This is a genomic window from Microbacterium sp. Cr-K20, assembly GCF_000708325.1.
Classification (GTDB): Bacteria; Actinomycetota; Actinomycetes; order Actinomycetales; family Microbacteriaceae; genus Microbacterium.
In genome coordinates this window covers 1-57,671 of record NZ_JARE01000047.1, presented here as the reverse complement: position 1 = coordinate 57,671, position 57,671 = coordinate 1, and the positions used below count along the sequence as shown (strand labels likewise).

Here is a 57,671-nt window from a genome sequence, read left to right as displayed (position 1 = left end):
GTGCTGGTCGCGATCGAGGGGCAGGATCCGTTCACCACGAACACCGGCCCTGAGGTCCTCGACAACTTCAACACCCCCGGCCTGCCGCTCCCCGCCTACATGTACCCGTCCGTGGAGCACTGGCTCGGCGTCGAACCGGGACTCGGACGCGACATCTTCGCCCGCATCGCCTACGGGGCTCAGGTCTCGTTGCTGATCGCCCTGCTCTCGACGCTGGTCTCGGTCGTCCTCGGAACCGTGCTCGGGGCGGCGGCCGGCTACTTCGGCGGCAAGGTCGACATGGTCATCAGCCGCATCATCGACCTCTTCCTCGCCTTCCCGCACCTGCTCCTGGTGCTCTCGCTCACCCCGATCCTGCAATCCCGGCTGCGCGACACGCCCCTCGGCCAGGGCAGCTTCGTCCCCATCGCCTCCCTCGTGCTGATCCTCGGGTTCTTCGGCTGGGCGTACCTGGCCAGAGTCGTGCGCGGCCAGGTGCTCAGCATCCGCGAGCAGGAGTACATCGAGGCGGCGAAGTCCTACGGGGCCTCGCACCGGACCATCATCTTCCGTCAGGTCATCCCGAACGTGCTCGGGGTCGTCCTCGTCTACGCGACCATGATGATCCCCGCGAACATCTCCGCCGAAGCCGCACTGTCGTTCCTCGGCGTCGGCGTGAAGGACCCGACGCCGTCCTGGGGGCAGATGCTCAACGCCGCTCAGGCGGGCAACTGGTACCTCAGCGACCCCTGGTTCCTCATCGTGCCCGGCACCGCGCTCATCATCACCGTGCTCGCCTTCAACCTGCTCGGCGACGCCGTGCGCGACGCGCTCGATCCCAAGGCCTCCCGCAGCTGACCTTCCCGCCCCCGAACACCCGACCCCCCACCGAAAGAGAACGCGTCATGAGACACCGCAGTCCCCTGCTCGCCGCTGCGACCGTGGCCATCGCCCTGGTCGTCACCGGTTGCACCAGCGTCACCGCACAGAACGGGCAATCCGCCCCCACCGGCTCGAAGGACCCGTATGCCGCGCACATCGTGCAGCCGGGCTTCGACGAGGCCGGCGGCAACGTCAACGTCCTGATGTCGAGCGACTTCATGACGCTCGACCCGGGCAACAGCAACTATGTGCAGACCGCGAACGTCGGCCAGCTCTACTACCGCACGCTGACGATGGCGAAGGAGACCGCCGGAGAGCCGCCCACGATCGTCGGCGACCTCGCGACCGACACCGGCACCGCCTCGGAAGACGGCCTCACCTGGACGTACACCCTCAAGGACGGTCTGAAGTACGAGGACGGTACGCCCATCACCGCCGCCGATGTGAAGTACGGCATCGCCCGCACGTTCGCGCGCGACGTCTTCACCCAGGCACCGCAGGAGTTGAACTCCGCTCTCGATGCCGATGATTACAAGGGTCCGTACTCGGGCGGCGGCGATCTGACGGCCGTCGAGACCCCCGACGACAAGACCGTGATCTTCCATCTGAAGCAGCCGAACCCCGACTTCGCCGCCCTCGTGTCGCGCTCGAACACGGCGCCGGTGCCGCAGGCGAAGGACACGAAGCTCGACTACACGAACCACCCCATCTCCTCGGGCCCGTACATGATCGAGAGTTACGACCGCGGCCGGGAGCTGAAGCTCGTGCGCAACCCCTCCTGGGATCCCGCGACCGACGAGAACCGCACCGCCCTGCCGGACACCTTCACGTTCTCGCTCTCGACCGCGCAGGCGACCATCAGCCAACAGCTGATCTCTGATGCCGACCCGACCGCGATCACACTCGACTCGAACGGCGCCCTCCAGGCATCGGACACGTCACGCCTGACCGAGTCGTCCGTCGCCGACCGCACCGCCTCCGGACTGCTCGGCTGCACCGATGTGCTGAACTTCAACACCGAGACCATCACCGACCCCGACGTGCGTCACGCGCTCGCCCTGGCGATGGACCGTGCGGCTATCCAGGTGCAGTACGGCGGTGCGCGCTTCGGCAAGCTCACCAACTCGTACCTGAACGACTCGCAGGTCGGGTACGTCGCCGAGACCACCGACCTCGACATCGACGGCGCCCCGCAGCTCGACGCCGCCAAGAAGCTGCTCGAGGGCAAGGACGTCCCCGTCTCGCTCACCTACGGCTACTCGAACGCGATCGACCGGTACAAGAACCTGGGCACCGTGCTCCAGCAGAACTTCACCGAGCTCGGCATCGACCTGCAGCTCGTGCCGATCCCCGCCGCGAACTACTACACGGTGCTCGCCAGCGACGAGATGCCCGACATCGCCCGCGCCGGCTGGTGCGGCGGTGCGGCCTCCGGCTCCACCCGGACAACGGTCGACCCCAACATCGGCCCGAGCCTCGACGGAACGACGTACGGCTTCAGCAACATCTCTCGCTTCTACGACGAGAAGCTCTCCGGTGACATGTACGAGCTGCGCAACACCAACGGCACCTCCGAAGAGCTGAACACGCGCTGGGCCGAGCTCTACAACGAGGCCATGGAGTCGTACCCGCTCGTGCCGCTCATCCGCACCTTCACCAACAGCGTCGTGGGTTCGAAGATCCACAACGCCCAGGTGGGGTACTTCTTCGGAAGCATCGATCTGTCCACCATCGGCGTCGAGCAGTAACGGCCGACACCACACCTTCGGAAAGGACGGGGCCGACCGCTCGTTCGGTCGGCCCCGTACGGGACAGCAATGTTCGGATTCATCGTCCGCCGCGTGACCGCGCTGGTCATCCTCCTGCTCGTCGTGAGCTTCGTGACGTTCGCCCTGTTCCAGATCGGCCCCGCAGACCCTGCGGCAGCCGCCTGCGGCCAGGAGTGCACCCCTGAACGCATCGACCAGGCGCGCGTCGCCCTCGGCATGGACAAGCCGTTCCTGGTGCAGTACTTCACGTACCTCAGTGGATTCTTCGGCGAACGGCTCATCGGAGCGCCGGGCGCCGAGCAGGTCTGCGCCTGGCCCTGCCTGGGCAAGTCGTTCCAGACCAACGAGAACGTCACCGACGTCATCGTCAGGGCGCTCCCCTATACGCTCTCCATCGCCGTTGGCGCTGTCGTGCTGTGGACCGTGGTCGGTGTCGGCCTCGGACTCCTCGCAGCCCTCCGCAAGGGCGGGGCGACCGACAAGATCATCGTCGGAGCCGCATCCGTCGGCGTCTCGCTCCCTGTGCCCGTCACCGGGCTGCTGCTCCTGCTCGTGTTCGTGAGCGCACTGCACTGGCTGCCGTTCACGAGCAATCAGATCTCCTCCCCGTTCGGCCCCGCCGGACCTGGAGCATGGTTCACGAACTACCTGCTCCCCTGGGTCGCGCTGGCCATCCTGTTCAGCGCGCAGTACATCCGCATCACGCGGAACAACATGATCGAGACCTTCGGCGAGGACTACATGCGCACCGCGCGGGCGAAGGGTCTGAGCCCCAGACGGATCACGACCCACGGAGTCCGTGCCGGCATCACTCCGATCATCACGATGCTGGGTCTGGACATCGGCGCCCTGCTCGGCGGTGCCGTGCTGACCGAGCAGATCTTCTCGGTGCCCGGCCTCGGATTCACCGCGGTGCGGGCAGCCACCTCGGGAGACCTGCCGGTCACCATGGCGATCACGATGCTCGCCGCCTTCTTCATCATCACCGCGAACGTCATCGTCGACCTCGTGTACGCGAGCGTCGACCCGAGAGTGAGAGTCAACTGATGACCACGCCGATCCTCGACATCCGCGACCTGCGGGTGACCTTCCCCACCGACGACGGTCTGGTCAATGCCGTGAACGGCATGGACCTCGTCGTGCAGCGCGGAGAGACCGTCGGCATCGTCGGCGAATCCGGTTCGGGAAAGACCGTGACCAGCCAGACCCTGATGGGGCTCCTCAAAGGGACCAGCGCGAAGGTCACCGGACGAGTGCTCTTCGACGGCACCGATCTGGTACCGCTCAGCGAGAGCGAGATGCGGCCATACCGCGGTCGCAAGATCGGGATGATCTTCCAGGATCCGCTCTCGGCGATGCACCCCTTCTACACGGTGGGTCGGCAGATCGCCGAGGCGTACCGCGTGCACAACAGGGTGAGCGCGAAGGCCGCGAAGGCCCAGGCGATCGAGATGCTGAGCCGCGTCGGTATCCCCGACCCGGTCGCGCGGTACGACTCCTATCCGCACGAGTTCTCCGGCGGTATGCGGCAGCGGGCGATGATCGCGATGGCGCTCATCTGCGAACCGGAGCTGCTCATCGCCGACGAGCCGACCACGGCGCTCGATGTCACCGTGCAGGCGCAGATCCTCGATCTGATCGGATCGCTCCAGGCGGAGACCGGCTCCGCCGTGATCTTCGTCACGCACGATCTGGGCGTCGTCGCCGAGGTCTGCAAACGCGTCGTCGTCATGTACGGCGGCCAGTGCGTGGAAGAGGCCGGCGTGCACGACCTGTTCTTCCGGACCGCGCACCCCTATGCCCGGGGCCTGCTCGCATCGATGCCCTCGATGGTCGACGAAGCCGGACGCCTCACGCCCATCCCCGGCTTCCCGCCGTCGCTGCTCGACCTCCCGCAGGGGTGCCTCTTCGCCGATCGCTGCCCCGTCGCGGCCCTCGTGCCGGACGACAGATGCCGCACCGAGCGCCCCGAGCTCACCCTCGTCGGATCCGGCCACCGTGCGCGCTGTCACCTCGCGGAACCCGACCTCCCGACAACCGTGCTCGACCTGCAGGAGGTGGCCCGATGAGCGAACCGTTGCTGAGCGTCGAGAACCTCGCCAAGCATTTCAGCGTCAGCAAGGGATTCCTGCGCGGTTCCTCGCAGGTGAAAGCGGTGGACGGGGTCTCCTTCACACTCGAACGCGGATCGACACTGGGGCTGGTCGGCGAATCCGGCTGCGGCAAGTCCACCACCGGACGTCTGCTGATGCGTCTGCTCACCCCCACGTCGGGGCGGATCCTGCTGGACGGCGCCGACGTGTCCCAGCTCCGCGGGTCAGACCTGCAGCAGTTCCGGCGCCGCGTGCAGATGGTGTTCCAGAACCCTTCATCGTCGCTGAACCCCCGGCAGAGCGTCGGCGCGGCGATCGCGGCTCCCCTGCAGGCCCAGGGAATCTCCCCCCAGGAGGGCATGAAGAACCGGGTCGCGGCTCTGATGGACAGGGTGGGGCTGCGGCCGGAGCACTACAACAGGTTCCCCCACGAGTTCTCGGGCGGACAGAAGCAGCGCGTCGGCATCGCCAGGGCACTTGCGTTGGAGCCCGACATCCTGGTCTGCGACGAGCCGGTGTCGGCTCTCGACGTCTCGGTGCAGGCACAGGTCATCAACCTGCTGCAGGACATCCAGGCCGACACCGGCATCTCCTACGTGTTCATCGCGCACGATCTGTCCGTCGTCAAGCACTTCGCCGACGAGGTCGCCGTGATGTACCTCGGGCGCATCATGGAGCACGGCACCAGGGATGCCGTGTTCGGCGCCCCGCAGCACCCATACACGCAGTCGCTGCTGTCCTCCGTTCCGAGCCCCGATCCCACCGCCGACCGCAGTCGACGGATCCGTCTCGTCGGAGACCTCCCGCACCCGTCGAACCCACCCAGCGGCTGCGTCTTCCGCACGCGATGCCCCGTGCTCCCGCTCCACGACGAGGAACGGCGTCGGCAGTGCGTGGAGCAGGTTCCCACCGGCGATGCCGCGTGCCATCATCTGGCTGAAGCCGCCGACCTCGCGTCGCGGCTCGGCGCCCCCGAAGAAAGGAAAGTCCATGCTGATTCGTGACGTGCGCCCCTGGGGCGGCTCCGCCTCCGATGTCCTGATCGAGGACGGTCGCATCACCCGGATCCTCCCCCACGAGGCGGCACCGGCGTCCGGCGACGACGTCGACGGACGCGGGCGGCTTCTGCTGCCCTCCTTCAGCGATGTCCACGTGCACCTGGATTCGACACGGATCGGACTGCCGTTCCGCGAGCACACCGGCGCTCCCGGCGTCTGGGGCATGATGATGAACGACCGCGAGAACTGGCGCAACGCCGAGGTCGACCTTCCCACGCGGGTGGCCGGCACCCTCGAGCGCATGATCGCACGGGGCACGACCCGCGTCCGCTCCTACGCGCAGGTCGACGTCGACTGCAAGCTCGAGAAGTTCGACGCGGTGATCGCGGCGAAGGAGAAGTTCGCCGCCCACGCCGACGTCCAGGTCATGACCTTCCCCCAGGCGGGCATCCTCCGCGAAGAGGGCACGGTCGAGTATCTGGAGGAGTCTCTCAAGCAGGGGGCAGACGTGATCGGCGGAATCGACCCGTCACAGCTCGACCGCGACCCCGCCAAGCACCTCGACATCGTGTTCGGTCTCGCCGAGAAGTACCAGGTCGAGGTCGACATCCACCTGCACGAACCCGGTACCCTCGGGGTGTTCAGCACCGAGCTCGTGATGGAGCGCACACGTGCACTCGGCATGCAGGGCAAGGTGACGATGTCACACGCCTACGAACTCGGTTCTGTGAACGAGGCCACGAGCCGTCGCCTGATCGAGGAGTTCGCCGAGCTGGACATCTCGATGGCGACGGTCGCCCCCTCGACCAGCAACCACCTCTCCCTGGTGCAGCTCGTCGAGGCCGGCGTGCGGATCGGGCTCGGTCAGGACGGTCAGCGCGACTACTGGAGCCCGTACGGCAACACCGACATGCTCGACCGCACCTGGCAGCTGGCCTTCACGAACGGCTTCCGCCGCGACGACCACATCGAGATGGCACTCGCGGTCGCGACGATGGGTGGGGCGAGCATCATGTCCTCCACCTCACCGCGCCTCACGGGTGTCGAGGACCGGCCCGGTCTGGCCGTCGGAGACCGGGCCGACCTGGTCCTGGTCGATGGCGAGACGCCCACCAGCGCGGTGATGGACCGGGGAACCGACCGACTCGTCATCCACGACGGCCGCGTGGTCGCCGACGGCCTTCGTGTCCTCGCGCTCTGAGCGTCGAGGCAGCGAGTTCCGCGATCGCGCCGTCGGGCTCGGCGCAGCCCTGCTGATCGGGCTCAACCTGCGCCCGGCGATCACCTCGGTCGCCGCCCTGCTCGAGCCGACGAGGGCGGCGTTCGACCTCGCACCGGTGCAGCTGAACCTCCTGGCGACGCTGCCGGTGATCGCCTTCGGCATCAGTGCACCGGTCGGGCCGCTGCTCGCCCGCCGCCTCGGTGTGACCAGGGCGCTGATCTGGACCATGGTGGCGCTCGCGGGGTCGCTCGCACTGCGGGTCGTCGTTCCCGGGGGCATGCTTCCGGGAACGTTCCTCGCCGGGGTGTCGATCATGGCTGCAGGGACCTTGCTTCCGCAGTACCTGAAGTCCCTTCGGGCGGGAGGTCTCTGGATCGGCCTGAGCAGCATGTCGTTCAGCGCGGGGGCCGCGCTCGGAGCGGGACTCGCCGTGCCGCTGAGCACGGCGGTCGGCGGGCCCGCGGTGGCGCTCGGGCTCTGGGCCGTGCCCGCTCTGATCGCCGCGGGCGCCATGGTCGGTGTGGCGCTGCGCTCGGAAGCTCCCCCACCGCCGTCGTCTCGGATGGCGCTGCCCCGGTCGGCTCGACCGACCGTCGCGCTGATCACCGCGATGTTCGGCCTCCAGGCGATGCTCTTCTTCGCGGTGGCCTCGTGGCTCCCCCGCATCCTCGGAGATCGCGGTGTGGACGCGCAGACCGCCGGCTGGCTGCTCGCGCTGACCAGCGTCGCGGGCCTCGTGCCGACGCTCGTCGCGCCGATCCTCGCTCGACGTCGCCGCGTTCTGCGGTTCTTCGGTCCGGGCCTGGGCATCGTGATGCTGGCGGCGTTCGTCTGGCTCGCTTCCGGCGACGAGTCGTACATCGCGATCACGGTCGTGCTCGGTGCCGTGCAGAGCGCGACGTTCGGACTCTCCCTCGCACTCATCGTGATGCTCGCCGCCGACGAGGCCTCGGCGGGCCTGCTGTCGGCTATCGCGCAGGGCGTCGGCTACGCGTTCGCCGGCGCGGGGAGCCTCCTCGTCGGCGTCCTCCACGACCTCACCGGCGGCTGGACGGCGAGCCTCGTGTTCATGATCGTGTGTGCCGCGGCGCTCGCCCTCGTCGTGGGGTTCGTGATCCGCTGCCGCCCGGTCGACCTGCAGGCACCGTCGGAGGTGTCTGCGCTCCCCCGAGCATGACGAAGGCCGCCCCACACCGTGGGGCGGCCTTCTCAAGAATGTTCTGCGCGATTGAACGCAGGATCGCCTTGCTTTATCGACGCAGGCCGAGACGCTCGATGAGCGACCGGTAGCGGTTGATGTCGATGTCCTGCAGGTAACCCAGCAGGCGACGGCGCTGACCGACGAGCAGGAACAGACCACGACGCGAGTGGTGGTCGTGCTTGTGCTCCTTGAGGTGCTCGGTGAGGTCCTTGATGCGCTGCGTCAGCATTGCGACCTGCACCTCGGGGGATCCGGTGTCACCGGGGTGCGTCGCGTACTCTTCGATGATCGCCTTCTTGACGTCTGCTTCCAGTGCCATAGATTCGATCCCCTCTCTGCTTGTTGCGCGGCGCCCGACGCCTAATACGTGGGCTCTCTTTATCCGCGGCCGATCAAACGGCAACCTGAAGAGTCTACCAGCCGAGGACTCCCCCGCGTGACAACGCCGAGAGGGGCGCTCGACCGGGGTCAACTAGGCTCGAACGGTGCAGAAGAAGATCGACGAGTGAGCGGCCGACGCGGTCTCCTGATCGACCTCACTCCCCTGAAGACCAGTCCCGCCTTCGCGCGGATGTGGATCGGATCGACGCTCGCGGGCATCGGCGGTCAGTTGACGATCGTCACCGTGATGCTGCATGTGTTCGTGCTGACCGGGAGCACATTCGCCGTGTCCATGATCGCGGTCGCCGGGCTCATCCCGATGATCCTCGCCGGCCTGTACGGCGGGATGCTCGCGGACGCATTCGACCGGCGCAGGGTGGCCCTGATCGCGGCGACCATCACGTTCGCCTCGACTGCACTGCTCGCCGCGCTCACGTGGACCGGCACCGAGACCATCTGGTGGCTGTATGCACTCAGCATGATCAACTCCGCCGCGAACTCGGTGGGCATGGCCACGCGCACGGCGATCGTGCCGCGCCTCATCCCCCGCGAGCAGCTGGCGGCGGCATCAGCACTCAACGGCGTCGCATTCGGGCTCACCGTCATGGCCGGCCCCGCGCTGGCCGGCCTGCTCGTGGCCCTCACCGGCTACGGCTGGACCTACACGATCGATGTCGTACTGATGCTGTCGATGTTCCTCGGCCTGTGGACGCTACCCGCGCTGCGGCCGGAGGGCGAGATCGTGCGCCCCGGCCTGGAATCGCTCGTCGACGGCTGGCGCTTCCTGCGCAAGGCAGGCAACATCCGGATGCAGTACATCATCGACATCATCGCGATGACATTCGGGCAGCCCCTCGTCCTCTTTCCGGCCCTCGGAACCATCCTCTTGGGCGGCGGCGCGGTGACGACCGGAATCCTCACGGCGGCCGTCGCCGTCGGAACCTTCACGTCGAGCCTGTTCTCGGGGCGCGTCGTGCAGTACCGCTGGCACGGGCGCGGCATCGCGCGCGCGGTCGAGGCGTACGGCGCATCGATCCTGTTGTTCGGCGTCGTACTGCTCGTCGGCGCCTTCTCATCGCCGGCCAGCGAGACGGCTCCGCACATCGGCCTGATCGTCGCCGCCTGCGTGGCACTCGCGCTCTCCGGGGCCTCCGACAACGTCAGCTCGATCTACCGCAACACGATGATGCAGGCGGCGGTTCCCGACGCGATGCGCGGTCGATTGCAGGGACTCTTCGTGGTGGTCGTCGCCGGCGGCCCGCGCGTCGGAGCCCTGTACGCCGGAACTCTCGCCACGCTGACCACCCTGTGGTTCCCGCCGCTGCTCGGCGGCGTCCTGGTGATCGCCCTCGTCGCGATGCTCTCGCGCCGCAACCGCCGATTCCACGACTACGACGCAGAGAACCCCGAGCCCTGACGGACCCGGGGTTCGAGGAACTGCGTGACGGCGTCAGTCCTGCTGCAGCGCGCCCTGCAGGTCGAGGCTGATCGTGATGTCCTTGCCCACGAGCACGCCACCGGTCTCGAGTGCGGCGTTCCACGTGAGGCCGAAGTCCTCGCGGTTGATCACGGCCTTGGCAGAAGCGCCCGCCTTGTAGTTGCCGTACGGGTCGGTGCCGAATCCGCCGAAGTCGAGCTCGAAGCTGACCGGCTTGGTGACGCCGCGGATCGTGAGGTCACCGTCGACGAACAGCTCGTCGCCCTTGACGCGCGCGCCGGTGGACACGAACTCCATCGTCGGGAAGTTCTCGGTGTCGAAGAAGTCGGCGGAGCGCAGGTGGGCGTCGCGACCCTCGTCGTTCGTGTCGACCGAGGTGACGTCGACAGAGGCCTCGACCTTGGCATCGAGCGGGTTCTCGGGTGCGATCAAGGTCGCGCTCTTGACGCCGAAGGTGCCGCGCACCTTGGAGATCATCATGTGGCGGACGCTGAACGTCACCTCGCTGTGCGAGGGGTCGAGCACCCAGGTGCCGGGACGGTAGCCGGGAATGTCGATGCTGGTCATGGTTTCTCCTCCGGAGACATCGGCCGCTGATGCGGCTTCGGACAGGGGCCGCGTTCACCGCGACCTCTGTGACAACTTACATTCATTCGCATATATTCCCCTGAATGCGGATGTTCTTCCGATATACAGCAGAGACGCCCCTCCTCCGAGGAGGAAGGGCGTCTCGGCGTACGGGTCGGGCTCAGCCGACAGCGACGAGATCGATGATGAAGATCAGAGTCTTTCCGGAGAGGAAGTGGCCGCCACCGACCGGGCCGTAGGCCAGGTGAGGCGGGATGATCAGCTCACGGCGTCCGCCGACCTTCATGCCGGGGATGCCGTCCTGCCAGCCCTGGATCAGGCCGCGCAGCGGGAACTGGATGGTCTCGCCGCGACCCCAGGACGAGTCGAACTCCTCGCCGGAGTCGAACTCGACGCCGGCGTAGTGCACGGTCACGGTGTCGCCGGGCTTCGCCTCGGCGCCGTCACCCTCGATGATGTCGCGGATGACGAGCTCCGCGGGAGCGGGGGCGCTGGGGGCATCGAACTCAGGCTTTGTGCGATCAGTCATGCCTCCATCAAACCCGAGCCCGCGGGAGGGGTCAACGCGATCGCACCTGCTCACAGCGAACACTTCGACGGGCGCAGCGGCAACAGCCTCTTGACACCCTCCGTGGTCGGGTGCACCCTGATTACAGATCAACTCAGCGCCCGGGAGACTCGCAGGCATCGCCGCAGCACCGGGCGCTGAGTCTTGCCACCGCGGGGTCCCCGGGCGTCAATCGAGGTAGCCGACGAGCATCTCCGCGATCTCCGTCGGCCTGCTCAGCATGGCGCAGTGTCCGCCGGGGACCTCGTCGGCGACCACCCCGAGACGCTCTCGGGCGAGGTCGCGGAGAAAGCGCGGCGGGAAGAAGCGATCGTCCGCGAACACGATGACCCGCGTCGGCACATCGGGCCAGACCTTCAGCGGCCACGGGACCACCATCGCCGCCGAGGACGGATGTGCGCGCTCCCGCCGCAGTGCTTCGTCCGCCAGCTCTCGCGGCACGCCGTTGTAGAAACTCACGTAGGGGTCCTCGTTACCCGTCAGTCCGCCATCGATCGCCGCCTGGGCCTCGGCGGCGGCGAGATAGCCCGACTCGGACCACCACCGCTCCGGCGGCTCACCGGGCGCCGGGATCATCCCCGCGGCCAGCACGAGGAGATCGGCCGACAGTCGCTCGGCGACCAGAGGCGCAGTGAAGGCTCCGAACGAGTGGCCGAGCACGACGACATCGCGTCGTGGCCCCACCTCTGCCACCACGGCGTCCGCGTAGTCCTCCAGAGTGAGGGAATCGTCACCGGCGGGGAGATCGGGGGCGAAGACCTCGTGTCCGCGCGCCACGAGTTCTGCGGCGACCAGATGCCAGGACCACCCGACATCTCCCCCGCCGTGGATCAGGACGAACGTGCTCATCGCGACCGCCTCCTCCCGACGAGTATCCCGATGTCGGGCTCAATACGCCAGTAGTGCGGCCCTGGCGGCTCGGGTACGGGTCAGCAGCGCACGCTCGTCCTCGACGGCGAGCGGATCGCGCCCCGTGATCGCCCGCTGACGGACCGCGGCCAGCGCGGTCGCGTCCTTGATGAACTCGCGCATGATCGGACGCCGGTCACCCCGAAGACCGCGCGCCCAGTTGAGACCCGCCTTGCGTCCGCTCGATGTGGCGAGCATCGTGACCTCTTCGGGCGTGAACCACCCCGCGTTCGCGTACTCGGCGAGGCGCGCACGAGTGAGGCGCGCCTCTTCGCGACGGAGAGCGACGATTCCGAGGATGAAGCCGACGAAGAGCGGCACCTGCAGGGTGAAGTACAGTCCGAAGAAGTCGGCGAAGGTCGCGGACCCGTTCCAGAGTGCGTGCAGGAGGACCGCTCCGAGCATTCCCAGCAGGCCCGCACCGATCGCGGAGCTCGCCGATCCGTGTCGCCGCGCGACCAGACCGATCGCGAAGCCGGTCACCGCCGTGAACATGGCGTGTGCGAACGGGGACAGGATCGCGCGCACGGCGAAGGTGACGGTGAGCTGCTCGCCACCGCCCTCGATCAGGCTGACCGCGAAGTACTGGATGTTCTCGGTGAAGGCGAACCCCGCGCCGACGAGTGCTCCGTACACGACACCGTCCACCGGACCGTCGAAGGCGCGACGGGCGAGCAGGAAGATGAGGAAGACCCCGAGTCCCTTCCAGAACTCCTCGACGATCGGCGCCTGCACCACCGCCGTGAAGGCATCGGAGGTGATGCCGAGCAGGATCGTCAGCCCCACGTCGACGAGCAGAGTGAGCCCCGCAGCCGCCAGTGCGCCCCAGGCGATCGCGAAGAACACGAGGCGCTTCGGCTCCGGTTCCCAGCGGTCGATCATCCGGACGCCGAGGAACACCACGGTCAGCGGGATGAGGGCGAGCACCAAACCGACGACGGAGGCGAAGACACCGAGCGCCCACCCGAAGTAGCCGACCAGGGCGAGCAGCAGGAAGCCCAGGAAACCGAAGAGCCAGAGCGAGATCGTGCGCCCCTTGCGCGTCGGCACCGGCAGCGCGGGCAGCGACTCGGCCGGCGACGGCGCGACCGGAGCAGGCGGTGTGTACGGTGTCGGCTGGGCCAGACGCGAGGCATAGGCCGGCTGTCGCGGGGGTGGCGGCATGTACGGCGAGGGCTGCTGCGGCGGCGGGGGTCCTCCGAAACTCATAGCCAAAGCTTATGGGGAACAAGAGAGACGCCTCGGGTATGGCTGAGTCCTCCACCCGCTCGTCGCCCGGCAGCCGGTAGCGTAGAACCATGCGGTTCGCTCACCTGCGCCGTCCTGACTCCCCGCGCACGGTTCTCGCCGTGGTGCAGGACTCGGACGCCATCCTCGTCTCTGATCTCCTGAACGACGCCCCTGCCACGCTGCAGCAGCTGATCGAGGGAGGGGACCCTCTCCTCGAGCGACTGCGCGCCGCGCTGGCCGCCGCAGACGCGGAGCGCCATCCGCTCGACGACTGGGCGTTCTCCTCCGCCGTGATCGCTCCCCCGGCCGTGCTCGCCGTCGGCCTCAACTATGCGGCGCACTCCAGCGAGCTGGGCTTGAAGACCGATGCGGCACCGACCGTGTTCACGCTGTGGCCGAATTCGCTCACCGGACACGAACAGACCACCTCCTGGCCGCGATCCCTCAGCGAGGCCGTCGACTACGAGGCCGAGCTCGGCGTGCTCATCGGAACCCCCGCCAAGGATGTCAGCGAGGCGGATGCGCTGTCGCATGTCTGGGGCTACACCGTGGTGAACGACATCACCGCCAGGAACATCCAGTTCTCCGAGGCGCAATGGTCGCGCTGCAAGTCGTTCGACGGGTTCACCCCGACCGGACCGTTCGCGGTGACGGCGGATGAGATCTCCGACCCGCAGGATCTGCACATCTGGGCGGTCGTGGACGGCCACACGGTGCAGGACGCCAGCACGGACCAGATGGTGCGCTCCGTCGCGAAACTGATCGCTCACCTCTCCCAGTCCCTCACGCTGCTGCCCGGCACTCTCATCTCGACGGGCAGCCCCGGTGGCGCCGGGTATTCGCGGGATCCACAGATCTTCCTGCGCGACCACTCCACCGTGACCGTCGGAATCGACGGCATCGGCGAGCTCACGACGCACTGCCGCATCACCGACTGAGCAGCTCGACGCACGAGGAGGGGGATGGATGCCGCGGCATCCATCCCCCTCTTGCCTTCGCGGGTGGGTCAGACCTCGATGCGGTCCTCCGGCGAGATCACCGGGATCGCAGCGGTGATCGTCTCGAGCCCGGACAGACGAGCGGGCGAGAGCTGCTTGACGACCTCGTCGCGCGACATCAGACCGGCCTCGACGACCAGGTCCGCGACGCTCCGGTTCGTCAGGAGAGCGGTCTTCGCGAGCGCCGCAGCGGCCGCGTAGCCGATGAACGGCGTCAGGGCGGTGATGACGCCGACCGATGCACCGACCATCGCGCCGAGACGATCGCGGTTGGCGGTGATGCCGTCGACACAGTTGACGCGCAGCGTCCACATCGCCTGGCGCATCCACGTGATCGACTGGAAGATCGAATGCGCGATGACCGGCTCGAACGCGTTCAGCTGGAGCTGGCCCGCCTCGGCGGCCATCGTCACCGTCATGTCGGCGCCCGCGACGGCGAAAGCGACCTGGTTCACAACCTCGGGGATGACCGGGTTCACCTTGCCGGGCATGATGCTGGATCCGGCCTGCATCGCGGGCAGGTTGATCTCGCCGAAGCCCGCCTGCGGGCCGGACGAGAGCAGCCGGAGGTCGTTGCAGATCTTCGACAGCTTCATCGCGTTGCGCTTGAGCGTCGAGGAGAACGACATGAACGAGCCGGTGTCGCTGGTGGCCTCGACGAGGTCACCGGCCGTTCGCAGGTCGAGCTGCGTGATCTCGCGCAGGTGCTTGAGCACGGCGGGGGCGTAACCGGGGTGCGTGGTGATGCCGGTGCCGATCGCCGTGGCACCCATGTTGATCTCGAACATGAGCGAGGCGTTCTCGGTCAGCCGCGTGTGGTCGTAGCCGAGAGTCGTGGCGAAGCCGTTGAACTCCTGGCCGAGCGTCATCGGCACGGCGTCCTGCAGCTGGGTGCGACCGACCTTCAGCACGTCGTGGAACTCGCGGGACTTGCCGAGGAACGACAGCCGCAGCAGGTCGAGCTCTTCGAGCAGCGAGCGCAGCGTCAGTGACAGGCCGATCTTCACGGCGGTCGGGTAGACGTCGTTGGTGGACTGGCTGCGGTTGGTGTGATCGATCGGCGACAGGAAGGCGTAATCGCCCTTCTCGCGGCCGGCCAACTCCAGCGCGATGTTGGTGATGACCTCGTTCGCGTTCATGTTCGTCGAGGTACCCGCGCCACCCTGGATGACGCCCACCGTGAACTGCTCGTGGAACTCGCCGTCGATGACGCGCTGCGCGGCACGGTCGATCAGGTCGGCGCGCTCGTGGTCCAGTACCCCGATCTCGCGGTTCGCCCGCGCACTCGCCTGCTTGACCATCGCCAGCCCGACCACGAGGTCCGGATAGACCGAGATGGGCCGTTTCGAGATCGGGAAGTTCGCGTCGGCGCGGGAAGTATGAATCCCCCAGTACGCGTCGACGGGAATCTCCATGCTTCCGAGCGAATCGGTCTCGGTGCGGGTCGGGGTAGGCGCGGCAGAAGCCATGTCACATCCTCGTGGGTCGTGGCGGGTGAGAAGGGTGGGGGATGCTCTCAGTCTACGCCGCTCACCGGCCGGGCTTGCGGGAGAACGCCTCGAGTCGCTGCTCCGGTGTGAGCGCCGCCATCCGCTCGAGCCAGTCCGCGGAGAAGTAGTCCCCGGTCGCGGCCTGCGTCACCGGCACCACCGTGTGCGTGATCGTCTCCGGGTACACGTGCACGAGCTGGAAGGCCTGGGCCGCGTCCATGCCGTTCACCTCGGCCGACGGACGCGCCACGTTCATCGTGTAGCAGGTGGCCGACGAGACACTCACCGGGACGCCGGCGAAGGTGCCCTGCGACGAGTAGTGCAGGTGACCGGCGAGGATGCCACGGACATCGGTTCCGCGGATGACCTCCGCGAGCTCATCCTGATGCCGAAGCTCCAGGATGTCGAAGAGCGGCAGATGGCTCGGGAGCGGTGGATGGTGCATCGCGAGCAGGGTGCCGTGCGGAGCGGGATCCGCGAGCACGTCGGCGAGCCAGGACAGCTGTTCTTCGTCGAGGTCGCCGTGATGCCAGCCGGGCACGCTGGTGTCGAGAGCGATGAGGCGAAGCCCGGCGAGGTCCCAGACGCCCGTCACCGGATCCTCCGTCGGCTCCGCATCGAGGAGTCCTGCGCGCAGTGCCGGGCGTTCGTCGTGGTTGCCCGCGACCCAGATGAGCGGAGCGCCCAGCTCGTCCGCCACCGGCTCGACGGCAGCCCTCAGCCGGCGATATGCGTCGGGCTCACCCAGATCGGCGAGGTCGCCGGTGACGACGATCGCCGACGGATGCGGATGCACGGATCTGATCGCATCGAGCGTTCGGGCGAAATTGGCCTCGACGTCGTACTTCCCACCGAGCCGCGCTCCCCCTGCGAGGAAGTGCGGATCACTCACGTGGATCAGCACATGGCTTGCGGGGTCATGTCGGCCGAAGGCGTACGCGTTTCCGGTTGCTGCGGACATGCCAACAGCCTAGGCCTCGACCCCGCGTCGGCATTCGACCTGCCGGCGTCGGGTCAGTGCCCGATGACGAGGAGCAGGATGCCGGCGACCACGGCCGCGGCGCACAACGCGAAGCATCCGTACGCACCGAAGAGCGCGACCCGCTTCTGCCCCTCGGTGAGCGGGCTCTTCCGCGCCGCCTTCGCCGCCTGCTTCTCGGCGCGCTTCATCTCCTTCTCGGAGATCACGGTGATCGCATCCGTGAACTCGGCGGGGCTCACCACCGGGGCCCGACCGCTGCGCACCAGCAGACGAAGACCGAGGGCGTAGAAGGTGACGATGGCCGCCGCGCCGATCAGTGCTGCGAGGAACACCTGGAGGAACGCGATCCAGTCGATGACGACGTTCATTCCGAGTCCCCGTTCCGATTCGCGTCCGAATTCTTCGATGAGGAGGCGGATTTGGCACCCTTGACGCTCGCCTTGGCCTGAGCCTTCTTCTTCGCCTTGGCCTCCGCGTCCTTCTTCGCCTGGGCCTTCACCTTCTCACGGGCCTCGGCACGGGCCTTCGCCTCGGCCTTGGCCAGCTCGATACGCTGCTGACGACGCGTCGGCGGCGGCGTGTCCGGGAGCTCGATGGCCATCCCGGATTCGGCGACGTCACTCATGGCGTTCGCGGATGTGACGGCGTTGCGGCGCGAACGCATGAACAGTCCGAGGATGATCACGACGGCGATGACCGCGTCGATCGCCACACCCCAGTTGCCGAGCCAGACGACGAGAAGCGCCGCCAGGGCGCCCACGGCTCCCGCTGCGGGAAGCGTGAGCAGCCAGCCGACGCCGATACGACCCGCCGTCCGCCAGCGGACCGTGGAGCCTCGGCGACCGAGGCCGGAGCCGATCACGGAGCCCGAGGCCACCTGCGTGGTCGAGAGCGCGAAGCCGAGCGCGCTGGAGGCCAGGATCGTCGCTGCCGTCGAGCTCTCCGCCGCGAAGCCCTGCGCGGGCTTCACATCGGTGAGGCCCTTGCCGAGGGTGCGGATGATTCGCCAGCCGCCGAGATACGTGCCGAGCGCGATCGTGAAGGCGCAGGCGATGATCACCCAGAGCTGCGGTTCGTGGTGCACGCCGGACTGCCAGCCGATGGTGATCAGAGCGAGGGTGATGACACCCATCGTCTTCTGCGCGTCGTTGGTGCCGTGCGCGAGTGCGACCAGCGAGGACGTGAAGATCTGCCCCCAGCGGAAACCGTCGCGACCGTCGGGCTTGCCGTCGTAACGTCGCGTGATCGAGTAGGCGATCTTCGTCGCCGCGAAGGCGATGAGCCCCGCGGTGACGGGGGCGATGAGCGCAGGGAGCACGATCTTCGAGAGCACCATGCCGAAGTCGATGCCGCCGAGCCCCGCACCGACCAGGGTCGCGCCGATCAGGCCGCCGAACAGCGCGTGCGATGAGCTCGACGGAAGGCCCAGGAGCCAGGTCAGCATGTTCCAGGTGATGGCGCCGATCAGGCCCGCGAAGATCAGGGACAGGAAGAGGTCCGCCCCCGCGGAGATGATCGCGTCTTCGCGGATGATGCCGCCGGAGATCGTCTTGGAGACCTCGGTGGACAGGAATGCCCCCACCAGGTTCAGGACGGCGGCGAGGAGGACGGCGGTCTTGGGCTTGAGCGCACCGGTGGCGATCGGCGTCGCCATGGCATTCGCCGTGTCGTGAAAGCCGTTGGTGAAGTCGAAGAAGAGTGCCAGCGCGATGACAAGCACGACGATGAGGGCTGCGGTTTCCACCGTTCGCTTTCGGTCGTTTGAGGAAGAAGGAGATGTCGACGTGATCGACGTGACGAACGAAGAGTTCACCGTGGGTTTGACTTCCGTTAACCGGCCCCGCTAAATCCTCCCACCCTCCCCCGTGCCGGTCAACTCGACCTGGGATAGCGTGGGACGGTGACTGACGCTCCCCTCGCTGCCCGCCGCTCCACGCTCCGCACGCACCACGGTGACACATTCGACGACCCGTACGAGTGGATGCGGGCGAAGGACTCCGCCGAGGTCATCGCGCACCTCGAGGCGGAGAACGCCCACACCGACGACGAGACGGCGCACCTGGCCGACCTGCGCGAGCGCCTCTTCGAGGAGATCAAGAGTCGCGTCCAGGAGACCGATCTGTCCGTTCCCACCCGGCGCGGAGACTGGTGGTACTACAGCCGTACCGAAGAGGGCGCCCAGTACGGCATCCACTGCCGGGCCGCCGCGGAGCACGACGACTGGACTCCCCCGAGGCTCGAGGCCGGCGTGCCGGTTCCCGGCGAGGTCGTGCTGCTCGACGGGAACGTCGAGGCCGAGGGTCACGAGTTCTTCTCGCTCGGGGCGTTCGACACCTCGGACGACGCGACGAAGCTGCTCTGGTCGACCGACTTCGAAGGCGACGAGCTGTACACGGTGCACGTGCGCGACCTCGTCTCTGGCGAGACCCTCGACGACGAGATCCCGAACACCGGCGGCGCCTTCTTCACCCCGGACGGCACCGGCGTCCTCTACACGACCCGAGATGAAGCTTGGCGGCCCGACACCCTGTGGCTGCACCGCCTCGGCACACCGGTCGCGGACGATGTCCAGCTGTTCCACGAACCCGACGAGAAGTTCTGGCTCGGCGCCGGGATCACCCGCAGCCGCCGGTACCTCGTCGTCGGCGTCGGTTCGAGCATCACGAGCGAGGAGTACCTCGTCGATCTGACCGGCGACCTCACCGCGACGCCTCGCCTGGTGTGGCCGCGCCGCGAAGGAGTGGAGTACTCCATCGATCACGCCGTGGTGGACGGCGAGGACAGGCTCTTCATCCTGCACAACGACGGAGCCCTCGACTTCGAACTCGTCTCGGTGGCGGCGTCCGACCCTCAGGGCGAACGGCGGCGGGTCGTCGCCCACGAGGCGGGAAGGCGTCTGCTCGGCATGGATGCGTTCCGCGACTTCGCAACGGTCGAGTACCGCAGCGAGGGACTCGAGCGCGTCGGGCTTCTCGACTACACCACGAACACCGTCGACGAGATCCCCTTCGACGAGCCGCTGTACTCCGCCGGAGTGAGCGGGAACCCGGAGTGGCACTCCCCCTTCCTGCGACTCGGATACACGTCGTTCGTCACGCCCGGCACGGTGTACGACCTCGACCTGTCGAACCGCGAGCTGGTGCTGCGCAAGCAGGTCACCGTCCTCGGCGGCTACGACCCGGACGAGTACGGCCAGCGGCGCGAATGGGCGACGGCGTCCGATGGGGTGCGCGTGCCGATCTCCCTCGTGTGGAAGCGCTCATTCGGCGAGCCCGGTGCGGGAGCACGCCCCGTGCATCTCTACGGCTATGGTTCCTACGAGCATTCGATCGACCCCGGGTTCTCGGTCGCGCGACTCTCCGAGCTCGATCGCGGCGTGATCTTCGCGGTCGCTCACGTGCGCGGCGGCGGCGAGATGGGCCGCCAGTGGTACGAAGACGGGAAGCTGCTCAGCAAGCGCAACACCTTCACGGACTTCGTCTCCTGCGGTGAGCACCTGGTCGCGACCGGTGTCACCACGCCGAGCCGACTGGTCGCCGAGGGCGGCAGCGCGGGCGGACTGCTGATGGGCGCCGTCGCCAACCTCGCCCCCGAACTCTTCGCCGGAATCCTCGCCGGAGTTCCGTTCGTCGACGCTCTGACGACGATCCTCGACCCGTCGCTGCCCCTCACCGTGATCGAGTGGGACGAATGGGGCGATCCTCTCCACGACGCCGACGTCTACGAGTACATGAAGTCGTACTCGCCGTACGAGAACGTCCGCGACGGCGTCCAGTACCCCCGCATCCTCGCGGTGACATCACTCAATGACACCCGCGTGCTCTACGTGGAGCCGGCGAAGTGGGTCGCACGTCTGCGCGAGACCGGTGCCTCCGACGTGCTCCTCAAGTGCGAGATGGTCGCCGGGCACGGCGGCGTGAGCGGCCGCTACAACTCATGGCGGGAGCGCGCCTTCGAGCTCGCCTGGCTGCTCGACACCCTCGGCCTCGCCGAGGCCTGAGACGCGACGACGAAGCCCGCCCGTTCGAACGGGCGGGCTCGTCGAGCGGAAGTCTCAGCCGAAGAGTGCGGCGGCCTCGTCGTAGCGGTAGCGCGGGACCGTGTTCAGCTCGCCCAGTGCGTCGGCGAACGGCACCCGGACGATGTCGGTGCCCTGCATCGCCACCATCTGGCCCCAGGCTCCGTCGACGAGCGCGTCCGCGGCATGAAGGCCGAGTCGCGTCGCGAGGACCCTGTCGAACGCCGACGGGGAACCACCGCGCTGGATGTGGCCGAGGATCGTGGCGCGCGTCTCGATACCCGTGATGCGCTCGATCTCGGGAGCGAGCAGATCGCCGATGCCACCGAGCCGCGGCCGGTTGAAGGCGTCGAGCCCCTTGTCGCTGTACGCCTCGTCCATTCCGAGGAGCTTGAAGCCTTCGGAGACGACGACCAGGGGCGCGCGGCCGCGGTCGTGGGCGCTGGTCACGAGCTCGGTGATGTCGTCGATCGACATCGGCACCTCGGGGATGCAGATCACGTGGGCGCCGGCGGCCATACCGGCGTGCAGGGCGATCCAGCCGACGTGGCGTCCCATGACCTCGGCGACCATGCACCGCTGGTGGGAGTCGCCCGTGGTGCGAAGCCTGTCCATCGCATCCGTGGCGATGTTCACCGCCGTGTCGAAGCCGAACGAGTAGTCCGTCGCCTGCAGGTCGTTGTCGATCGTCTTGGGGACGCCGATGACCTTGATGCCGTCCTTCGCGAGACGGTCGGCCGCGGCGAGAGTGCCTTCGCCGCCGATCGCGATGATGCCGTCGATCTTGTGCCCGTAGAGGGTCTTGGCGATGTTCTCCGCTCCCCCGCGCTCGCCCTCGTAGGGGTTCGTGCGGCTGGTGCCGAGGATCGTGCCGCCGACCTTGGACAGGCCCTTCACCTCGTGGCGCGTGAGCGGCATGAAGTCTCCGTCGACCAGCCCCCGCCATCCGTCACGGATGCCGACGAACTCCAGGTCGTACGTGGTGGTGCCCTTGAGCACGATGCCGCGGATGACCGCGTTGAGTCCGGGGCAGTCGCCGCCGCTCGTCAGGATGCCGATCTTCATGCTGGTGCCTTCAGACGTTCGGGAGATGGGGGAAAGAGGCGACGCTGCCTTCGATCGACACTAGCGCCCCACGTACCCGGGCGCCATTCGAAGCCGACGAAAACCGTCGATCTTGACACCGCGATCCGCCGATATCGACGAACTTCTTGATCCCGAACGCCGAAGAGGCGAAACCGACGTTAAGAACCGGAGTTCTTCGCGCCTATGCCGCGCCCAGAGCCTGACGCAGCAGGTGCATCAACGCCGCCAGCTGCACCGGCTCTGCGGCCGACTCCTCGACGGCCTCACCGTCGAGCGCGCGTGCCGCGAGGCCCTGCTTCTGGTCGATCAGCTCAGCGATCTTGGTGTCGATCGTGTGCGCGGCGATGATCCGCCACGCCGTGACCGGCTCGTCCTGACCGATGCGGTGCACGCGGTCGATCGCCTGAGTCTGTTCGGCCGCCGTCCAGGACAGCTCTGCGAGGACGACGTTCGACGCCGCCTGCAGGTTCAGACCGACGCCGGCCGCGGTGAGCGAGCAGACCGCGATCCCCACGGAAGGGTCGCTGTTGAAGTCGTCGATCGCCTGCTGACGAGTCGTCGAGGTCTGGTCGCCGCGGATCGACACCGACCGGATGCCCACGGCGGCGAAGTGCGCCTCCGCACGGTCCATCACGTCGATGTGCTTCGCGAAGAAGACGACCTTGCCGACAGACCGCTGCAGCTGCGCTGCATAGTCCGCCGCGAGCTGCGCCTTGGCCTGGCCGATTCGGCGGACCATCGTGAAGACGTTGTCTCCTCCGGTGCCCGCAGCCTTCGACTCCTCGAGCTCGTTCTGGGCGACGAGGCGGACGATGTCCTCGTCGATCTCCCCGGGCGCCAGTCCACGGTCTCCGCGGGCCTCGATGATGCGACGGTACCGAGCCGCGAGCCGCTCGCCGAGTTCGCGCTCGGCCTGGCGGATGCTCCGTCCGAACTCGTCGTCGAGCTGCACGGGCAGGTCGGCGATCAGCTTGTCCGGCAGATCGGCGGCGACGTCCTTCTTCTTGCGTCGGACGATGCCCATCGAGATGACGGCGTCGCGTGCCTCGGGGTAGAACGCCTTGTCGGCCGGGGTGAACCCCGTGGCGTCGAGCTTCTCCATCAGCTCGGGGCCGGGCTTCTCGCCCGTGGTCCACCCCAGGAAGCGCCAGATCGCGTCGAAGTCCTCGACGTCGTTGATCAGCGGCGTGCCCGTGAGGGCGAGCATAAGGGGATCATGCCCCGGCGTGCGCTCACGCACCTGAGCAGCCAGCGAGAGGACGTTCTGGGAGCGCTGCGATGAGAGGTTCTTGATGAAGTGCGCCTCGTCGACGACCATTCCGCGCAGACCGATCGAGGCCAGCCACGACATGTGCCGATCGAGGATCTCGTAGTTCACGATGAACACGTCGGCGAACGCGTCGATGTCGGTGCCGTCGCCCTGGATGACCGTGGCGCGGCGCTGCGGCGTCCACCGCTCGACCTCGCGCGCCCAGTTCATCTTCACGACGTTGGGCACGACGACGAGCAGCGGGTACGCACCGGCCACCGAGGCGGCCAGCACCGACTGCGCCGTCTTGCCGAGGCCGGGCTCGTCTGCCAGGAGGAAGCTGCGGTGACCCGCCTTCACCGCCTCCAGGAACCGCGACTGATGCACCATGACCTCGAGGCCCTTGGGCGAGATGTGGTCGTACTCCGGCGCCGGCGGCAGATCCATCGACGCAGCGGATCCGCCGGCTCCGGTCTCGAACGCCTTGTACAGCGGGCCCATGAGCTCCCAGCCGTCGAGGCGGCGGCGCGGGGTCGCAGCCGGGCGCGGCGTGAGATCCGGAGCGAGGAACGGGTTCGCCAGCTGCCGCGACTCGACCGAAGGAGGCGTGACCTGTCGCTCGGCGATCGCCGCGGGAACCGTGGAGATCTGAACGGGTGCGGCATCGGCGATGATCAGCTCTTCGGGAGCGAGCTCCGCTCCCGACTCGAGAAGCCAGTCGCGTCGCATGCGCTTGGCGACCGGCGACGTCGCCTGGTCGGCCTCGAGCAGCTGGATGAGCGACGTGTCGCGCGCGGCAGTCTTGGCGAGGATGGTGGCCACACCGTCGAGGCGCTTCAGCAGCTCAGCGCGTGCCGGGTCACCGATCTCGGCGTCCGCCTTCACTCTGGCGCGCTCCTCGCGCACCAGGAACGCGATCACCTGGAACTTCACCCGGTTCGTCGGGCCGAGCTTCCCGCGCTGCGACTTCGCCTCGATCTCGCGCACCTTGCGCGCCAGGATCGGGATGAGGGGTGCCTCATCGTCGCGACGGGACGTCTTCTTGCGCCGCGTGGCGGCGGTTGCCGTAGTCGGCATGCTCCTCCTGAGCGTGAAGGCTCCGGCTTCCCCATGAAGCCCTGAACCGTTCTCGTTGTCCGCGTGTGGCGTGAGCCAGGACCGTACGAACAGTGGGTCGTCTTCCCGTCGAAGCACGCGAGAAGCGTGAGAATCGGCGGGAGCCGACTCCATTCTATGTCATCGGACGGTTGTCCTGCAGATCGCCCACGCCGAGTCGTCGGACGACGACCGGGAAGTACCGTGGCAGGGCGATTATGCGGATGTGATGCCGAGAGCCCGAGCAGCGTCCGTGACGTCTGCACCCATCTGCTCCATCAGCTTCTCGATGCCTTCGAAGGCGACCATGCCCCGCAGCCTCGCCACGAACTCGACCGTGACATCGTGGCCGTACAGATCGAGCCCGGTCTCCCCCAGCACGTGCGCCTCGACCTGACGTACGAGCACGTCGTCGAAGGTCGGATTCGTGCCCACCGAGATCGCGGACGGATGACGGATGCCGGTGTCGTGGTCGACGAGCCACCCGGCGTACACCCCGTCGGCAGGGACGAAGGCGTCGACGATGGTCGAGAGGTTGGCCGTGGGGAACCCCAGCTCCCGCCCGCGCTTGAGGCCGTGGACGACCTCGCCGCGGACGTCGGGATAGCGCCCGAGCACCGTGGCGGCCGAAGCGACGTCCCCCTCCATCAGCAGCTCTCGGATCCAGCTGGACGAGACGCGGCGAGGGGAACCGGGAAGATACACATCGTCGACGACCTCGACGGAGAAGCCGTAGCGAGGGCCGAGTTCGCGTAGCAGCTCGGGCGTGCCCGCGCCTCGGTGCCCGAAGCGGAAGTCCTGACCGACCAGGACGGTCGACACCTGCAGCGCACCGACGAGGATGTCGACGACGAAGTCCTCCGCGCTGCGGGCGGCCATCTCCTCGTCGAACGTGAGCACGAGTGTCGCGTCGAGCCCGAGGCCGCCCAGCAGTTCGAGCTTGCGCTCGACCGTGACGACGTTCTCGGGACAGCGATCCGGCCGGATGACTGCCAGCGGATTGCGGTCGAAGGTCACGGCGACCGCGCGGCTCCCGGTGGCGGCGGCGGCTTCCTTCAGCCGTTCGATGACCGCACGATGACCCGCGTGGACACCATCGAACTTGCCGATGGCGACGGCGCTCGGACCGAATCCGCCGGGAACCTCCTCCGGGCTGCGGAAGACGATCACGCGTGCACCTCGGCCGGAATCGCGGCGTCCGCGGGGCGGTGCGTGCGCAGCCACCAGATTCCGAACACCGGGAGGACCAGCGGGATGAACAGGTAACCGCGCCCGAACAGCGACCACACCGTCTCGTGCTGGAACAGCGCCGGCATCAGGATGCTCAGCAGCCCGACGACGAGAACGCCTGTCAGTTCGAAGACGATCGCGACCCAGGCGACGGTGTACCACCCGCGACGACGGGCCAGGACGAGCGCGAGTGTCGCGAGGATGTAGACGACCGCAGCGAGTGCGGAGAGGGAGTACGCCAGCGGTGCCTCGTCGAATCGGCGGACGATCTGCACGAAGCTGCGCCCGGTGGCGGCCAGCGCCATGACGGCGTAGACGATCACGAGGACGCGACCGATTCCGGTCATCCGAGTGGAGGGGGCGGTGGAGCTCATAGCGCATTCCATCCTAGAGCCGCGGGAGGGCACCGGACTCCGCCACGACCCCTCGCGTCACGCGATCTGGACGGTCCAGATGACCTGCATGCGCCACAGCATGATCGCGATCGCGAGCGCGGCCACACCCAGGATCACCGTGCTCCACCGGCTGCGCTCCATGAGCGCCCACAGCACGGCTCCGATGGGCAGGAGCACCGCCGACACCAGGTAGACCCAGTACTCGAGCAAGTCCCCCGTCGGCGGGTTTCCGGCGAGCGGCGCGACGATCGCGACGATCACCTGGACGACGAGCAGCACCTCCACGAGTGCGAGCGCCCCGACGCTGATGTCGCTCGGTCGCCGACCACTCAGTCCGGCGACGATGCAGAAGACCCCGGCAGCGACGGCGACTGCGATCTGCGCGATCGTGAGCCACAGGATCATCGGACGACCTCCGGCATGTTCATGGCGCTCTTCAGATCTGCGCCCCGCTTCTCGACGATGCCCACCAGAACGCCATCCGGGTCGATCGCGGCGCCGAGAGCGTCTGCGAGGCGGGCGGCCTGCCCTCCCAGTCGCTTGCCGTGTCGGAGATCCCGTGCTTCTTCCGCCGACATCTCCAGCACCGGAAGGATGCGCCCCGCCGCGTCGCCTGGAGCCAGCGTCGGCGCACCGTCGAGCGCATCGAGACCGACGGCATCCGTCACTTCGAACGGCCCGACCCGCGTGCGCCGCAGCGCGGTGAGGTGTCCGCCGACACCGAGTGCGGCGCCGAGGTCACGGGCGAGCGACCGGATGTACGTGCCGGAAGAGCAGTCGACGATCACATCGAGATCGAGGAAACCGTCTTGCTGACGCCGTGCCGACACGTCGAAGCGAGACACGACGACGTCCCGCGCGGCGAGCACGACCTCTTCGCCGGCACGGACGCGATCGTATGCACGCCGTCCGTCGACCTTGATCGCGGACACCGAGCTGGGAACCTGCGAGATCTCGCCGGTCAACGCCAGGATGCCCTCGTCGACCGCGGCATCCGTGACCGCGCTCCACGCCTCGGGTTCGGCGGTCGTCAGGATCTCGCCCTCGGCGTCGTCGGTCCCGGTGGTCTGTCCGAGACGGATCGTCGCCTCATAGGTCTTGTCCGCGCCGACGATGTAGGTGAGCAGTCGGGTGGCACCTTCGATGCCGATGACGAGGAGTCCGGTCGCCATCGGATCGAGTGTCCCCGCATGGCCGACCTTCCGCGTCCCGAACGCGCGCCGCGTGCGGGCGACCACGTCGTGGCTGGTCAGCCCAGCGGGCTTGTCGACGAGAAGGATGCCGGGCGAGACCATCCCCTCAGCCTACCGACGACGCGCGCGCCCCCGGTCCGAGGCAGCCCCCGGTGCCGCACCGTGAATCGCCGGACCGACCACGGGTCACTGCTCACGTACGCTGGAGGGATGCCCGGACCGCAGGCCCCTTCCGATGTCGTATCGCGCCTGCCGACGTGGTATCGATCGACCGCTCGAGACCTGCCGTGGCGCCGAGCGGAGTTCCATGACGAGTTCGGCGCGTGGGGCGTCCTGGTCAGCGAATTCATGCTTCAGCAGACTCCGGTCGCCCGGGTCGTCCCGCACCTCGAGGCGTGGCTCGCGCGCTGGCCCACACCCGCGGCGATGGCCTCTGCCTCGGCCGCGGAAGTCGTGCACCAGTGGGCCAATCTCGGATACCCGCGTCGCGCGCTCTGGTTGTTCCGGGCGGCTGTCGAGATCACCGAGCGGCACGGCGGGATCGTGCCGCGCGACGTCGAGGCCCTGCTCGCCCTGTCCGGCATCGGTGACTACACGGCCCGCGCCGTCGCGGTCTTCGCATACGGCGACCGGCACCCCGTCGTCGACACGAACACTCGGCGCGTGCTGGCCAGGGCTTTTCAGGGGCAAGCCCAGCCGGCACCGCCCTCACGGAGGGACCTGGATCTGATGGGCTCCCTCCTGCCGGACTCGCTGGCCGACGCCGCGGAGTTCAACGCCGCCATGATGGAGCTCGGCGCGACCGTATGCACGTCGCGAGCGCCGCGATGCGAGCTTTGTCCGCTCTCCGGCAGCTGCGCATGGCTGGCAGCCGGCAGGCCGGACACCGGGGATGAACGCCGTCGCCAGGCCGCCTACGAAGGCTCGGATCGACAGGCACGCGGTGCCGTGCTGCGGCTGCTGCGCGATCGCTCCCCGGAGGCGGTGCCGCTCGACCTCGTGCTCCCGGAGTGGCCGGATCCCCGTCAGCGCGACCGGGCGATCGACTCGCTCATCGCCGACGGTCTCGCCGAAGCCGACGGGATGGCCCTCTCGCTGCCGCGCTGACGAGCTCAGAGGTGATGGTCGGTGCGATGTGCCAGCACCGTCAGCTCGACCCGACTGCGGACATCGAGTTTCGCGAAGACCCGGCCGAGGTGGACCTCCACCGTACGGACCGAGAAATTGAGCATCTCGGCGATGTCACGGTTCGCCGCCCCGCCGACGGCGTACATCGCGACCTCCAGCTCGCGCGCGGTCAGCTGCAGCGACCATGCGGCTCGACACGCCGCCAGCGGATCGACGGTGGGAACGATGCTCCCCTCCTTGGCATCGAGCCTGTCCAGCCGTCCGCGGATCGTGCGCGCCCATGCCGTCGCACCGCACAGCTCGAACAACCTCTCGGCGTGCTCCAGGTGGATACGAGCCGAGGGATGATCGTCGCGGATGGCGTACTGGGTGCCGAGCATCGTCTCCACCCTCGCCCGCGCGAACGGGGAGCGGAGCGTCCGCGCCTCCTCGCGCACTTCGACGCACTCGGAACGCCAGCGACCATCCCCAGCCGTCGCCAGCCGGACGCGCAGACTCTGCGCGAGAGCGATCTCCGGCGGCTCGATGGATGGCGCGGGTGTCGAGCGTCCGTCCGGATCGAGCGCCAGCTCGTCGAGCGCGGGAACCGTCATGGTGGTCCGCGCCGATCCGAGGTCGGCCCAGAGACGGATGGTGGCTGCAGCGTCGTCGAATGAACCGGCGAGAAACGACTGGATGCCGCGGTCGACGAGACGGTCGATCCTCGCGCCCGCCGACAGCCCTTCGGTGAGCGATCGGGCGTACGGTCCGAGTTCACCGAGCACGGCGAGGTCGAGACGTCTGGCCAGCACCACGCCCAACCCGGCGAGTGGCAACGACACCGGCAGCACGAGTGCGGCCTGGATCAACCGGTCGCGCGCGAGGCCGATGTCGCCACGCCACACCAGCAGCAGAACCTCGATGACCGCGCGATACGCCTGGACGACGGGGCTGTGCTCGAATCCCGGAACGAACGGATCCGCGTCGGCGGGCATCCCCGATCCGTCGCTCGCCAGCATGCGCAGCCCCAGATCGACGTCCCCGCCCATCGCGGCCTGCAGCGCGCGCAGCATTCCTCCCGTCACCGGCCCGGAGCCTACGGTCGCGCCGATGTCGCGTTCACCCGCGATCAGCCAGCTCAGCGCGACGACGGGGTCCCTGAGTTCGTGCTCGGCACCGATCCGCGTGGCGCCTTCCCGGACGGCGTCGAGCCAGACACGCATCCCGCGCCGATCGCCCCGTTCCGCGCACAACACCGCAGCCAGAGCAGCCGCCCTCGTCCAGTGGCACCAGTCGTCGGAGTCGTCCGTGCACGGGCGCAGCACTCGCGGGTCGACCTCCGGCACCGAGCCCTGCTCGAATGCCTGCGCGACGAACAGACCGCCGAGGGCCTGGAGCCGCCGACGCTCCGCCGCGTGCGGGTACAGACCGCCGAACCACGCGACCGCTTCCGCAGCGAAGCCGGCGCCGACGGCCGAAGCGCCCGCCACGAGATGCGCTTCTTCGCGGGCTCCGCCGACAGCATGTTCCGCCGCCTCTCTCGCGAGCAGCAGCGCCCGTTCCGGGTGGCCGGCCTCACTGAGCTGTCGCGCGATGACCGTCAGCTCGACCGCGGTCTCGGGAGCCGCCTCGAGGGACGCGCGAGCGCGGTGCCAACCCTCGCTCACCCGGTCACCGCGACGGCGGAAGATCGCGCTCAGCCGCTCGTGGACACCGGCGATGGCTGCGGTGCCGGTGGTGGCTCTGATCCAGATGGAGAGACGGGGATCTGCGAAGCGCGAGTGGCCGGCATGCACCCGGATGTGCTCCCCCACCGGAGCTGCGGCAATCGCGGCCGCCGACCTGCCGTCGAACTCGAGGAGGGCGTCGAGTCCACCGTCCAGGCAGACGGAGAGCGCCGTCAGCAGCTCGCGATCCCTGTCATCGAACTGCGTGGCCTCGAATCTCCGCACGATCGAGGGCACGAGCGGGAGCGGGCTGGGTAGCGGGCGCCGACCGTGGCGTTGGTCCGCTGACAGGCGCTCGGCGACTTCGCGGATCGTCAGAGAATCCGCGTCCAGCTCGGCAGCGAGACGGGCGAGCACGTGCGGCACACAGCCGAGGTCGAGCTCCAGGAGCTCGTCCAGCAACACGCCCAACGCGGCGGGCGCGACAAAGAGAGCCCCCTGTGTACCCGTACCCTCGATGCCGTTCCCCCAGGTTCGCGGAAGCGTTCCCGCGAAGCCGAGCGTATCAAACGGCGATCACTCCGGGTCGTCCTCCGTGCGGTACGGATCGGTGTCGCCGGCGTGGGATGCGGAGGACGCGAGTTTCGCGACGTCGGCATCGCGCTGCTGCGCCTCGCGGAGCAGCGCACCGATGTGGTCCGCGTTCTCCGGGAGGGCATCCGGGATGAACTCGAGCGTGGGCACGAGACGGGTGCTCAGCTGCCGCCCGACCTCGCTGCGCAGCATGCCGGTCGCCGAAGTGAGCGCGGCACCGCTGGAGATGCGCTCTTCTTCCGTGCCCAGCACCGTGTAGAACACCGATGCGTGCTGAAGGTCACCGGTCACACGGACGTCGGTGATGGTGACGAAGCCGAGGCGCGGATCGCGCAGCCCCTTCTCCAGCCGCTCGGCGAGGATCACGCGGATACGATCCGCGAGTCGGGCCTGTCGTTCGCCTGCCATTGTTCTCTCCCTGTCCAGGAACCCTCAGGGCGTCCTCCTCTCCGCGCTCCGGAGGAGCGGGAGCGAAGGACGCCCGAAGGTGTTTCGAAATTGATCAGCCGCGAGGCTTCTCGATGAGCTCGGTCGTCTCGATCTCGTCGCCGATCTGGATGTCGTTGTACTTTCCGAGACCGATACCGGCCTCGTAGTCGGTACGGACCTCGGTGACGTCATCCTTGAAGCGACGCAGCGACTCGATGGCGAGACCATCGGCCAGCACGACGCCGTCGCGGATGACACGAGCCTTGGCGTTTCGCGTGATCGTTCCCGATCGCACGATGACACCGGCGATGTTGCCGAACTTCGAGGAGCGGAACACCTCGCGGATCTCGGCGACACCCGACTGGACCTCTTCGTACTCCGGCTTGAGCATGCCCTTGAGCGAGCTCTCGATCTCGTCGATCGCGTTGTAGATGACGGAGTAGAAACGGATGTCCACGCCTTCACGGGCGGCGCGCTCGCGCGCCTTCGTGTCGGGGCGGACGTTGAAGCCCACGATGATCGCGTTGTCGATCGTCGCCAGGTTCACGTCGGACTCGGTGATCGCACCGACGCCGCGGTGGATGATGCGCAGCTGCACCGAGTCATCGACCTCGATCTTGAGGAGCGACTCCTCCAGCGCCTCGACGGCACCGGAGACGTCACCCTTGATGATGAGGTTGAGCGACTCGACCTTGCCGTCTTCGAGAGCACGGGTGAAGTCTTCGAGCGAGATGCGCTTGCGGGCCTTGGCCAGCTGGGCGTTGCGCTCGACTGCTTCACGCTTCTCCGCGATCTGACGGGCCATGCGGTCTTCCTCGGTGACGATGAAGACGTCACCGGCACGCGGCACGGAGTTCAGACCCTGCACCTGCACCGGACGCGACGGGTAGGCCTCGAGGACCTGCTCGCCGTTCTCGTCGGCCATGGCACGCACGCGACCGTAGGCCGTTCCGGCGACGATGGCGTCACCGATCCGGAGCGTTCCGGACTGGATCAGCACGGTGGCGACAGAACCGCGACCCTTGTCGAGCTTCGCCTCGATCGCGACACCGCGGGCACCCTTGTTCGGGTTGGCGGTCAGATCGAGACCTGCGTCGGCCGTGAGCAGCACGGCGTCCAGGAGCTCCTGGATACCCGTGTTGGCGCGAGCGGAGACGTCGACGAACATGACGTCGCCACCGAACTCCTCGGCGACCAGACCGTACTCGGTGAGCTGCTGACGCACCTTCGACGGGTTCGCGTCGGGCTTGTCCACCTTGTTCACCGCGACCACGATCGGCACGTTCGCCGCCTGAGCGTGGTTCAGCGCCTCGACCGTCTGCGGCATGATGCCGTCGTCGGCTGCGACCACGAGGATCGCGAGGTCGGTGACCTGCGCACCACGGGCACGCATGGCGGTGAACGCCTCGTGACCCGGGGTGTCGATGAACGTGATGGCCCGCTCGATGCCCTCGTGCTCGGTCCAGACCTGGTACGCACCGATGTGCTGGGTGATGCCACCGGCTTCACCCTCGATGACGTTCGTCTGACGGATAGCGTCGAGAAGTCGCGTCTTACCGTGGTCGACGTGACCCATGACGGTCACGACCGGAGGACGGATCTCGAGGTCGTCTTCGCTCTCCGCCTCCAGCTCGGCCTCGAGGTCGAGACCGAAGCCCTCGAGGAGCTCCTTGTCCTCGTCCTCGGGCGAGACCATCTGGATCTTGTAGCCGAGCTCGGCGCCCAGGACCTCGAACGTCGCCTCATCGAGGGACTCGGTGGCCGTGGCCATCTCGCCCAGGTTGAAGAGGATGGTGACGAGGGTTCCGGGCTGGACCGTGTAGCCGGTCAGCGTCTCGATCTTGTCGGCGAAGTCCGCGATGGATGCGCCGCGGCGCATGCGGATGACCTCTCCGTTGCCGCGGGTGACGTTGACGCCACCGACGACCGGAGCACTCCGCATCTCGAACTCTTGCCGCTTCGCCCGCCGCGACTTGCGCTGCTTGCTCTTGCCGCCACCCTTGCCGAAGGCACCTGCGGTACCACCGCCGGGACCACGGCCACGACCGCCACCGCCACCGGGACGACCGGCGAAACCGCCGCCACCGCCGGGACGTGCACCAGGACCACCGGCACCGCCGGGTCCACCGGCACCGCCGGGACGACCGGGGCCGCCGGGACGCTGCTGGAACGGAGCGCCGGGACGACCGCCACCACCGCTACGGGGCGCACCGGGACGAGGCGAACCGGGACGCGGAGCACCCGGACGGGGTGCACCGGGGCGCGGAGCCTGCGGACGCGGGATGTTGCCCGGCGTCGGGCGCTGACCCATGCCCTGGGCGGATGCGAAGGGGTTGTTACCCGGGCGGGGTCCGGCCGGGCGCTGCCCCATCCCCTGCGCGGAGGAGAACGGGTTGTTGCCGGGACGCGGAGCGCCAGGAGTCGGTGCACCGCCCTCTGCAGGCTTGGGTGCGTCCGCTGCCGCTGCTGCAGGTGCCTCTGCCACGGGGGCAGGCGCCGGTGCAGCGGGCGCGGGCGCCTCGGGGGCCGGAGCCTCCGGGGCAGGCTTGGGACCGGGCTTCGGGCCCGGGGTGGGTCCGGGCTTGGCGCCCGGCTTCGCTGCCGACTTGGCGGCAGCCGGCTTGGACGCGGGAGCAGCTTCAGCCGCACCCTTGAGCGACCCGTCGGCCTCGATCGCCGCGCGCAGCTTGCGCGCCACCGGCGGTTCGACGGTCGAAGAGGGGCTCTTCACGAACTCGCCGAGTTCTTTGAGCTTTGCAAGAGCGACCTTGCTGTCGACGCCGAGTTCGGCGGCGATCTCATGTACGCGTGGTTTACCAGCCACAATTCTCCTGTCTGAGTCGGTCCACCCAGACAGGGCAGACCACTAGTCGCGGACGGGTCTCATTTCGAGCCGTTCACTTTGTTTCCATAGCTGTTCAGCCTTTGTTTCTTGGTGGGTGCTGTTCGAAGGTCCGCGTGTCCAGCTCAGTGGACACGCGCAGTGCTCGTCCGAATGCGCGGCGCCGCAGAGCGGCATCCATGCATTCCCGAGTCGGATGGACCCACGCGCCGCGCCCCGGCAGGACAGCACGGTCATCGGGGATGAGGGTGTCGTTCTGGGCCACCACCCTGAGCAGGGCGGTGCGGGGAGCACGCGTGCGACAACCGACGCACGTTCGTACGGGTTCCATCTTACACCTGCGTTTCACCCCGCCTCGCCCGCACGCCGGGCGAGGCGGAAGGCCGAAGCCGGTCAGTCGAGGACGCTGTCCGGCTGAATGTCGATCTTCGCACCCGTGAGCTTGGCGGCCAGACGCGCGTTCTGACCCTCCTTGCCGATCGCGAGTGACAGTTGGTAGTCGGGCACCAGCGCGCGGACGGCTTTGGTGCTCGCGTCGAGCACGAAGGCGCTCGTGACCTTCGCCGGCGAGAGAGCGTGCGCCACGAACGTGGGCAGATCGGCGTCGTAGTCGACGATGTCGATCTTCTCCCCCGCGAGCTCCTCCGTCACGGCGCGCACGCGGCGTCCGAGCTCGCCGATGCAGGCGCCCTTCGCGTTGATCGACGGGTCGTTCGCCTTGACCGCGATCTTCGTGCGGTGCCCGGCCTCGCGAGCCAGGGCCACGATCTCGACGAGACCGGCGGCGATCTCCGGCACCTCGAGCGCGAAGAGCTTGCGGACGAGCCCCGGGTGGGTGCGGGACACCGTGATCTGCGGTCCCTTGAGACCCTTGGCGACGCTGGTGACGTACACGCGCAGGCGTGATCCGTGGGTGTACTCCTCGCCGGGCACCTGCTCCTCGGGGGGCAGGATCGCCTCGACGGCACCGAGGTCGACGTGGATCATGCGCGGGTTCGGACCCTGCTGGATCACGCCGGCGACGATGTCGCCCTCTTTGTCCTTGAAGTCTCCGAGCACCACGTCGTCCGCGATGTCACGCAGACGCTGGCTGATGACCTGCTTGGCGGCGAAGGCCGCGATGCGACCGAAGTCGTCGGGGGTCGCATCCTCTTCGCCGATGATGGCGTCTTCCTCGTCGCGGACGACCTGCAGGATCGCGACGTGCCCGGTCTTGCGGTCCAGGTGCACGCGGACGCCTTCGGGCGTCACACCGTCGTCGGAGACGTGCTTGGAGTAAGCGGTCAGGATCGCCTGCTCGATGATCGCGACGAGTTCGTCGAAGGGGATCGCCTTCTCCTTCTCGATCCCTCGCAGAAGACTCAGTTCGATGTCCATGACGGCCTCTCTATTCAGCTCTCGTCGCGCCTGTTCGCACGCGCGACATCCGTACCACGATACCCTGTGCCGACCGGCCCCTGCCACGACGGCAGCAGTTTTCCGCGCCGGAAGTCGAGGAGGACAGATGGGATCGTTCGACACCATCGTGATCGGTGCGGGGATGTCGGGTGTCACCGCCGCCCGGATGCTCGCCGATGCCGGGCGTCGGGTCGTGGTCCTCGAAGGACGCGATCGCATCGGTGGCCGGATGCACACCGACCGGGAAGCGAAGTTTCCCGTGGATCGCGGCGCCTCGTGGATCCATGGGATCGACGGTTCGCCGCTGTGGGATCTCGTCCAGGCGCTTCGGATTCCGACCATCGAGTACACGGTGGGCAGTTTCCAGGTCGGCGGGCGGCCCATCGAGAACTTCGACGGAGACGGAAGACCCATGGGCTCCGATGCCACCGCTCGATGGATCGACGACGTCGACGCGGTCGATCGCCTTCTCGTCGACGAGATCGCCGCCTCCTCCCCCGGCGACACATATCTGGATGTGACGGAGCGCGCGCTCGATCGTTCCGGCCTCTCCCCTGACCGCATCGACGACATCCGCGAGTTCTTCCGCCACCGGGTCGAGGAGCAGTGCGGCGCCTGGATCGGAGACCTCGACGCTCACGGCCTCGACGAGGACGCGATAGACGGCGATGAGGTGATCTTCCCGCACGGATACGACGAGGTTCCTCGACGCATCGGCGCGGGCCTCGACATCCGCTTCGAGACGACGGCGACGAAGATCGTCCGCTCCACCGGAGGGGTGACCGTCCATGCCGGCGACACGGCATTCACGGCGGATCAGGTCGTCGTGACGGTTCCGTTGGGCGCGCTCAAGGCAGGGTCGATCGAGTTCGAGCCGGCGCTGCCGGAGGCCGTGGCCGGTCCAGTCGCACGACTCGGGATGGGAGTGTTCAACAAGGTCTTCATCCAGTTCGATCAGAGGTTCTGGAACGAGGACAGCTATGTGCTGCGAGCGCTCGGCGAGGCCGGCGAACACTGGCATTCCTGGTACGACGTCTCCGCCGTCAGCGGCCTGCCCACCCTGCTGACCTTCGCCGCCGGACCGTTCGGACGGCGCATGCAGGAGCTCCCCGACGAGAACGTGGTCGCCGATGCCGTGCGCGCTCTCCGCGTGCTCTACGGAGACGCGGTCGGCGAGCCCCGGGCGCACTGGGTCACGCACTGGGGCGACGACGAGTTCTCGAACGGCTCATACTCGTACCTCGCCCTCGGGTCCACGCACCACGACCACGACGACCTGGCCGGCCCCGTCGACGGAGTCCTGCACCTCGCGGGCGAGGCCACCTGGGGTGACGAACCGGCGACCGTCGGGGCCGCCTACTACTCGGGGCGCCGAGCCGCGGAACGGGTGCTGGGCCGGACAGTCGACCTCGACGGGTTCGCGGCCCGCATCATCGAGCGGGAGCAGAAGGAAGCGCGTTGATCGCGCCGATCAGTCGGAACAGATTCCCGACCTGACGCTGATCGAGATGGAGGATCAGCCGCGGCAGCTCCAGCTGGTCGTCGTCGACGATCTCGGGTTGCCGTGGCGCGGTCCGCTCGATCCGTCCGGAGGAGAGCATCGGGGCGAACTGTTCGTTCAGCGCGTCGAGCTCTTCATCCGTCGGCTCGGCGCGCAGACGGAGCACGAGCGCGTCGCCGACCCAGCGCAGTGAGTCGTAGTTGTGCCAGAACCCGGTGATCTCCGCCCGAGCCGCCTCCACGGAATCGGTGATCACCACCCGATCGAAGTCGCCTTCCGAGATGACTCCGGTCGGTGCGAGGTGGTCGTCGATGAAGCTGCGAAGACCCTGCCAGAACGTCCCACCCGGCTGGTCCAGGAGCACGATCGGCGTCGGCTCCGCCTTGCCGGTCTGCTGCAGGGTGAGCAGCTCGAACATCTCGTCCAGGGTGCCGAATCCTCCGGGAAGGCAGATGAAGCCGAGCGATTCCTTGATGAGCATCAGCTTGCGAGTGAAGAAGTACTTCATCGCGACGACCTGATCGTTGTCGGTGAGGAGGCCCTGCGCCTTCTCCTCGAACGGCAGCCGGATCGACACGCCGAGCGAGAGTGCGGGACCGGCGCCTTCGGAGGCAGCTTGCATGATCCCGGGGCCTGCGCCCGTGACGACCATCCAGCCATCGCCAGCCAGCGCCGCGGCAACGTCGCGCGCGGTGAGGTACAGGGGATCGTCCTGCCTGGTGCGGGCGGATCCGAAGACCGTCACCTTGGGCACTCCGCGGAACGGGGCGAACAGGCGGAAGGCGTCGCGCATCTCGGCCAGTGCCGCCGAGGCGATCTTCAGATCGAGGCGGTCGGCGCCGTCCTCGCCGAGCAGGATCGCCGTGCGCAGCATCCGCATCACCAGCCGTCGGTCGGTGTGCACCCCGGCCTCGTCGAGGACGGCGTTGATCTCGGAGCTGAGGGCTTCGGGCAGTGGTTCGTCGATCATGACACCAGCGTGGCACGCGTCGCGGAGAGCGCGGTCCGCAACGCCGGGCATGGTGTGGACGTCAGAGGCACGGGCGAGAGCACTGCACGGCCGCGGTGTCAATGCCCGTGCCTCGCGCTGCCCCCGCACGGCACTCTGACGACATGACCGAGATCACAGGAACCGAAGCCCTCGCCCGCGTCGCAGACCTTGTGGAAGACATCGACATCGCGATGCTCACCACCACGGACGACGACGGCAACCTCGTGAGCCGCCCGATGTCGACCCGACAGATGGATGATGCGGGCAACATCTGGTTCTTCACAGCCGAGGACACCGAGAAGGTAGAGGAGGCTCAGCGACACCACGACGTGGGCCTGGCCTACTGCGATGCCAAGGGCATGCGGTACGTATCCGTCGCCGGCACAGCCGAGGTCGTCCGCGACCGGACCAAGATGGAGGAGCTCTACTCCACGTCGCTCGAGATCTGGTTCGCAGACGGACTGGAGACCCCGGGGATCACGCTCCTTAAGGTGACCCCGAAGGTGGTCGAGTTCTGGGAGCCGGCGAAGGGCAAGCTCGCGCTGGCTGCCGGCGCCCTGAAGTCGCTCGTCACCCGTGACACACCGGACGACGACATCATGAACCACGGCCACATCGTCTGCTGACGACGCGGACGAGGTCTGTCAGGAAGCGGAGAGACGCCCCACGACGTCTGCCACAGAGACCGTGTCGCGGTCGCCGGTGCGGCGATCCCACAGCTCGACCTGACCGTCGGCCGCCCCGCGTCCGACGATGACGATCTTCGGCACGCCGACGAGCTCGGCGTCGCCGAACTTCACGCCGGGCGAGACCTTCGGGCGGTCGTCGTAGAGCACGTCGTGCCCCGCGGCCTCGAGTTGAGCGGAAAGCCCCTCCGCCACCTCGAACGCGACCTGGTCGCGTCCGGCGGCGACCACCTGCACATCGAACGGCGCGACGGAAGCGGGCCAGATCAGGCCCTTCTCGTCGTTGTTGAGCTCGGCGATGATCGCGAGGATGCGGGTCACGCCGATGCCGTACGAGCCCATCGTGACGGTGACGAGCTTGCCGTTCTCGTTGAGGACCTTCAGCCCCAGGGCCTCGGCGTACTTGCGGCCGAGTTGGAAGACGTGACCGATCTCCATGCCCCGGGCGAGCTCGACCGGGCCGGAGCCGTCGGGGGCGGGATCGCCCGCACGCACGTTCGCGATCTCCACGATCCCGTCGGCGGCGAAGTCGCGACCGGCGACGACGGAGTGCGCATGCTTCTCATCGATGTTCGCGCCGGTGATCCAGCTGGTGCCCTCGCTGACGCGCGGGTCGACCAGATAGCGGATGCCGGTGGCCGACTCCTCGCCGAGCACGGCGCCGGTCGGCGACCAGGGACCGATGTATCCCTTCACCAGAAGCGGATTGTTCTCGAAGTCGTCCGCCGTGGCCGTCTCGACCGCGGCGGGCGCGAACGCCACCTCGGCGCGTTTCTCATCGACCTCGCGGTCGCCGGGGATGCCGACGATGACAAGCTCGCGAGTGCCGTCCAGGTGGGTCAGGGCGAGGACGACGTTCTTCAGCGTGTCGGCCGCCGTGAACTCCGCCTCGAGCTCGCGGTTGGCGTGCGCGACCAGCGTCTCGATCGTCGGCGTGTCCGGCGAGTCGAAGATCACCGGCGCCGCATCTTCGTCGAACGGGACGGCGTCGGGAACCGCGGTGGTGAAAGCCTCGACATTCGCCGCATATCCGCCGGCGCTGCGCACGAAGGTGTCTTCGCCGACCGGGGTCGGGTGCAGGAACTCTTCGCTGCGGGAACCGCCCATCGCACCGGCATCCGCCTGCACGATGACGTACTCGAGGCCGAGCCTCTGGAAGATGCGCTCGTAGGCATCCCGCTGCGCCTGATAGCTGACGTTCAGACCCTCATCCGACGAATCGAACGAGTACGCGTCCTTCATCGTGAACTCACGGCCGCGGAGCAGGCCGGCGCGAGGACGAGCCTCGTCGCGGTACTTGTCCTGGATCTGGTAGATCGTGAGCGGTAGATCCTTGTACGACGAGTACAGGTCCTTCACGAGCAGCGTGAAAGCCTCTTCATGGGTCGGAGCGAGGAGGTAGTCGCCGCCCTTGCGGTCCTGCAGGCGGAAGAGCAGATCGCCGTACTCGTCCCAGCGGCCGCTGGCCTCGTAGGCTTCCCGCGGCATGAGTGCGGGGAAATGGACCTCCTGCGCGCCCGCGGCGGCCATCTCGTCGCGGATGACCGTCTCGATCTTCGCCTTGACGCGAAGCCCCAGCGGCAGCCACGCGAAGATGCCGGCGGCCTGCGGGCGGATGTATCCGGCCCGGATCAGCAGCCGGTGACTGGCGACCTCTGCGCCTGCAGGGTCTTCGCGGAGCGTACGGAGGAAGAAGTTCGAAAGACGAGTGACCACGGAGCAAGTCTAGTGAGCCGTGACCACTCGTCTTCGACGCCGTCAGTTGAGCGCGGGCAGGTTCGCGGGCACGACGCCGCCGGCGTACAGGTCGGCCGCGAGCTCCTGGAGCGCGGTGAGCGCGACCCGCTGCGGAAGCGGACCGTAGGAGATCCGGGCGACACCGAGCTTCTCGTACTCCGACGCGGCGAGGGCGCCGGGGATGCCGATCACGCTGACCTTGCGCTCCCCTATGCCCTCGACGAGCTGACGGGTGACGTTCATGTCGAGGATGCCGGGGACGAACACGGCCGTCGCCCCGGCGTCGAGGTAGGCGCGCCCGCGCTGGATCGCGTCGGCGATGCTCTCCGGGACCGAGCGTGCACCGGCGCGGACGAAGGCATCCGTCCGCGCATTGAGCGCGAAGGGCACGCCCTCGGCCTCGGCCGCTTTGACGATCGCCGCGACGGCGGCGACGGATTCATCCAGCGGCTTGAGACGGTCTTCGACGTTCGCGCCCACGACGCCGGCCCCGATGGCGAGGCGCGTGGTCTCGCCCGCGTCGCCGTAGCCGTCGTCGAGGTCAGCCGTGACCGGGACCTGGACGGCGGCAGCGATCCGCCCCACCATGTCGATCATGATCTCGCGGGGGGTCGCGCCGTCGTCGTAACCGAACGATGCGGCGATGCCGTGCCCCGCGGTGGCGAGTGCCTTCGTCTCCGGGAGGGCGGCGACCGCCCGCGCGGACACGACATCCCACACGTTCACGACGCGGAGGATCTCCGGAGCGTCATAGAGTCCGACAAGGGTCTGGGCCTTGGATGCAGTCGTCATGATTACACGCTAACGCGGGACACGGACGGTCGGGCCGACTTCGATGCATCAGGCGTTGAGTACCACCTTGAGCGCCTTGGTCTCCGCCGCACGGCTGAACGCGTCGTACGCACTCTCGATGTCGTCGAGCGCGAAGAGGTGGCTGACGAAGCCGCTCGGATCGATGCGCTGCTCCGCGACGAGTTTCGTCAGCATCCGCGCGGTGTTCGCGTTGACGAGTCCTGTCGTGATCGTGAGGTTCTGAATCCACAGCCGGTCCAGCGGGAAGTCCACCGGCGCACCGTGAACGCCGACGTTGGCCACGTGGCCACCCGGCCGCACCATCTCGACCGCCATCCCCCACGTCCGGGGAATCCCCACCGCTTCGATGGCGACGTCGACTCCGAGTCCGTCGGTGAGCGCCATCACCTGTTCCCGCCAGTCGCTGTCCGAGGAGACCACCGCGTGCGTGGCGCCGAACTGCAGCGCGAGCTCCGCACGATTGGCGTCGAGATCGATCGCGATGACCTTGCTCGGCCCGTAGAGCTGGGCCGTCATGACCGCGGCGAGGCCGACCGGACCGGCACCGACGACGGCGACGACATCGCCTGCTTTGACCCCGCCGTACTGCACGCCGATCTCGTGTCCGGTCGGCAGGATGTCACTGAGGAGCACGGCCGTCTCGGGAGCGAGCCCTTCAGGGAGCCGGTGCAGAGACGTCTCGGCGAACGGCACTCTCACGAACTCCGCCTGAGTACCGTCGATGAGGTGCCCGAGGATCCAGCCGATCCCCGATGCGCCTTCGCTCGCAAGGCAGTGCGACTGCAGACCGGCGACGCAGAATTCGCACTTTCCGCAGGCACTGATGCAGGAGATGATCACGCGGTCGCCCACCGCCAGTCCGGTGACGGCGTCGCCGACCTCCGTGATGACACCCACTCCCTCATGCCCCAGGATGCGCCCGTCGGTGACGTCGGGAACGTCGCCCTTCAGGATGTGGAGATCGGTCCCGCAGATCGTCGTGCTCTCGATGCGGACGATCGCGTCGGTCCCCGCCAGGATCTTCGGATCCGGAACTTCCTCCCATGCCTTCTGACCGGGACCGCGGAAAACAAGTGCCTTCATGAGCTTCTCCTTCATCGAGGATTTCCTGGATCTTCTCCAGTAACATTTTACCATCTGAGGGGCAGTCGTGTCCGGGCTGATGGCCGGTACGCCGCCTAGTGTGGACCCATGCCGCAGCGCCGATCGCATGTGTCCCCGTCCGCCGCTCAGACCGAGCTCGCCACGGCCCTCGCCGTCCTGCGGGAAGCTGCCGAGGCATCGCTCGGATTTCCGCCCGCGGTGCTCGCCGAAGCGGATTCGGCCACCGCGCCTCAGCCGGCGCTGGATCTTCGGGACCTCTCGTTCGCGACTCTGGACCCGGAGGGCTCGCGCGATCTGGATCAGGCGTTCCAGCTGGAGCGCACCGCATCGGGCTACACCGTTCGATACGCGATCGCAGACGTTCCCGCGTTCGTCGTCCCCGACGGAGCAGTGGATGCCGAAGCTCGTCGTCGCGGGCAGACCCTGTATGCGGCGGATGGCAGAATCCCCTTGCATCCCCCCGTCCTCAGCGAGGATCGCGCATCACTCCTCGCCGGGGTCGACCGCCCGGCGTTGGTCTGGACCTTCTCTCTCGACCCCACGGGTGCGGTGACCGGGTTCCGGCTCGAACGCGCCCTGATCCGCTCTCGCGCGCAACTCGACTACGAGAGCACGCAGCGGTCGCTGGATCGGGGCGAAGACGGACCGGCGTCGCTGCTGCCCGAGATCGGCGCTCTTCGCATCGAGCAGGAGCGACTGCGGGGCGGGGCGAGCCTCAACCTCCCCGACGAGGAGGTCGTGCGCGCCCCGGATGGCACGTATGCGATCGAACGCCGCAGCCCCCTCCCCGTCGAGGAGTGGAACGCCCAGCTCTCACTCATGACCGGGATGGCGGCGGCGTCCCTCATGCTCGATGCCGGGATCGGAATCCTTCGCACGATGCCGGAACCGGATGCCGAGGCCTTCGACACCTTCCGGCACCAGACCGAGGCCCTCGGGCGGTCGTGGACGACGGGCACGTACGGCGAGTACCTTCGCGGGCTCGATCGCCGTGACCCGATCACTCTCCCGGTACTCGAAGCGGCGGCATCCCTGTTCCGGGGCGCCGGCTATCGAGTGTTCGACGGAGCCGTTCCGCAGGACGCCGTACAGGCGGCGATCGCGGCCCCCTACGCCCACGCCACCGCTCCCCTGCGCCGACTCGTCGACCGCTGGACGCTGACGATCTGCCTCGCGGTCTCGAACGGCGAACCGGTACCCGGCTGGGTGCGTGACTCGCTCGACGAGCTCCCCGCTCTCATGCAGGAGTCCAGCCAACGGGCATCCCGGTTGAACTCGGCCACGATCAACACCGTCGAGGCCGCGCTGCTCAGTCCGCTTGTCGGGACGACGATCGAGGCGACCGTGATCGCGCTGCGCGGCGAGCGTGCGACGATCCAGATCGCGGAACCGGCCGTCACGGCGACAGCACCCGTTCCCCCCGGGGCGAAGCCGGGCGACGTCGTGCGGCTTCGCGTCACCCGTGCGGACATCGCCGCGGGAGAGGTGGAGTTCGCTCTGTGACGCCGCCGCCGGGGCCGTGCGCCCGCGCTCCGGTGCGGATTGATCTCGTGCGCTGAGGTCAGACGGCAGGGGTCGCCGTCGTCGTCATCACGAGCAGCTGGGGGTCCGTCAGATCGAGCGACACCGAGATCGACGAGAACTCGGACAGCGACCCCACATGGGTGCCACCGCACAGGATCACGGCCTCACCTTCGGGGAGCTCGCAGTGCCAGCGACGGCGATCGACGATCGTCGGCCCCTCCGTCTCGACCCGGCTGGTGGCCCCTGCGGCGATCCACCCGGTGAGCTGAGCGTTGATCCGCTGCTCCCGGTCGGCGAGAGTCGCCGCGAAGGTCTCGGTGTCGAAGCCCGCACGGCGAAGGCTCTTGCCGAGACGGTATTCATCGACCGCGCCGTCCTCGTGGATGCGACTGGACTGATTGGCGCGCCCCTCGAAGTCCGGATTCCCGAGCGCGTCCGCACCCGGATCCTTCCGCCACAGGTCGGCGACAGCGAGATCCAGAGCAAGAGAGGCGAGATGGCAAGCCGTGTGGCCGCGGCTGAGTCCTTCACGCCGAGAGCCGTCGACGCTCAGCCGCACACGGGAGCCTTCGACCAGCCATGCGGGAGCCGCGCCGTCGATGCGGTGAGCGACGAGCCAGGTCCACCCCTCGGTACCGCGCTTGACGGGGATGTCGCTCCCGACGGCGAACTCGCTCTCGTCGGAGACCGCAGCCATCAGCGCCTCGACGACCGGAACCGTCTCATCTCCCGCGGCGATCGCGCCAGCATCACCCGGCTGGTCGGGCCAGGTGTGGTCGACCGGGTGGAACGGTGTCGCATCGACGACGACGACCGGCCCGTCGGGGCCGCTCTCCACCCGGGTGACCATGCCCTCCCCTGTGGTGGCGCCGCCGGCGAAGGACACGATGGTGGGCGTCGACATGGATCTCCTCTGCGGTCAGACCGCGACGACCTGAGCGGTGCCGAGAGGCGCTTCGGGCCCCATCTCGGCAGCGATCCGGTTCGCCTCTTCGATCAGGGTCGCGACGATGTCCGCCTCCGGAACGGTCTTGATGACCTCGCCCTTGACGAAGATCTGCCCCTTGCCGTTGCCGGACGCCACGCCGAGGTCAGCTTCCCGAGCCTCACCGGGTCCGTTCACGACGCACCCCATGACAGCCACGCGCAGCGGCACCGTCATGTCCTTGAGCCCCTCGGTGACGTCCTCGGCGAGCGTGTACACGTCGACCTGGGCACGACCGCACGAGGGGCACGAGACGATCTCGAGCTTGCGCTCGCGCAGGTTGAGCGACTGCAGGATCTGGTGTCCGACCTTGACCTCCTCCGCGGGAGGAGCAGACAGGGACACGCGGATGGTGTCGCCGATGCCCTCGCCGAGCAGGATGCCGAAGGCCGTCGCGCTCTTGATCGTCCCCTGGAATGCCGGGCCGGCCTCGGTCACACCGAGATGCAGAGGCCAGTCGCCACGCTCGGCGAGCTGACGATAGGCCTTCACCATCACGATCGGGTCGTTGTGCTTGACCGAGATCTTGAAGTCGTGGAAGTCGTGCTCCTCGAACAGCGACGCCTCCCAGACAGCGCTCTCGACGAGTGCTTCGGCGGTCGCCTTGCCGTGCTTGGCGAGGATCCGACGGTCCAGGGAACCGGCGTTCACTCCGATTCGCAGCGAGACGCCCGCGGCTTTGGCGGCTGCCGCGATCTTGCCGACGTTGCCGTCGAACTCCCGGATGTTTCCCGGGTTTACACGAACGGCGCCACAACCGGCGTCGATCGCGGTGTAAATGTAGCGCGGCTGGAAGTGGATGTCGGCGATCACCGGGATCTGGCTCTTCATCGCGATGATCTTCAGGGCGTCCGCATCGTCTTGGTGCGGCACGGCGACACGAACGATCTCGCAGCCCGATGCCGTGAGTTCGGCGATCTGCTGCAGCGTCCCGTTGATGTCGGTCGTCTTCGTGGTCGTCATCGACTGCACGCTGACGGGAGCGTTGCCGCCCACGAGCACCTTGCCCACTTTGATCTGCCGAGACTTCCGGCGGGGGGCGAGGACTTCGGGGATCTTCGGCATTCCGAGGTTCACTGCTGGCACCCCTCAAGCCTACGCCGCCAGGATGCAAGTGGGCTGGACGGACGCACCTACGCTGGACCCATGGCGCTCATTCTTCTGACGGGCTTCGAGCCCTTCGACGGCGCATCCCGCAACCCGTCGGCCGATGCCGTGAACGCGGTCGCCGCCGACTACCACGGTCCGCACGAGCTCGTCGTCGCGACACTGCCCGTCGCTTTCGAGTCATCCGCGCGACGCCTCCGCGCGGTGATCGACCGGCACTCCCCCGACGCCGTCATCGCCACCGGGCTCGCCGGCGGGCGTCCGCAGATCGCGGTCGAGCGCATCGGCGTGAACCTGATGGACGCGCGCATCCCCGACAACGACGGCGCCCAGCCCGTCGATGCCGCCTGCGAACCCGATGGTCCCGCGGCCCGCTTCGCGACCCTTCCGGTCAAGCACCTGGTCCGGACCCTCACCGCGCACGGGCTGCCCGCGCAGCTCTCCCTGTCGGCGGGTTCCTACGTGTGCAATCACGTGCTCTACACCGCACTGGGCGCTGTCCCGGCCGACACCGTCGCAGGGTTCGTGCATCTTCCGTGGTCGACGAGCACCGCACCGGCGGAGGCTCCGCATCTCCCCGACGAGGTGTTGGCCCGTGCGGTGCGCCTCGTCGTGGATCATGCCCTCGACGCGGAGGTCGAGGAGCCCGGCGGAAGCATCTGGTGACGTCATCGCGCCGAAGCCGGCACCGGCGATGTGGTAGTTTCGGCCCCATGCTCGCGAACTTCACCTGGTGGCCCGCCTTCTAGGCGGTGTGTTCGCGTTCCCACGAATCCAGACCGCCTCCCGGGCGGTTTTTTCGTTGCGCCGAGCCGGAGCCTTGCACAGGAGACATCGATGACCCTCTCACGACTCGCCGAGCTCAGCGCCGACCCGGCAGCATCCTTCGTCCTGATCGCCCGCGACGGCGCAGACACCGTCGAACTGCTCAGCGGCGATGTGGTGGATGTCGAGCTTCTCGCCGACATCCCGCTCACGATCGACGGAACCCCCCGCGAGATCTTCGCGATGGTTCCGTATCGTCAGGTGCGCGAACGCGGATTCGTCGCCCAGGACGACGGCGCTCCGCTGCGATGCGTGATCGTCGACGAGCACCTCCACCTGCCGACGTCGCAGCTCCTCGCCGCGCTCCCGACCGCTCCCGTACCCCTGCACGACGACGGGTTCGACATCGCGGATGCGGAGTACGCGGCGATCGTCGAGAAGGTCATCGCGGAGGAGATCGGTCGAGGCGAGGGTGCGAACTTCGTCATCCGGCGCGACTTCACCGCGAACATCGACGTGGACGACCGGACTGCGGCCCTGACCTGGTTCCGCGCCTTGCTCACCCACGAACGCGGCGCGTACTGGACGTTCGCTGTCTTCACCCCCGGCCACATCGCCGTCGGCGCGAGCCCCGAGGCGCATGTCGTCGCCCGCGAGGGCGTGGTCACGATGAACCCGATCTCGGGCACGTTCCGTCACCCCGCAGGCGGGGCCACCAAAGAGACCCTGATCGACTTCCTCGCCTCCACCAAGGAGACCGAGGAGCTGTTCATGGTCGTGGACGAAGAGCTCAAGATGATGAGTGCCGTGTGCTCCGACGGTGGACGCATCACCGGTCCGCACCTGAAGGAGATGTCGCGGCTCACGCACACCGAGTACATGCTGCGCGGACGCAGCACCCTCGACCCGCGCGACATCCTGCGCGAGACGATGTTCGCGCCGACGGTGACCGGATCCCCGATGCAGAACGCCTGCGCCGTGATCCGACGCCACGAACGGAAGCCTCGCGGTTACTACTCGGGCGTCGCCGCACTGTTCACCCCGAACGCGGACGGCGGACACGACCTCGATGCGCCGATCCTGATCCGCACCGTGTACCTGCAGGGCGGGACGCTCAGTGTGCCCGTCGGCGCCACCCTGGTTCGTCACTCCGATCCGCAGGGAGAGGTCTCCGAGACCCATGGAAAGGCCGCGGGCGTGCTGGGTGCGATCGGGGCCATCGACCGGGACCGCGTGGCCGAGGCGCGCAGCGATGCCGATGCGCCGGCCGAGGAGCGTGCTCTCGCCGATGATCCCCAGGTCGCCGCGCTGCTCTCTTCACGCAATGCGCGCCTCGCCGAATTCTGGCTGAACCCGCAGGGCGAGGAGTTCACCCGACCGTTCGTCGGGCGCACCGCACTGGTCGTGGACGCGGAAGACCGGTTCACGACCATGCTCGCGCACCAGCTCCGTCACCTCGGTCTCACCGTGACCATCGCCGGATGGAGCGAGGTGCAGGATGCCGACCTCGATGCCGCCGACCTCGTCGTCGCGGGCCCGGGCCCCGGGGATCCCCGGGATCTGCAGAACCGCCGGATCGCCAGGATGCGCGAGGTGGTCGCCCGTCGCCTCGATGTAGGAGCCCCGTTGCTGGCGGTGTGCCTCAGCCACCAGATCCTCGCCGACCGACTCGGGGTGGCGCTGACCCCGCTCGACGCCCCGCATCAGGGCCTGCAGAAGTCCGTCCCGGTGTTCGGGGAGGATGCCTCGATCGGCTTCTACAACACGTTCACCGCACGCGTCCTCCCCGAGACGACGACGGTCGGGCCGGCAGAGGTCTCGGCCGATGCCGCCTCCGGCGACGTGTTCGCTCTCCGCGGTGCCCACTTCGCATCCGTCCAGGGACACCTCGAGTCGATCCTCTCGCGCGACGGCATCCGTACGCTCGAGCGCCTCGTGTCGCACGCATTCGCCTGAGCGGTCAGCCGACCTCGTAGGACAGCGAGGCCAGCCGCACACTGGCTCGGTCGCGGTGCGCCGCGAGATAGAGAAGCTTCCCGGACAGCCCGGTGAACAGCCCGACCCTGCTCGCGTACGGCGGTTCGGCGACCTCACCGAGCGGATCGCGGATGAGCATCTCGAGCGCCTCAGGACGCGTTCGATCGGAATCGCGGCGTCCCCACCGGTCGATGTACGGGGCTGACTGCTGAAGGATCGCGCGGCCGAGGCTGCCGTGGCAGAGAGAAGTCCCCGTGAGAGGAGAACCCACCATCCGCGCGCGCAGTTCATCGAGGCCCGACTCATGCCCCACCTGCAGCCGTGACTCGATCTGGCCCGTCGCTCCCCAGCACCATGAACCGGAGAGTGCCTTCTGCGCCTGCTCGCTGTCCCCGGCAGCTTCCGCCTTGGCGAGGAGCGTCTGCTCGAGGTCGAAGCACTCGCTCACGAAGGCACGCACGTCGGGATCGTCGCCCTCAGTGGCAAGAGCGAGCACGATCCCGGACAGCCCGTGGGCGAGGCCCGGCTCGGCACGCCCCTTCCTCAGCGTCGTGGCGACGATCTCGACCAGGCGGTCGCGAGCCGCCGAACCGAGTCGCGAAAACGGCGCTGCGCCGCGAATCCTCCCGAGACGCTCTGCAGCGAGCACCACACCGGCGGCGCCGTTGAGATGATCGGGGGAAGCCATGCTCGGGGACAGGCCGTCCAGTGCCACACACACGTCGCCCAGTCGATCGAGCGTCTCCGCATCGTCGCGCAGCCGGGCGGCTTCCCCCAACGCGAGCGCAGCGCCGAGTGGGCCCTCGCCCAGTCCGAGCGAGAGCACTTCATCCGTCGATCGTGCCCGGCTCTCGACGAATCTCTCCAGCGCACGCAGCAGCGAGGCGCTCGTCAGACGATAGAGATCATCGGCGCGGTGACTCTCCAGAGCCGCAGCACCGGCGGCGAGGACGATCCCCGCCAGCCCGTCGTAGACGCCGTTCCGCGTCACGAAGATCTCGTGGCGACTCGGAGAGTGCTGAATCGACGAGACCCACCACACATGATCGCCCGTCCGCTGCGCGGTCGCACGGAGCCGGTCGACGATCTGCTCGATCGCCGGAACCGGGCTCGGCATCCGTCGCACGTCCTGCGGCACGGTCCGGGGTGTCGAGTCCACCGTCCAATCCGGATCCTCGAGGCCCAGCTCGAGACTCCGTCGCAGCAGGTGGGTCTGACCGGGCACCGCGCCCCGGTCCGTGAGGGCGAGGAAGCGCTCGGTCCACAGGCCGAGTACGTCGCGTCCGGTCTCCAGGGCGTTCCCCGTGCCCGACTCGAGGCGACCGCGCCCGACATCGACTTCGAACACGGGCACGCAGCCGTCATCGAGCTGCCGTGCCTCCTCCTGCAGGATCCACGCGACCTCTGCGCTCGAAGGCGAGGCCCCGGCCGTCCGCTCGCCGTGCGGCGCCTTCACCTGGAGCAGACTGACGAACGACGCCGTGGAGCGCGTGAGGATCCGGCACCTCAGGTCGTCCCGGCGTGCGACGGCGGTGATGATGCGCTCCTGCACGTCCGGATCGCTCAGGCGAGCCGACGCGTCGCCGAAGCCCTCCTCGAGATCGGCGACATGGTCGGCGAACGGGGCGCGGGTCGAGCCGATGTGGGGCTGACTCCCGAACACCTGAGGCTCGAGCAGCCGCTCGTACGATGTGCGCAGCACTCCGTCTCGACGCGTGATCCTCCGCACCTGCGCCTGCCGCGCAGGGTCGGCGAACGCACCGAGGGCACTCGCGTCGTACGGATCGGCATCCTCGAAGCGTTTGCCCCAGTTGGGGACGAGGAGCGTCGCGAGGAGGCTGGGGGCGTTTCGGGCGAAGTACCCGTCGTCGGCCGGCGACGAGGAAGACAGCCCGGAACCGAACGCGCACTCCGCGTCGATGACGTACGGCGCTCCCCGCGCGCACTTCACGTTCTCGTAGTGGAGGTCCTGCATGCCGAGGGCGCTCGCGACCGCGATCAGTGCACCGAATCGTCGGTAGTAGACGGCACGCTCCCGGTCTGTCTCCACGTTCTCGAAGACGATGTACTCCTGCCAGCCGTGCGTCCCGCGATCGAGAGTCCGCGGGATCCTCGGCGGATCGGGCAGCTCCAGGATGCCGAGGATCTCGTCGATGAGCACATCCGGTGCGAGCGAACGCGGCTTGTACACCAGCACCGGGCGTCCCTCGGCATAGATGCCGAGGACCGCTCCGCGCGGATGCACGTCTCCGAGGACCTTCAGGTGGCTCACGGAGGCGAGCAACGCCGCTGCCCAGGTTCCCGACGCGAGTTCGGCACGGAGATCGTCGACGAACAGGCGCGCAGCGCGGCGGAAGACGGTTCCGAGCCGCTCCGCTCTCGGAACGAGATCGCCGAGATCCATCAACTCCGCCCAGCGGTGCCCGGACTCGGCGAACTCGTCCCACATCTCACGGCCGTCGTCAGGGATGGAACGTCCACTCACCCGCTCGTACTCATCCTGCGCAGCAAGCGAGAGAAGCGTCGTCGCCTGCGAAACGAACGAGCTCGCGAACGCGCCCACCAATGCGCCCTCCGCAAGGACGTCACATGTGCGCTCGAGCTCGGACAGCTCCTCGCACAGGTCGCTCACCTGCGACCAGATCAGCAGGACGGGCCAGTTATGGCGTTCCGAGTCCCCGATGTCCTCGACCCACGCCGCGGGGGTTGGGCCTGGCATCCGGTGCTAGGCGCGCCAGCCGAACGTCACCGGGGCAGCGGGTTCCGCTGCGAATGTCGGACCGACGGCGCAATTGCACACCGTGTTGTTCTGGCAGGTGGGCCCCATGATCGTCGTGCACATCTGGGGGTTGTTGGTCTCGGTGGCGGACACGGTCGTGTCGATCGCCTCGGTGTCACGGCCGACCAAACTGCGGAAGATGGCCTCGTCGATCGTCTCCCGCCCCGACGAGATGTCGTTCGAGGCTGCGGAGTCCGACGCTTCGCGAACAGCGATCCTGAGATCAGCGATACTCGTCATTTCGTCTCTCCTTCGTTTCGACTGACTGGGGCGGCAACTGCGCCGCTCTTCCCCGCCACGGTACGCAGGCACCCGCCGAGAGTCAACGAAGCGCGCTGTCCTCGGCGGTCTCGTCCCACTTCGTCTGCGTGGCGCGGCCGGCCTCCCACTCCTCGCGGAGGATGGCGTAGATCACCACGTCGTTCCAGCGCCCGTCGCGCCACTGCGCGCTTCTCGCGATTCCCTCCCGCGACATACCGCCAGGACGGGCCGAGGGGTTCTTCGGTGCTGCCGTCGCCGCCGTCGCCGCCTCGATCCGGTGGGTGGCGGTCGTCGAGAACAGGTAGTCGATGAGCAGCACCAGACCACTCGACGCCGCGCGCGTGCGGCGGTGCTCCGGAAGCACGAGGAGACCGATCCCCCAGCCCCGATGACGAGGAGAGCCACCGTAGTCGTACCCGGGAAACCAACTCACCTGGCCGATCGTCGCGCGATCACGCACCAGACGCATCCGACCGCCGTCCGGCGTGATCATCCCCAGCCCCGGGCTCTGCGGCCCGAACGGCGGCACCTGGGTGTATCCGAAGCCGAACCAGTTGTTGGGCTGCCAGGCCTCGGGGTCACGAAGACGCTCCGCCATCTCCGCTTCGGACTGGGGGTCGTATGGTCGCAGTGAGTATCCGTGCATGGGTGCCTCCAGGGAGCGTTCGGTCGATCCACGCTTCACTCTGCCACCCATGACGCCGATCACGGCGACCGGCTACTGGAACAGGGACACCGGCTTCACGATGTCGGCGATCAGGAGGAGCGCACCCATCGCGATGAGCACCACCGAGACGACCACCGTGAGAGGCACGAGGCTCGTGGCGTCCACCGGCGCCGGAGGCGGTCGACGGAAGATCTTCGCCCAGATCCTGCGGATGCCGTCCCAGAGCGCGACGACGATGTGGCCGCCGTCGAGGGGAAGCAGCGGTATCAGGTTGAAGACGAACAGCGCGATGTTGAGCATGCCCAGCAAACTCAGGAGGCCCGCCCATCGATCCAGGACGGGCGCATCCACGGAGGCGACCTCTCCGGCGAGTCGGCCGACGCCCACGACGCTCAGCGGGCCGTTCGGGTCACGGTCCGCGCCCGCGAACACCGATGCGCCGATGTCCCACAGGCGCGCCGGGAGGTTGAGGATCATGGTCGCCACGCGTCCGGCGGAATCGACCGCCATCTCCGGTCCGGCCGAGAGCGGCTGCTGGATGTAGCCCATCTGGGAGTACATGCCCGCATAGCCGACCTCCTTCACCACCGGGTCGCCGTTCTCGTCCTGCAGCGGCCGGCCGCTGGCGTCCGTGATCGTGCGTTCGGCGGCGATGGGAGTCAGGCTCAGCGACTCGTCGGAGCCGTCACGGCGCACGACGACATCCAGCACTTCGCCCGGCGAGGCCTGAATGATTGCGGTCGCATCGGCGAACGTCGACACCGGCTGTCCGTCGACGGAGAGGATCACGTCGCCGGGCTGCACTCCGGCCTCGGCAGCCGGAGACTCGGGGTCGTCAGGCGAGCACTCGGTGGCAGTGGACGCGGAAGGCACCACGCACTCACTCACCGCGGATATCGTCGTGGTGCCCTGCTGGAGGCCGATCCCGGAAAGCAGGATCGTGAAGATCACGGTCGCGAGCAGCAGGTTCATCACCGGCCCGCCGAGCATCACGATCACTCGCTTCCACACCGGCAGGCGGTAGAAGACGCGATCCTCCGCACCGTCGGCGATGGTCTCGTCGTTGGCGGATCGGGCGTCCTGGATGAGCGACCGGAAGAGACCGGATGCGGGGCCCGAGCTCTTCGAGGGCGGGTACATCCCGGACATCGAGATGAAGCCACCCAGCGGCAGCATCTTGAATCCGTACTCGGTCTCGCCGATGCGCTTCGACCACAGACGCGGTCCGAAACCGATCATGTACTGGCCGACGCGCACGCCGAAGAGCTTCGCGGGGACGAGATGGCCGACCTCGTGCAGACCGATCGAAAGGCCGAGGCCGATCAGCATGAAGAGGATGCCGCCCAGATAGAGCAGGAATTCCACGTGCCAACGCTACTGCCCCCAGCTAGGAATCCGCCCGACGACGCGGGCGCGGCTAGGGTGGAACCGTGAATGCCCGGCAGCTGCGACTCGTACGCGCCGCCGCCGTCTCATCCGTCGCGACACTGCTCGCCGCGCTCTCGCACACGTTCGGCGGCGGTGCCGCACCGCATCCGCTGCTGATCCTCGCGGTCGCGACCCTGCTCACACCGTTCTCGGCCCTGCTCGTGGGGACCAGACAGTCACGCGGTCGCGTGGCATCCGCCGTCTTCGTGGCGCAGGCCGCGTTTCATGTGCTGTTCCAGGCACTCGGATCGCCGACCGGCGCCGACACGCTCGGCGGCGTCGGCCACACCCACCACCTGAATCTCGATCTGCTCGGGCCCGCGACATCGGAGACATCCCTCAGCACGACGATGCTGCTCGCGCACCTCGCCGCCGCCGTGCTCACCACTCTGCTGGTCTGGCACGGGGAGACGCTCTTGGGGAGCATCGTGCGGTGGGTCGAGGCGATGTTCCGGCGCGCCGCCGCAGGCGCGCCCGCTCAACACCGCCGACCGCCCCGCCTGCGCTCCACTCTCCTGCCTTCGTTCGATGCCGCCGTCGCGGCTGCTGTGCCCCGACGCGGGCCTCCTGCGCTCATCCGCGACTGATCCACACGGATCCGTCGCACCGGAGTCGGCCGCCGTCCTGGCGGAACAACCCCCTCGCCGGGTGCGCCTTCGTCGCGCGCCCGCTTTTTCGAGCACCAGGAGATCCTTCATGTCCCGTACCACCCGTACCCGCACCCACCGCGCAGCCCTCGCCACCGCCGGCATCCTCGGTGGCGCCGTCCTCGCCCTCGCCGTCCCGACGATGGCGGGCGCGCACGTCGGCGTCAGCCCCGATGAACTCGCCGCCGGAGACCATGGCGTACTCACCTTCTCGTTCTCGCACGGATGCGACAACTCCCCCACCACGGCCCTCCGCATCACGATGCCGGACGGACTCGCCTCCGTGGCGCCGACGATGGACGGCGACTGGAACATCGCGGTCGAGCGCGGTGACGACGGCCTCGTGAGCGCAGTCACCTACACCGCGCTGACGCCCGTACCGAACGATCTCCGCGGAGCGGTGAGCATGTCCGTCGGGCTCGACGAGAGCACCCCGGAGACACTGGCCTTCCCCGTCGTGCAGGAGTGCGTCGACGGCGCGACCGAATGGACCCAGCTCGCCGAGAAGGGTGAGGACCCCCACAGCCTGGACGCACCGGCACCGGTGGTCTCCGTCACAGACGCCGCGACCGACGGGCACGGTGACCATGGCTCCGCTGGATCGGCAGACGAGGCAGCGACGACGACGACCGATCCGCTGGGAATCGCGCTCGGAGCCGGCGGACTCGTCGCCGGGATCGCCGCACTGATCGTCGCCGTCCTCGCCTACCGTCGCCGCGCCTGACGCCGTCCGACTCCTTGCGCTCCCCCACGCGGGCGCGCAAGGAGTCGTGCCGCAGAGGTGTTCACCGTGCCGTCGTGAGATCATGGATCCGACATGTCGATTGAACAACAACCGAGCCTGCCTCCCGTGCTCCGCCCCGCGAACCCGCCCCGGCGTGAGCTGTCCGAACTCGCTTCCCGTTTCGCCCGCAGTGTGCGCGGCGACATCGACGGGATCGCCCTCTCCGGCATCACCCTCGCCACCGCGGATCTTCGCCCGGGCGAGGCCTTCGTCGCGATCAGGGGCGTCAACAGGCACGGTGCGGATTTCGCCGTCGCCGCTGCCGAGAAGGGCGCCGTCGCCGTCATCACCGACGAGCCCGGCGCTGCGATCGCCGAAGCAGCGGGGCTGCCGATCCTCGTGGTCGACGACCCGAGGGCGGTCCTCGGCGACCTGAGCGCCTGGGTGTACGGCACCGGCGCAGATGACCCGCTTCCGCTGCTGTTCGCCACGACGGGAACGAACGGGAAGACCAGCGTCTCCCACCTGCTCGAGGGCATCCTCGACCAGATCGGTGTCGTCACGGGGCTCTCATCGACCGCCGAACGTCACATCGCCGGTGAGGTCATCGTCTCGCGGCTGACGACCCCCGAGGCCTCCGAGATGCACGCACTCCTGGCCCTGATGCGCGAGCGCCAGGTCGAGGCCGTGGCGGTCGAGGTCAGCGCTCAGGCTCTGTCGCGCCACCGTGTCGACGGCATCCGATTCGACGTCGCCGGCTTCACCAACCTCAGCCACGACCACCTCGACGACTACGCCGACATGGAGGAGTACTTCCAGGCGAAGCTCCCGCTCTTCCGGCCGGACCGCGCCAAGCGCGGCGTCATCTGCCTCGATTCGCCGTCCGGCGCGATCGTGGTCGACCGCTCCGAGATCCCCGTCGTGACGGTGGGGACGCCCTCGATCGCCGCCGACCCCGAGGCGGCGGCCGCCGCGGACTGGGTCGTCGTCATCGACGACGAGCGTGCGGCGGGCACCACTTTCACGATGACCGGCCCGGCAGGCTCCCTCACGACCACGGTCCCGGTGATCGGCCCGCACATGGCCGCGAACGCCGCGCTCGCGATCGTGATGCTCCTCGAGGGCGGCTACGACTGGCAGCGCATCGTCGATGCTCTCGCCCGCGATGAAGGCATCCGCGCCTATCTCCCCGGCCGTACCCAGCTGGTGTCCGGGGAACGCGGGCCTGCGGTGTTCGTCGACTTCGGCCACTCCCCCGACGCGTTCGAGAAGACGCTCGCCGCCGTGCGCCGCGTGACACCGGGCAAGGTGCTGATGCTCTTCGGCGCCGACGGCGACCGTGATGCGAGCAAGCGGTTCGACATGGCGCGCACCGCCGTCGAGGGCAGTGACATCCTCGTCGTCACCGACCATCACCCGCGCTTCGAGGATCCGGCCTCCATCCGCGCGACCCTCATCGAAGGTGCACGCAAGGCACGACCGGATGCTGAGATCCACGAGGCCTCGCCGCCCGAGAACGCGATCATCACCGCGGTCGCGCTCGTGGGCGACGGCGACGCGATCCTCTGGGCAGGCCCGGGCCACCAGGACTACCGCGACATCCGCGGGGTACGCACGCCGTACTCGGCGCGCGAGCTGGCACGCAGGGCTCTGCGCGCCGCAGGCTGGCCGGTTCCTGAACCCCGCTGGCCCGTTCCCTACGCCGACGAGGACTGACTCGGGAGCCGGGGCGGCAGACGTCGCTCCGGGTTCGGCTCAGCTCGCCGCGATCATCCGGTCCGCGGTCGCGCGCGCCCAGGCTTCGGCTGCGGCGAGCGTCTCCACGGTGAGCACGTCGGGTGCATCATGGGCGTCGACGACACGCGCGATCGTGTCGACGATGCCGAGGAACGACAGCCGACCCTCGTGGAACGCGTCGACAGCCTGCTCGTTCGCCGCGTTGTAGACAGCGGGGAAGGTGCCGCCCGCACGACCGACGGCCTTCGCGAGTGCGACCGAGGGGAAGGCCTCGCCGTCGAGCGGCTCGAAGGTCCAGGACGACGCCGTGGTCCAGTCGAGCGGTCGTCCGACGCCTCCGACGCGGTGCGGCCAGTCCAGACCGAGCGAGATCGGGAGTCGCATGTCGGGCGGAGAGGCCTGGGCGATCGTGGAGCCGTCGATGAACTCGACCATCGAGTGCACGATGGACTGCGGATGCACGACCACCTCGATGTCGTCGTAGGCGACATCGAACAGCAGGTGCGCCTCGATGACCTCGAGCCCCTTGTTCACGAGAGTGGCCGAGTTCGTCGTGACCATGCGTCCCATATCCCACGTCGGGTGCGCGAGGGCCTCCTCGGGGGTCACATCTGACAGTTCTGCACGCGTGCGACCACGGAACGGACCGCCGGATGCGGTCACGACGAGCCGGCGCACCTCGGCGTGAGTGCCGGCGAGCAGGGCCTGCGCCAGCGCCGAGTGCTCGGAGTCCACCGGGACGATCTGTCCGGGCGCAGCGGCGGCGAGAACCAGGTCCCCGCCGACGATCAACGACTCCTTGTTCGCCAGGGCCAGCGTGCGGCCTGCCTTCAGCGCCGCGAGAGTCGAGCCGAGTCCGATCGAGCCGGTGATGGCGTTGAGCACGACATCGGCCTCGACATCGCGGACGAGCTGCTCGGCCTCGTCCGCCCCGAGCGCCGTGTCCTCGACCTGGAACTGCGCGGCCTGCTCACCCAGCATCTCGGCGTTCGAGCCGGCGGCGAGGCCGACCAGTTCGAACCGACGGGGATTGGCGCGGATGACATCCAACGCCTGGGTGCCGATGGAGCCGGTGGAGCCGAGGACGATGATGCGACGCATGACGCCAGCCTAGGACACGCCCTCGACGCCGCCGCTGCTACTGCTGGACCGGGGTGGTGGCGAGGATGTCGACGACGAAGACGAGGCTCTCCTTCTGGAGCTCGTG

General features: G+C 68.2%; 50 protein-coding genes (1 of these 50 running past the window's edge). 19 read left to right on the top strand and 31 right to left on the bottom strand.

The window, feature by feature from the left end; translation table 11 throughout:
• The 7 genes from GZ67_RS0108375 to GZ67_RS0108345 all read left to right on the top strand — a co-directional run.
• A protein-coding gene (locus tag GZ67_RS0108375) for an ABC transporter permease (RefSeq protein WP_231481743.1) crosses the window boundary here: on the top strand, positions 1-837 show its 3' portion. Its footprint begins 177 nt before the window's first position; only the last 837 of its 1,014 coding nucleotides appear in the window; its start codon lies off the left edge, out of view; its stop codon occupies positions 835-837.
• 47 nt (positions 838-884) lie between these two features.
• On the top strand, positions 885-2,609 hold the full coding sequence (locus tag GZ67_RS0108370) for an ABC transporter substrate-binding protein (RefSeq protein ID WP_029263642.1): 1,725 nt from the start codon (positions 885-887) through the stop codon (positions 2,607-2,609).
• A 69-nt stretch (positions 2,610-2,678) separates the two neighbouring features.
• Positions 2,679-3,677, top strand: a complete 999-nt coding sequence (locus tag GZ67_RS0108365; RefSeq protein WP_029263643.1) for an ABC transporter permease — start codon at positions 2,679-2,681, stop codon at positions 3,675-3,677.
• Positions 3,677-4,699, top strand: coding sequence for an ABC transporter ATP-binding protein (locus GZ67_RS0108360; protein WP_036304063.1), 1,023 nt, complete (start codon positions 3,677-3,679; stop codon positions 4,697-4,699). Before GZ67_RS0108365 ends, GZ67_RS0108360 begins: the two co-directional genes overlap by 1 nt.
• On the top strand, positions 4,696-5,727 hold the full coding sequence (locus GZ67_RS0108355; protein WP_051662438.1) for an ABC transporter ATP-binding protein: 1,032 nt from the start codon (positions 4,696-4,698) through the stop codon (positions 5,725-5,727). The genes GZ67_RS0108360 and GZ67_RS0108355 overlap by 4 nt, the downstream gene beginning before the upstream one ends.
• On the top strand, positions 5,714-6,922 hold the full coding sequence (locus tag GZ67_RS0108350; protein WP_029263646.1) for an amidohydrolase: 1,209 nt from the start codon (positions 5,714-5,716) through the stop codon (positions 6,920-6,922). The genes GZ67_RS0108355 and GZ67_RS0108350 overlap by 14 nt, the downstream gene beginning before the upstream one ends.
• Positions 6,906-8,120, top strand: a complete 1,215-nt coding sequence (locus tag GZ67_RS0108345) for an MFS transporter (RefSeq protein ID WP_051662437.1) — start codon at positions 6,906-6,908, stop codon at positions 8,118-8,120. The genes GZ67_RS0108350 and GZ67_RS0108345 overlap by 17 nt, the downstream gene beginning before the upstream one ends.
• Positions 8,121-8,193: 73 nt before the next feature.
• Here the strand turns inward: GZ67_RS0108345 and rpsO are convergent, their stop codons facing one another.
• Positions 8,194-8,463 carry a 30S ribosomal protein S15 gene (gene rpsO / locus GZ67_RS0108340; RefSeq protein ID WP_005048780.1) on the bottom strand — a complete coding sequence of 90 codons (270 nt, stop codon included), beginning with the start codon at positions 8,461-8,463 and terminating at the stop codon, positions 8,194-8,196.
• Between the two features lie 186 nt (positions 8,464-8,649).
• On the opposite strand from rpsO, the gene GZ67_RS0108335 reads away from it, so the two are divergent.
• Positions 8,650-9,942: an MFS transporter gene (locus tag GZ67_RS0108335; RefSeq protein WP_029263648.1), complete on the top strand. Its 1,293-nt coding sequence runs from the start codon at positions 8,650-8,652 to the stop codon at positions 9,940-9,942.
• A gap of 33 nt (positions 9,943-9,975) precedes the next feature.
• Here GZ67_RS0108335 and GZ67_RS0108330 read toward each other — a convergent pair whose 3' ends face one another.
• From GZ67_RS0108330 to GZ67_RS0108315, 4 genes are all read right to left on the bottom strand, one after another.
• Positions 9,976-10,530 carry a YceI family protein gene (locus tag GZ67_RS0108330; RefSeq protein ID WP_029263649.1) on the bottom strand — a complete coding sequence of 185 codons (555 nt, stop codon included), beginning with the start codon at positions 10,528-10,530 and terminating at the stop codon, positions 9,976-9,978.
• A 181-nt stretch (positions 10,531-10,711) separates the two neighbouring features.
• Positions 10,712-11,080: an FKBP-type peptidyl-prolyl cis-trans isomerase gene (locus tag GZ67_RS0108325; RefSeq protein WP_029263650.1), complete on the bottom strand. Its 369-nt coding sequence runs from the start codon at positions 11,078-11,080 to the stop codon at positions 10,712-10,714.
• 207 nt (positions 11,081-11,287) lie between these two features.
• A complete protein-coding gene (locus GZ67_RS0108320; RefSeq protein ID WP_029263651.1) occupies positions 11,288-11,968 on the bottom strand; it encodes an alpha/beta fold hydrolase in 681 nt (226 codons plus the stop codon).
• Positions 11,969-12,007: 39 nt separating this feature from the next.
• A complete protein-coding gene (locus GZ67_RS0108315; RefSeq protein ID WP_269319685.1) occupies positions 12,008-13,237 on the bottom strand; it encodes a PrsW family intramembrane metalloprotease in 1,230 nt (409 codons plus the stop codon).
• Between the two features lie 89 nt (positions 13,238-13,326).
• Between GZ67_RS0108315 and GZ67_RS0108310 the strand changes: the two genes are divergently transcribed.
• Positions 13,327-14,196 (top strand): fumarylacetoacetate hydrolase family protein, encoded by an 870-nt coding sequence (locus tag GZ67_RS0108310; protein WP_029263653.1) that lies wholly within the window; start codon positions 13,327-13,329, stop codon positions 14,194-14,196.
• Positions 14,197-14,264: 68 nt separating this feature from the next.
• Here GZ67_RS0108310 and GZ67_RS0108305 read toward each other — a convergent pair whose 3' ends face one another.
• The 4 genes from GZ67_RS0108305 to GZ67_RS0108290 form a co-directional block, all read right to left on the bottom strand.
• Positions 14,265-15,725: an aspartate ammonia-lyase gene (locus GZ67_RS0108305; protein WP_029263654.1), complete on the bottom strand. Its 1,461-nt coding sequence runs from the start codon at positions 15,723-15,725 to the stop codon at positions 14,265-14,267.
• A gap of 61 nt (positions 15,726-15,786) precedes the next feature.
• Positions 15,787-16,707, bottom strand: a complete 921-nt coding sequence (locus tag GZ67_RS0108300; RefSeq protein ID WP_029263655.1) for a phosphodiesterase — start codon at positions 16,705-16,707, stop codon at positions 15,787-15,789.
• Positions 16,708-16,760: 53 nt separating this feature from the next.
• Entirely contained in the window at positions 16,761-17,096 is a 336-nt protein-coding gene (locus GZ67_RS0108295) for a hypothetical protein (protein ID WP_029263656.1), read from the bottom strand.
• A complete protein-coding gene (locus GZ67_RS0108290; protein WP_029263657.1) occupies positions 17,093-18,472 on the bottom strand; it encodes an inorganic phosphate transporter in 1,380 nt (459 codons plus the stop codon). The genes GZ67_RS0108295 and GZ67_RS0108290 overlap by 4 nt, the downstream gene beginning before the upstream one ends.
• Positions 18,473-18,628: 156 nt before the next feature.
• Between GZ67_RS0108290 and GZ67_RS0108285 the strand changes: the two genes are divergently transcribed.
• On the top strand, positions 18,629-20,728 hold the full coding sequence (locus tag GZ67_RS0108285) for a S9 family peptidase (protein ID WP_029263658.1): 2,100 nt from the start codon (positions 18,629-18,631) through the stop codon (positions 20,726-20,728).
• A 54-nt stretch (positions 20,729-20,782) separates the two neighbouring features.
• Here GZ67_RS0108285 and GZ67_RS0108280 read toward each other — a convergent pair whose 3' ends face one another.
• From GZ67_RS0108280 to truB, 6 genes are all read right to left on the bottom strand, one after another.
• Complete coding sequence (locus GZ67_RS0108280; protein WP_029263659.1) at positions 20,783-21,811, bottom strand: 6-phosphofructokinase; 1,029 nt, start codon at positions 21,809-21,811, stop codon at positions 20,783-20,785.
• 202 nt (positions 21,812-22,013) lie between these two features.
• Entirely contained in the window at positions 22,014-24,158 is a 2,145-nt protein-coding gene (locus GZ67_RS0108275; RefSeq protein WP_029263660.1) for a DEAD/DEAH box helicase, read from the bottom strand.
• 234 nt (positions 24,159-24,392) lie between these two features.
• Positions 24,393-25,346, bottom strand: a complete 954-nt coding sequence (locus GZ67_RS0108270; protein WP_029263661.1) for a bifunctional riboflavin kinase/FAD synthetase — start codon at positions 25,344-25,346, stop codon at positions 24,393-24,395.
• Entirely contained in the window at positions 25,343-25,753 is a 411-nt protein-coding gene (locus GZ67_RS0108265; RefSeq protein WP_197021077.1) for a hypothetical protein, read from the bottom strand. The genes GZ67_RS0108270 and GZ67_RS0108265 overlap by 4 nt, the downstream gene beginning before the upstream one ends.
• Positions 25,754-25,837: 84 nt before the next feature.
• The gene (locus GZ67_RS0108260; protein WP_029263663.1) at positions 25,838-26,206 is read right to left on the bottom strand and encodes a hypothetical protein; all 369 of its coding nucleotides are present in this window, start codon (positions 26,204-26,206) and stop codon (positions 25,838-25,840) included.
• Complete coding sequence (gene truB, locus GZ67_RS0108255) at positions 26,203-27,096, bottom strand: tRNA pseudouridine(55) synthase TruB (RefSeq protein WP_029263664.1); 894 nt, start codon at positions 27,094-27,096, stop codon at positions 26,203-26,205. Before truB ends, GZ67_RS0108260 begins: the two co-directional genes overlap by 4 nt.
• Positions 27,097-27,204: 108 nt before the next feature.
• Here truB and GZ67_RS0108250 point away from each other — a divergent pair, with 108 nt between their 5' ends.
• Positions 27,205-28,101 carry an A/G-specific adenine glycosylase gene (locus tag GZ67_RS0108250; RefSeq protein WP_029263665.1) on the top strand — a complete coding sequence of 299 codons (897 nt, stop codon included), beginning with the start codon at positions 27,205-27,207 and terminating at the stop codon, positions 28,099-28,101.
• Between the two features lie 5 nt (positions 28,102-28,106).
• Here the strand turns inward: GZ67_RS0108250 and GZ67_RS0108245 are convergent, their stop codons facing one another.
• From GZ67_RS0108245 to nusA, 5 genes are all read right to left on the bottom strand, one after another.
• A complete protein-coding gene (locus tag GZ67_RS0108245; protein WP_136044145.1) occupies positions 28,107-30,230 on the bottom strand; it encodes a response regulator transcription factor in 2,124 nt (707 codons plus the stop codon).
• Between the two features lie 114 nt (positions 30,231-30,344).
• Complete coding sequence (rbfA, locus tag GZ67_RS0108240) at positions 30,345-30,770, bottom strand: 30S ribosome-binding factor RbfA (RefSeq protein ID WP_029263667.1); 426 nt, start codon at positions 30,768-30,770, stop codon at positions 30,345-30,347.
• Positions 30,771-30,864: 94 nt separating this feature from the next.
• Entirely contained in the window at positions 30,865-33,615 is a 2,751-nt protein-coding gene (infB, locus tag GZ67_RS0108235) for a translation initiation factor IF-2 (protein WP_029263668.1), read from the bottom strand.
• A gap of 94 nt (positions 33,616-33,709) precedes the next feature.
• Positions 33,710-33,964, bottom strand: coding sequence for a YlxR family protein (locus GZ67_RS20380; RefSeq protein WP_081859939.1), 255 nt, complete (start codon positions 33,962-33,964; stop codon positions 33,710-33,712).
• Positions 33,965-34,026: 62 nt separating this feature from the next.
• On the bottom strand, positions 34,027-35,010 hold the full coding sequence (nusA, locus tag GZ67_RS0108230; protein WP_029263669.1) for a transcription termination factor NusA: 984 nt from the start codon (positions 35,008-35,010) through the stop codon (positions 34,027-34,029).
• Between the two features lie 127 nt (positions 35,011-35,137).
• Between nusA and GZ67_RS0108225 the strand changes: the two genes are divergently transcribed.
• Entirely contained in the window at positions 35,138-36,493 is a 1,356-nt protein-coding gene (locus GZ67_RS0108225; RefSeq protein ID WP_029263670.1) for a flavin monoamine oxidase family protein, read from the top strand.
• Here GZ67_RS0108225 and GZ67_RS0108220 read toward each other — a convergent pair.
• A complete protein-coding gene (locus tag GZ67_RS0108220) occupies positions 36,462-37,502 on the bottom strand; it encodes a TIGR00730 family Rossman fold protein (protein WP_029263671.1) in 1,041 nt (346 codons plus the stop codon). The genes GZ67_RS0108225 and GZ67_RS0108220 overlap by 32 nt on opposite strands.
• A gap of 143 nt (positions 37,503-37,645) precedes the next feature.
• Here GZ67_RS0108220 and GZ67_RS0108215 point away from each other — a divergent pair, with 143 nt between their 5' ends.
• Positions 37,646-38,149, top strand: a complete 504-nt coding sequence (locus tag GZ67_RS0108215) for a pyridoxamine 5'-phosphate oxidase family protein (RefSeq protein ID WP_029263672.1) — start codon at positions 37,646-37,648, stop codon at positions 38,147-38,149.
• 18 nt (positions 38,150-38,167) lie between these two features.
• Here GZ67_RS0108215 and GZ67_RS0108210 read toward each other — a convergent pair whose 3' ends face one another.
• Genes GZ67_RS0108210 through GZ67_RS0108200 form a run of 3 tightly spaced genes read right to left on the bottom strand, consistent with a single transcriptional unit; the run spans position 38,168 to position 41,842 of the window.
• Positions 38,168-39,925 carry a proline--tRNA ligase gene (locus tag GZ67_RS0108210; RefSeq protein ID WP_029263673.1) on the bottom strand — a complete coding sequence of 586 codons (1,758 nt, stop codon included), beginning with the start codon at positions 39,923-39,925 and terminating at the stop codon, positions 38,168-38,170.
• 42 nt (positions 39,926-39,967) lie between these two features.
• Positions 39,968-40,738, bottom strand: a complete 771-nt coding sequence (locus tag GZ67_RS0108205; RefSeq protein WP_029263674.1) for an isocitrate lyase/PEP mutase family protein — start codon at positions 40,736-40,738, stop codon at positions 39,968-39,970.
• Between the two features lie 48 nt (positions 40,739-40,786).
• Positions 40,787-41,842, bottom strand: a complete 1,056-nt coding sequence (locus tag GZ67_RS0108200) for a zinc-dependent alcohol dehydrogenase family protein (protein ID WP_029263675.1) — start codon at positions 41,840-41,842, stop codon at positions 40,787-40,789.
• Between the two features lie 108 nt (positions 41,843-41,950).
• On the opposite strand from GZ67_RS0108200, the gene GZ67_RS0108195 reads away from it, so the two are divergent.
• The gene (locus GZ67_RS0108195) at positions 41,951-43,366 is read left to right on the top strand and encodes an RNB domain-containing ribonuclease (protein WP_029263676.1); all 1,416 of its coding nucleotides are present in this window, start codon (positions 41,951-41,953) and stop codon (positions 43,364-43,366) included.
• A gap of 58 nt (positions 43,367-43,424) precedes the next feature.
• Here GZ67_RS0108195 and GZ67_RS0108190 read toward each other — a convergent pair whose 3' ends face one another.
• Both GZ67_RS0108190 and ispG read right to left on the bottom strand, forming a co-directional pair.
• Positions 43,425-44,291, bottom strand: a complete 867-nt coding sequence (locus tag GZ67_RS0108190; protein ID WP_029263677.1) for a hypothetical protein — start codon at positions 44,289-44,291, stop codon at positions 43,425-43,427.
• 15 nt (positions 44,292-44,306) lie between these two features.
• On the bottom strand, positions 44,307-45,458 hold the full coding sequence (ispG, locus tag GZ67_RS0108185; protein WP_181156187.1) for a flavodoxin-dependent (E)-4-hydroxy-3-methylbut-2-enyl-diphosphate synthase: 1,152 nt from the start codon (positions 45,456-45,458) through the stop codon (positions 44,307-44,309).
• A gap of 60 nt (positions 45,459-45,518) precedes the next feature.
• Here ispG and GZ67_RS0108180 point away from each other — a divergent pair, with 60 nt between their 5' ends.
• Both GZ67_RS0108180 and GZ67_RS0108175 read left to right on the top strand, forming a co-directional pair.
• Positions 45,519-46,145, top strand: a complete 627-nt coding sequence (locus GZ67_RS0108180) for a pyroglutamyl-peptidase I (protein WP_029263679.1) — start codon at positions 45,519-45,521, stop codon at positions 46,143-46,145.
• Between the two features lie 171 nt (positions 46,146-46,316).
• Positions 46,317-48,200 carry a chorismate-binding protein gene (locus tag GZ67_RS0108175; RefSeq protein WP_029263680.1) on the top strand — a complete coding sequence of 628 codons (1,884 nt, stop codon included), beginning with the start codon at positions 46,317-46,319 and terminating at the stop codon, positions 48,198-48,200.
• A 4-nt stretch (positions 48,201-48,204) separates the two neighbouring features.
• Here the strand turns inward: GZ67_RS0108175 and GZ67_RS0108170 are convergent, their stop codons facing one another.
• The 4 genes from GZ67_RS0108170 to GZ67_RS0108155 form a co-directional block, all read right to left on the bottom strand.
• Positions 48,205-50,940 (bottom strand): DUF4135 domain-containing protein, encoded by a 2,736-nt coding sequence (locus tag GZ67_RS0108170; RefSeq protein ID WP_081859938.1) that lies wholly within the window; start codon positions 50,938-50,940, stop codon positions 48,205-48,207.
• 6 nt (positions 50,941-50,946) lie between these two features.
• The gene (locus GZ67_RS0108165) at positions 50,947-51,240 is read right to left on the bottom strand and encodes a hypothetical protein (RefSeq protein ID WP_029263682.1); all 294 of its coding nucleotides are present in this window, start codon (positions 51,238-51,240) and stop codon (positions 50,947-50,949) included.
• Positions 51,241-51,322: 82 nt separating this feature from the next.
• The gene (locus GZ67_RS20130) at positions 51,323-51,907 is read right to left on the bottom strand and encodes a GNAT family N-acetyltransferase (protein ID WP_029263683.1); all 585 of its coding nucleotides are present in this window, start codon (positions 51,905-51,907) and stop codon (positions 51,323-51,325) included.
• A gap of 72 nt (positions 51,908-51,979) precedes the next feature.
• Positions 51,980-53,293 carry a M50 family metallopeptidase gene (locus GZ67_RS0108155; protein ID WP_029263684.1) on the bottom strand — a complete coding sequence of 438 codons (1,314 nt, stop codon included), beginning with the start codon at positions 53,291-53,293 and terminating at the stop codon, positions 51,980-51,982.
• Positions 53,294-53,358: 65 nt separating this feature from the next.
• Between GZ67_RS0108155 and GZ67_RS0108150 the strand changes: the two genes are divergently transcribed.
• From GZ67_RS0108150 to GZ67_RS0108140, 3 genes are all read left to right on the top strand, one after another.
• A complete protein-coding gene (locus tag GZ67_RS0108150) occupies positions 53,359-53,943 on the top strand; it encodes a hypothetical protein (protein WP_029263685.1) in 585 nt (194 codons plus the stop codon).
• A gap of 109 nt (positions 53,944-54,052) precedes the next feature.
• Positions 54,053-54,727 carry a YcnI family copper-binding membrane protein gene (locus GZ67_RS0108145; RefSeq protein WP_029263686.1) on the top strand — a complete coding sequence of 225 codons (675 nt, stop codon included), beginning with the start codon at positions 54,053-54,055 and terminating at the stop codon, positions 54,725-54,727.
• A gap of 93 nt (positions 54,728-54,820) precedes the next feature.
• Positions 54,821-56,443 carry a Mur ligase family protein gene (locus GZ67_RS0108140; protein ID WP_051662436.1) on the top strand — a complete coding sequence of 541 codons (1,623 nt, stop codon included), beginning with the start codon at positions 54,821-54,823 and terminating at the stop codon, positions 56,441-56,443.
• A gap of 39 nt (positions 56,444-56,482) precedes the next feature.
• Here the strand turns inward: GZ67_RS0108140 and dxr are convergent, their stop codons facing one another.
• Entirely contained in the window at positions 56,483-57,565 is a 1,083-nt protein-coding gene (gene dxr, locus GZ67_RS0108135) for a 1-deoxy-D-xylulose-5-phosphate reductoisomerase (protein WP_029263688.1), read from the bottom strand.
• Positions 57,566-57,671 lie beyond the last annotated feature (106 nt).

Bases quoted from the DNA above. Each gene is read 5' to 3' on its own strand.
- GZ67_RS0108370 (WP_029263642.1), top strand. From the start codon at position 885: ATGAGACACCGCAGTCCCCTGCTCGCCGCTGCGACCGTGGCCATCGCC.
- GZ67_RS0108365 (WP_029263643.1), top strand. From the start codon at position 2,679: ATGTTCGGATTCATCGTCCGCCGCGTGACCGCGCTGGTCATCCTCCTG.
- GZ67_RS0108360 (WP_036304063.1), top strand. From the start codon at position 3,677: ATGACCACGCCGATCCTCGACATCCGCGACCTGCGGGTGACCTTCCCC.
- GZ67_RS0108355 (WP_051662438.1), top strand. From the start codon at position 4,696: ATGAGCGAACCGTTGCTGAGCGTCGAGAACCTCGCCAAGCATTTCAGC.
- GZ67_RS0108350 (WP_029263646.1), top strand. From the start codon at position 5,714: ATGCTGATTCGTGACGTGCGCCCCTGGGGCGGCTCCGCCTCCGATGTC.
- rpsO (WP_005048780.1), bottom strand. From the start codon at position 8,463: ATGGCACTGGAAGCAGACGTCAAGAAGGCGATCATCGAAGAGTACGCG.
- GZ67_RS0108330 (WP_029263649.1), bottom strand. From the start codon at position 10,530: ATGACCAGCATCGACATTCCCGGCTACCGTCCCGGCACCTGGGTGCTC.
- GZ67_RS0108325 (WP_029263650.1), bottom strand. From the start codon at position 11,080: ATGACTGATCGCACAAAGCCTGAGTTCGATGCCCCCAGCGCCCCCGCT.
- GZ67_RS0108320 (WP_029263651.1), bottom strand. From the start codon at position 11,968: ATGAGCACGTTCGTCCTGATCCACGGCGGGGGAGATGTCGGGTGGTCC.
- GZ67_RS0108315 (WP_269319685.1), bottom strand. From the start codon at position 13,237: ATGAGTTTCGGAGGACCCCCGCCGCCGCAGCAGCCCTCGCCGTACATG.
- GZ67_RS0108310 (WP_029263653.1), top strand. From the start codon at position 13,327: ATGCGGTTCGCTCACCTGCGCCGTCCTGACTCCCCGCGCACGGTTCTC.
- GZ67_RS0108305 (WP_029263654.1), bottom strand. From the start codon at position 15,725: ATGGCTTCTGCCGCGCCTACCCCGACCCGCACCGAGACCGATTCGCTC.
- GZ67_RS0108300 (WP_029263655.1), bottom strand. From the start codon at position 16,707: ATGTCCGCAGCAACCGGAAACGCGTACGCCTTCGGCCGACATGACCCC.
- GZ67_RS0108295 (WP_029263656.1), bottom strand. From the start codon at position 17,096: ATGAACGTCGTCATCGACTGGATCGCGTTCCTCCAGGTGTTCCTCGCA.
- GZ67_RS0108280 (WP_029263659.1), bottom strand. From the start codon at position 21,811: ATGAAGATCGGCATCCTGACGAGCGGCGGCGACTGCCCCGGACTCAAC.
- GZ67_RS0108275 (WP_029263660.1), bottom strand. From the start codon at position 24,158: ATGCCGACTACGGCAACCGCCGCCACGCGGCGCAAGAAGACGTCCCGT.
- GZ67_RS0108265 (WP_197021077.1), bottom strand. From the start codon at position 25,753: ATGACCGGAATCGGTCGCGTCCTCGTGATCGTCTACGCCGTCATGGCG.
- GZ67_RS0108260 (WP_029263663.1), bottom strand. From the start codon at position 26,206: ATGATCCTGTGGCTCACGATCGCGCAGATCGCAGTCGCCGTCGCTGCC.
- truB (WP_029263664.1), bottom strand. From the start codon at position 27,096: ATGGTCTCGCCCGGCATCCTTCTCGTCGACAAGCCCGCTGGGCTGACC.
- GZ67_RS0108250 (WP_029263665.1), top strand. From the start codon at position 27,205: ATGCCCGGACCGCAGGCCCCTTCCGATGTCGTATCGCGCCTGCCGACG.
- rbfA (WP_029263667.1), bottom strand. From the start codon at position 30,770: ATGGCAGGCGAACGACAGGCCCGACTCGCGGATCGTATCCGCGTGATC.
- GZ67_RS20380 (WP_081859939.1), bottom strand. From the start codon at position 33,964: ATGGAACCCGTACGAACGTGCGTCGGTTGTCGCACGCGTGCTCCCCGC.
- nusA (WP_029263669.1), bottom strand. From the start codon at position 35,010: ATGGACATCGAACTGAGTCTTCTGCGAGGGATCGAGAAGGAGAAGGCG.
- GZ67_RS0108225 (WP_029263670.1), top strand. From the start codon at position 35,138: ATGGGATCGTTCGACACCATCGTGATCGGTGCGGGGATGTCGGGTGTC.
- GZ67_RS0108220 (WP_029263671.1), bottom strand. From the start codon at position 37,502: ATGATCGACGAACCACTGCCCGAAGCCCTCAGCTCCGAGATCAACGCC.
- GZ67_RS0108215 (WP_029263672.1), top strand. From the start codon at position 37,646: ATGACCGAGATCACAGGAACCGAAGCCCTCGCCCGCGTCGCAGACCTT.
- GZ67_RS0108205 (WP_029263674.1), bottom strand. From the start codon at position 40,738: ATGACGACTGCATCCAAGGCCCAGACCCTTGTCGGACTCTATGACGCT.
- GZ67_RS0108200 (WP_029263675.1), bottom strand. From the start codon at position 41,842: ATGAAGGCACTTGTTTTCCGCGGTCCCGGTCAGAAGGCATGGGAGGAA.
- GZ67_RS0108195 (WP_029263676.1), top strand. From the start codon at position 41,951: ATGCCGCAGCGCCGATCGCATGTGTCCCCGTCCGCCGCTCAGACCGAG.
- GZ67_RS0108190 (WP_029263677.1), bottom strand. From the start codon at position 44,291: ATGTCGACGCCCACCATCGTGTCCTTCGCCGGCGGCGCCACCACAGGG.
- GZ67_RS0108180 (WP_029263679.1), top strand. From the start codon at position 45,519: ATGGCGCTCATTCTTCTGACGGGCTTCGAGCCCTTCGACGGCGCATCC.
- GZ67_RS0108175 (WP_029263680.1), top strand. From the start codon at position 46,317: ATGACCCTCTCACGACTCGCCGAGCTCAGCGCCGACCCGGCAGCATCC.
- GZ67_RS0108170 (WP_081859938.1), bottom strand. From the start codon at position 50,940: ATGCCAGGCCCAACCCCCGCGGCGTGGGTCGAGGACATCGGGGACTCG.
- GZ67_RS0108165 (WP_029263682.1), bottom strand. From the start codon at position 51,240: ATGACGAGTATCGCTGATCTCAGGATCGCTGTTCGCGAAGCGTCGGAC.
- GZ67_RS20130 (WP_029263683.1), bottom strand. From the start codon at position 51,907: ATGCACGGATACTCACTGCGACCATACGACCCCCAGTCCGAAGCGGAG.
- GZ67_RS0108145 (WP_029263686.1), top strand. From the start codon at position 54,053: ATGTCCCGTACCACCCGTACCCGCACCCACCGCGCAGCCCTCGCCACC.
- GZ67_RS0108140 (WP_051662436.1), top strand. From the start codon at position 54,821: ATGTCGATTGAACAACAACCGAGCCTGCCTCCCGTGCTCCGCCCCGCG.
- dxr (WP_029263688.1), bottom strand. From the start codon at position 57,565: ATGCGTCGCATCATCGTCCTCGGCTCCACCGGCTCCATCGGCACCCAG.